This is a genomic window from Kitasatospora sp. NPDC056273 (assembly GCF_042268845.1).
In the GTDB taxonomy this organism is placed as follows: Bacteria; Actinomycetota; Actinomycetes; order Streptomycetales; family Streptomycetaceae; genus Kitasatospora.
Genome location: NZ_JBHJSJ010000042.1, coordinates 1 through 54,562 on the forward strand (window position 1 = coordinate 1; position 54,562 = coordinate 54,562).

At 74.6% G+C, this 54,562-nt stretch carries 56 protein-coding genes and 1 tRNA gene (1 of these 57 cut by a window edge); 23 read left to right on the top strand and 34 right to left on the bottom strand.

The window, feature by feature from the left end:
• Positions 1–50: 50 nt before the first annotated feature.
• Positions 51–1,469: a family 2B encapsulin nanocompartment shell protein gene (locus ACFCY1_RS29495; RefSeq protein ID WP_074001715.1), complete on the bottom strand. Its 1,419-nt coding sequence runs from the start codon at positions 1,467–1,469 to the stop codon at positions 51–53.
• Between the two features lie 329 nt (positions 1,470–1,798).
• On the opposite strand from ACFCY1_RS29495, the gene ACFCY1_RS29500 reads away from it, so the two are divergent.
• Positions 1,799–2,872, top strand: coding sequence for an ATP-grasp domain-containing protein (locus ACFCY1_RS29500; RefSeq protein ID WP_117488360.1), 1,074 nt, complete (start codon positions 1,799–1,801; stop codon positions 2,870–2,872).
• Between the two features lie 12 nt (positions 2,873–2,884).
• Here the strand turns inward: ACFCY1_RS29500 and ACFCY1_RS29505 are convergent, their stop codons facing one another.
• From ACFCY1_RS29505 to ACFCY1_RS29515, 3 genes are all read right to left on the bottom strand, one after another.
• Positions 2,885–3,433: a methylated-DNA--[protein]-cysteine S-methyltransferase gene (locus tag ACFCY1_RS29505; protein ID WP_304414273.1), complete on the bottom strand. Its 549-nt coding sequence runs from the start codon at positions 3,431–3,433 to the stop codon at positions 2,885–2,887.
• Between the two features lie 239 nt (positions 3,434–3,672).
• Positions 3,673–3,906 (bottom strand): hypothetical protein, encoded by a 234-nt coding sequence (locus ACFCY1_RS29510; RefSeq protein WP_049661653.1) that lies wholly within the window; start codon positions 3,904–3,906, stop codon positions 3,673–3,675.
• 168 nt (positions 3,907–4,074) lie between these two features.
• Positions 4,075–5,361 (bottom strand): MFS transporter, encoded by a 1,287-nt coding sequence (locus ACFCY1_RS29515; protein WP_375876590.1) that lies wholly within the window; start codon positions 5,359–5,361, stop codon positions 4,075–4,077.
• 215 nt (positions 5,362–5,576) lie between these two features.
• Here ACFCY1_RS29515 and ACFCY1_RS29520 point away from each other — a divergent pair, with 215 nt between their 5' ends.
• The 6 genes from ACFCY1_RS29520 to ACFCY1_RS29545 all read left to right on the top strand — a co-directional run bounded on the left by ACFCY1_RS29520 (position 5,577) and on the right by ACFCY1_RS29545 (position 11,009).
• Positions 5,577–6,386 carry a hypothetical protein gene (locus tag ACFCY1_RS29520; RefSeq protein ID WP_375876591.1) on the top strand — a complete coding sequence of 270 codons (810 nt, stop codon included), beginning with the start codon at positions 5,577–5,579 and terminating at the stop codon, positions 6,384–6,386.
• Between the two features lie 343 nt (positions 6,387–6,729).
• Positions 6,730–7,176, top strand: a complete 447-nt coding sequence (locus ACFCY1_RS29525) for a hypothetical protein (RefSeq protein WP_375876592.1) — start codon at positions 6,730–6,732, stop codon at positions 7,174–7,176.
• Between the two features lie 82 nt (positions 7,177–7,258).
• The gene (locus ACFCY1_RS29530) at positions 7,259–7,987 is read left to right on the top strand and encodes a class F sortase (RefSeq protein WP_375876593.1); all 729 of its coding nucleotides are present in this window, start codon (positions 7,259–7,261) and stop codon (positions 7,985–7,987) included.
• 165 nt (positions 7,988–8,152) lie between these two features.
• Entirely contained in the window at positions 8,153–9,037 is an 885-nt protein-coding gene (locus ACFCY1_RS29535) for a hypothetical protein (protein ID WP_159028573.1), read from the top strand.
• Positions 9,034–9,804 carry a two-component system response regulator CseB gene (gene cseB / locus ACFCY1_RS29540; RefSeq protein WP_375876594.1) on the top strand — a complete coding sequence of 257 codons (771 nt, stop codon included), beginning with the start codon at positions 9,034–9,036 and terminating at the stop codon, positions 9,802–9,804. Before ACFCY1_RS29535 ends, cseB begins: the two co-directional genes overlap by 4 nt.
• Positions 9,801–11,009, top strand: a complete 1,209-nt coding sequence (locus ACFCY1_RS29545; RefSeq protein ID WP_375876595.1) for a sensor histidine kinase — start codon at positions 9,801–9,803, stop codon at positions 11,007–11,009. Before cseB ends, ACFCY1_RS29545 begins: the two co-directional genes overlap by 4 nt.
• Positions 11,010–11,106: 97 nt before the next feature.
• Here the strand turns inward: ACFCY1_RS29545 and ACFCY1_RS29550 are convergent, their stop codons facing one another.
• Both ACFCY1_RS29550 and ACFCY1_RS29555 read right to left on the bottom strand, forming a co-directional pair.
• Positions 11,107–11,283, bottom strand: a complete 177-nt coding sequence (locus ACFCY1_RS29550) for a hypothetical protein (RefSeq protein ID WP_158077680.1) — start codon at positions 11,281–11,283, stop codon at positions 11,107–11,109.
• Between the two features lie 353 nt (positions 11,284–11,636).
• Positions 11,637–11,710 (bottom strand) — tRNA-Thr (locus tag ACFCY1_RS29555).
• 284 nt (positions 11,711–11,994) lie between these two features.
• Here ACFCY1_RS29555 and ACFCY1_RS29560 point away from each other — a divergent pair.
• The 3 genes from ACFCY1_RS29560 (at position 11,995) to ACFCY1_RS29570 (ending at position 14,639) form a co-directional block, all read left to right on the top strand.
• Positions 11,995–13,086, top strand: coding sequence for an ABC transporter ATP-binding protein (locus ACFCY1_RS29560; protein WP_049656383.1), 1,092 nt, complete (start codon positions 11,995–11,997; stop codon positions 13,084–13,086).
• A gap of 208 nt (positions 13,087–13,294) precedes the next feature.
• Complete coding sequence (locus ACFCY1_RS29565; RefSeq protein ID WP_049656385.1) at positions 13,295–13,750, top strand: hypothetical protein; 456 nt, start codon at positions 13,295–13,297, stop codon at positions 13,748–13,750.
• 88 nt (positions 13,751–13,838) lie between these two features.
• Positions 13,839–14,639: a nucleotidyltransferase family protein gene (locus ACFCY1_RS29570; RefSeq protein ID WP_107086556.1), complete on the top strand. Its 801-nt coding sequence runs from the start codon at positions 13,839–13,841 to the stop codon at positions 14,637–14,639.
• Positions 14,640–14,730: 91 nt separating this feature from the next.
• Here ACFCY1_RS29570 and ACFCY1_RS29575 read toward each other — a convergent pair whose 3' ends face one another.
• The 7 genes from ACFCY1_RS29575 to ACFCY1_RS29605 all read right to left on the bottom strand — a co-directional run bounded on the left by ACFCY1_RS29575 (position 14,731) and on the right by ACFCY1_RS29605 (position 21,753).
• Positions 14,731–16,395, bottom strand: coding sequence for a DoxX family membrane protein (locus ACFCY1_RS29575; protein WP_375876596.1), 1,665 nt, complete (start codon positions 16,393–16,395; stop codon positions 14,731–14,733).
• Between the two features lie 167 nt (positions 16,396–16,562).
• Positions 16,563–17,555, bottom strand: coding sequence for a 23S rRNA (guanosine(2251)-2'-O)-methyltransferase RlmB (gene rlmB, locus ACFCY1_RS29580; RefSeq protein WP_049657177.1), 993 nt, complete (start codon positions 17,553–17,555; stop codon positions 16,563–16,565).
• A gap of 137 nt (positions 17,556–17,692) precedes the next feature.
• Positions 17,693–19,087, bottom strand: coding sequence for a cysteine--tRNA ligase (gene cysS, locus ACFCY1_RS29585; protein WP_049657179.1), 1,395 nt, complete (start codon positions 19,085–19,087; stop codon positions 17,693–17,695).
• Between the two features lie 95 nt (positions 19,088–19,182).
• Positions 19,183–19,575 (bottom strand): PPOX class F420-dependent oxidoreductase, encoded by a 393-nt coding sequence (locus ACFCY1_RS29590; protein WP_049657181.1) that lies wholly within the window; start codon positions 19,573–19,575, stop codon positions 19,183–19,185.
• A gap of 141 nt (positions 19,576–19,716) precedes the next feature.
• Entirely contained in the window at positions 19,717–20,217 is a 501-nt protein-coding gene (gene ispF, locus ACFCY1_RS29595; protein ID WP_049657183.1) for a 2-C-methyl-D-erythritol 2,4-cyclodiphosphate synthase, read from the bottom strand.
• Complete coding sequence (gene ispD / locus ACFCY1_RS29600; RefSeq protein WP_074001725.1) at positions 20,207–20,962, bottom strand: 2-C-methyl-D-erythritol 4-phosphate cytidylyltransferase; 756 nt, start codon at positions 20,960–20,962, stop codon at positions 20,207–20,209. Before ispD ends, ispF begins: the two co-directional genes overlap by 11 nt.
• Before the next feature lie 308 nt (positions 20,963–21,270).
• Positions 21,271–21,753 (bottom strand): CarD family transcriptional regulator, encoded by a 483-nt coding sequence (locus tag ACFCY1_RS29605; protein WP_014136563.1) that lies wholly within the window; start codon positions 21,751–21,753, stop codon positions 21,271–21,273.
• Between the two features lie 450 nt (positions 21,754–22,203).
• On the opposite strand from ACFCY1_RS29605, the gene ACFCY1_RS29610 reads away from it, so the two are divergent.
• Positions 22,204–22,887, top strand: a complete 684-nt coding sequence (locus ACFCY1_RS29610; RefSeq protein ID WP_074001726.1) for a hypothetical protein — start codon at positions 22,204–22,206, stop codon at positions 22,885–22,887.
• A 102-nt stretch (positions 22,888–22,989) separates the two neighbouring features.
• Here ACFCY1_RS29610 and ACFCY1_RS29615 read toward each other — a convergent pair whose 3' ends face one another.
• Positions 22,990–23,685, bottom strand: a complete 696-nt coding sequence (locus ACFCY1_RS29615; RefSeq protein ID WP_031069385.1) for a response regulator transcription factor — start codon at positions 23,683–23,685, stop codon at positions 22,990–22,992.
• A gap of 2 nt (positions 23,686–23,687) precedes the next feature.
• A complete protein-coding gene (locus ACFCY1_RS29620) occupies positions 23,688–25,124 on the bottom strand; it encodes a sensor histidine kinase (RefSeq protein WP_375876597.1) in 1,437 nt (478 codons plus the stop codon).
• Positions 25,125–25,430: 306 nt separating this feature from the next.
• Here ACFCY1_RS29620 and phoU point away from each other — a divergent pair, with 306 nt between their 5' ends.
• Positions 25,431–26,120, top strand: a complete 690-nt coding sequence (phoU, locus tag ACFCY1_RS29625; RefSeq protein WP_049657907.1) for a phosphate signaling complex protein PhoU — start codon at positions 25,431–25,433, stop codon at positions 26,118–26,120.
• Between the two features lie 194 nt (positions 26,121–26,314).
• On the top strand, positions 26,315–26,494 hold the full coding sequence (locus tag ACFCY1_RS29630; RefSeq protein ID WP_049657904.1) for a hypothetical protein: 180 nt from the start codon (positions 26,315–26,317) through the stop codon (positions 26,492–26,494).
• A 108-nt stretch (positions 26,495–26,602) separates the two neighbouring features.
• Here ACFCY1_RS29630 and ACFCY1_RS29635 read toward each other — a convergent pair whose 3' ends face one another.
• Together ACFCY1_RS29635 and ACFCY1_RS29640 are read right to left on the bottom strand one after the other, a co-directional pair.
• Positions 26,603–27,199 (bottom strand): lytic polysaccharide monooxygenase, encoded by a 597-nt coding sequence (locus tag ACFCY1_RS29635; protein ID WP_074001728.1) that lies wholly within the window; start codon positions 27,197–27,199, stop codon positions 26,603–26,605.
• A gap of 276 nt (positions 27,200–27,475) precedes the next feature.
• Positions 27,476–28,234, bottom strand: a complete 759-nt coding sequence (locus tag ACFCY1_RS29640) for a phosphoglyceromutase (protein WP_049657900.1) — start codon at positions 28,232–28,234, stop codon at positions 27,476–27,478.
• A gap of 149 nt (positions 28,235–28,383) precedes the next feature.
• Here ACFCY1_RS29640 and ACFCY1_RS29645 point away from each other — a divergent pair, with 149 nt between their 5' ends.
• Entirely contained in the window at positions 28,384–29,739 is a 1,356-nt protein-coding gene (locus tag ACFCY1_RS29645; protein WP_375876598.1) for an MDR family MFS transporter, read from the top strand.
• A gap of 12 nt (positions 29,740–29,751) precedes the next feature.
• On the opposite strand, the gene ACFCY1_RS29650 is transcribed toward ACFCY1_RS29645, so the two are convergent.
• Together ACFCY1_RS29650 and mshA are read right to left on the bottom strand one after the other, a co-directional pair.
• Positions 29,752–30,306, bottom strand: coding sequence for a YbjN domain-containing protein (locus tag ACFCY1_RS29650; RefSeq protein WP_375876599.1), 555 nt, complete (start codon positions 30,304–30,306; stop codon positions 29,752–29,754).
• Between the two features lie 79 nt (positions 30,307–30,385).
• A complete protein-coding gene (gene mshA / locus ACFCY1_RS29655) occupies positions 30,386–31,756 on the bottom strand; it encodes a D-inositol-3-phosphate glycosyltransferase (protein ID WP_369808316.1) in 1,371 nt (456 codons plus the stop codon).
• 216 nt (positions 31,757–31,972) lie between these two features.
• Here mshA and ACFCY1_RS29660 point away from each other — a divergent pair, with 216 nt between their 5' ends.
• A complete protein-coding gene (locus ACFCY1_RS29660; protein ID WP_375876600.1) occupies positions 31,973–32,806 on the top strand; it encodes a class I SAM-dependent methyltransferase in 834 nt (277 codons plus the stop codon).
• Between the two features lie 148 nt (positions 32,807–32,954).
• Here ACFCY1_RS29660 and ACFCY1_RS29665 read toward each other — a convergent pair whose 3' ends face one another.
• Positions 32,955–33,518 carry an O-acetyl-ADP-ribose deacetylase gene (locus tag ACFCY1_RS29665; RefSeq protein ID WP_375876601.1) on the bottom strand — a complete coding sequence of 188 codons (564 nt, stop codon included), beginning with the start codon at positions 33,516–33,518 and terminating at the stop codon, positions 32,955–32,957.
• A gap of 248 nt (positions 33,519–33,766) precedes the next feature.
• Here ACFCY1_RS29665 and ACFCY1_RS29670 point away from each other — a divergent pair, with 248 nt between their 5' ends.
• Positions 33,767–35,260: a PP2C family protein-serine/threonine phosphatase gene (locus ACFCY1_RS29670; protein ID WP_375876602.1), complete on the top strand. Its 1,494-nt coding sequence runs from the start codon at positions 33,767–33,769 to the stop codon at positions 35,258–35,260.
• A 121-nt stretch (positions 35,261–35,381) separates the two neighbouring features.
• Here ACFCY1_RS29670 and ACFCY1_RS29675 read toward each other — a convergent pair whose 3' ends face one another.
• From ACFCY1_RS29675 to ACFCY1_RS29710, 8 genes are all read right to left on the bottom strand, one after another.
• On the bottom strand, positions 35,382–35,735 hold the full coding sequence (locus ACFCY1_RS29675) for a DUF2516 family protein (protein ID WP_049654152.1): 354 nt from the start codon (positions 35,733–35,735) through the stop codon (positions 35,382–35,384).
• 138 nt (positions 35,736–35,873) lie between these two features.
• Positions 35,874–36,416 carry a hypothetical protein gene (locus ACFCY1_RS29680; RefSeq protein WP_375876603.1) on the bottom strand — a complete coding sequence of 181 codons (543 nt, stop codon included), beginning with the start codon at positions 36,414–36,416 and terminating at the stop codon, positions 35,874–35,876.
• Between the two features lie 2 nt (positions 36,417–36,418).
• The gene (locus ACFCY1_RS29685; protein WP_049654148.1) at positions 36,419–36,826 is read right to left on the bottom strand and encodes a helix-turn-helix domain-containing protein; all 408 of its coding nucleotides are present in this window, start codon (positions 36,824–36,826) and stop codon (positions 36,419–36,421) included.
• A 104-nt stretch (positions 36,827–36,930) separates the two neighbouring features.
• Positions 36,931–37,734: an alpha/beta fold hydrolase gene (locus ACFCY1_RS29690; protein WP_375876604.1), complete on the bottom strand. Its 804-nt coding sequence runs from the start codon at positions 37,732–37,734 to the stop codon at positions 36,931–36,933.
• 77 nt (positions 37,735–37,811) lie between these two features.
• Positions 37,812–38,909: a MerR family transcriptional regulator gene (locus tag ACFCY1_RS29695; protein ID WP_375876605.1), complete on the bottom strand. Its 1,098-nt coding sequence runs from the start codon at positions 38,907–38,909 to the stop codon at positions 37,812–37,814.
• Positions 38,910–38,943: 34 nt separating this feature from the next.
• Positions 38,944–39,930, bottom strand: coding sequence for an RNA polymerase sigma-70 factor (locus ACFCY1_RS29700; protein ID WP_375876606.1), 987 nt, complete (start codon positions 39,928–39,930; stop codon positions 38,944–38,946).
• A 33-nt stretch (positions 39,931–39,963) separates the two neighbouring features.
• Entirely contained in the window at positions 39,964–40,164 is a 201-nt protein-coding gene (locus tag ACFCY1_RS29705) for a hypothetical protein (RefSeq protein WP_375876607.1), read from the bottom strand.
• A 25-nt stretch (positions 40,165–40,189) separates the two neighbouring features.
• Positions 40,190–43,393 carry an SNF2-related protein gene (locus ACFCY1_RS29710; RefSeq protein ID WP_375876608.1) on the bottom strand — a complete coding sequence of 1,068 codons (3,204 nt, stop codon included), beginning with the start codon at positions 43,391–43,393 and terminating at the stop codon, positions 40,190–40,192.
• A gap of 184 nt (positions 43,394–43,577) precedes the next feature.
• Between ACFCY1_RS29710 and ACFCY1_RS29715 the strand changes: the two genes are divergently transcribed.
• Positions 43,578–44,192 carry a YceI family protein gene (locus ACFCY1_RS29715; RefSeq protein ID WP_074001737.1) on the top strand — a complete coding sequence of 205 codons (615 nt, stop codon included), beginning with the start codon at positions 43,578–43,580 and terminating at the stop codon, positions 44,190–44,192.
• 113 nt (positions 44,193–44,305) lie between these two features.
• Here the strand turns inward: ACFCY1_RS29715 and ACFCY1_RS29720 are convergent, their stop codons facing one another.
• On the bottom strand, positions 44,306–45,292 hold the full coding sequence (locus ACFCY1_RS29720; RefSeq protein ID WP_375876609.1) for a LysR family transcriptional regulator: 987 nt from the start codon (positions 45,290–45,292) through the stop codon (positions 44,306–44,308).
• A 114-nt stretch (positions 45,293–45,406) separates the two neighbouring features.
• Here ACFCY1_RS29720 and ACFCY1_RS29725 point away from each other — a divergent pair, with 114 nt between their 5' ends.
• Both ACFCY1_RS29725 and ACFCY1_RS29730 read left to right on the top strand, forming a co-directional pair.
• Positions 45,407–46,750, top strand: a complete 1,344-nt coding sequence (locus tag ACFCY1_RS29725) for an MFS transporter (RefSeq protein WP_375876610.1) — start codon at positions 45,407–45,409, stop codon at positions 46,748–46,750.
• Between the two features lie 9 nt (positions 46,751–46,759).
• A complete protein-coding gene (locus tag ACFCY1_RS29730) occupies positions 46,760–47,239 on the top strand; it encodes a macro domain-containing protein (RefSeq protein WP_049658671.1) in 480 nt (159 codons plus the stop codon).
• Positions 47,240–47,309: 70 nt separating this feature from the next.
• Here ACFCY1_RS29730 and ACFCY1_RS29735 read toward each other — a convergent pair whose 3' ends face one another.
• Entirely contained in the window at positions 47,310–47,882 is a 573-nt protein-coding gene (locus tag ACFCY1_RS29735; protein WP_107086613.1) for a GNAT family N-acetyltransferase, read from the bottom strand.
• A gap of 180 nt (positions 47,883–48,062) precedes the next feature.
• On the opposite strand from ACFCY1_RS29735, the gene ACFCY1_RS29740 reads away from it, so the two are divergent.
• A complete protein-coding gene (locus ACFCY1_RS29740; protein WP_375876611.1) occupies positions 48,063–48,881 on the top strand; it encodes a TetR family transcriptional regulator in 819 nt (272 codons plus the stop codon).
• Between the two features lie 250 nt (positions 48,882–49,131).
• Positions 49,132–49,593: a hypothetical protein gene (locus tag ACFCY1_RS29745; RefSeq protein WP_375876612.1), complete on the top strand. Its 462-nt coding sequence runs from the start codon at positions 49,132–49,134 to the stop codon at positions 49,591–49,593.
• 79 nt (positions 49,594–49,672) lie between these two features.
• On the opposite strand, the gene ACFCY1_RS29750 is transcribed toward ACFCY1_RS29745, so the two are convergent.
• Together ACFCY1_RS29750 and ACFCY1_RS29755 are read right to left on the bottom strand one after the other, a co-directional pair.
• Positions 49,673–50,953 (bottom strand): GNAT family N-acetyltransferase, encoded by a 1,281-nt coding sequence (locus tag ACFCY1_RS29750; protein ID WP_375876613.1) that lies wholly within the window; start codon positions 50,951–50,953, stop codon positions 49,673–49,675.
• A 40-nt stretch (positions 50,954–50,993) separates the two neighbouring features.
• A complete protein-coding gene (locus tag ACFCY1_RS29755) occupies positions 50,994–51,515 on the bottom strand; it encodes a GNAT family N-acetyltransferase (protein ID WP_049658676.1) in 522 nt (173 codons plus the stop codon).
• Between the two features lie 124 nt (positions 51,516–51,639).
• Here ACFCY1_RS29755 and ACFCY1_RS29760 point away from each other — a divergent pair, with 124 nt between their 5' ends.
• Positions 51,640–51,963 (top strand): hypothetical protein, encoded by a 324-nt coding sequence (locus ACFCY1_RS29760; RefSeq protein ID WP_375876614.1) that lies wholly within the window; start codon positions 51,640–51,642, stop codon positions 51,961–51,963.
• A 122-nt stretch (positions 51,964–52,085) separates the two neighbouring features.
• Positions 52,086–52,514, top strand: a complete 429-nt coding sequence (locus tag ACFCY1_RS29765; protein ID WP_375876615.1) for a type II toxin-antitoxin system VapC family toxin — start codon at positions 52,086–52,088, stop codon at positions 52,512–52,514.
• Here the strand turns inward: ACFCY1_RS29765 and ACFCY1_RS29770 are convergent.
• Both ACFCY1_RS29770 and ACFCY1_RS29775 read right to left on the bottom strand, forming a co-directional pair.
• The gene (locus ACFCY1_RS29770; protein ID WP_375876616.1) at positions 52,499–53,797 is read right to left on the bottom strand and encodes a C40 family peptidase; all 1,299 of its coding nucleotides are present in this window, start codon (positions 53,795–53,797) and stop codon (positions 52,499–52,501) included. The two genes, ACFCY1_RS29765 and ACFCY1_RS29770, sit on opposite strands and share 16 nt — an antisense overlap.
• A 294-nt stretch (positions 53,798–54,091) precedes the next feature.
• Positions 54,092–54,562, bottom strand: the 3' end of a protein-coding gene (locus ACFCY1_RS29775) for a hypothetical protein (RefSeq protein WP_181970613.1). Its footprint extends 603 nt past the window's final position; the window shows 471 of its 1,074 coding nt (coding positions 604–1,074); its start codon lies beyond the right edge, outside the window; it ends in the stop codon at positions 54,092–54,094.

The following is a 54,562-nucleotide window of genomic DNA, read 5'->3' on the forward strand; positions in this document are numbered from 1 at the left end:
ATGTGTATACCCGCCCGCGGCGGCGCGGCGCCGCGCCGCCGTGCGAACCGTCAGTACTGCGCGATGTCCACGTTCTCCAGGACGCCGACCGCGTCCGGCACCAGGATCGCGGCGGAGTAGTAGGCGCTCACCAGGTAGGAAATGATGGCCTTGTCGTCGATTCCCATGAACCGCACCGAAAGGCTCGGCTGGTATTCGTCCGGAATTCCGGTCTGGTGGAGGCCGATGACGCCCTGGTTGTCCTCGCCGATGCGCATCGCGAGGATCGAGCTGGTGCTCCCGACGATCGGGATCTTGTTGCACGGGAAGACCGGGACGCCGCGCCAGGACTGGATCTGCTTGCCGTCGACCTCGACCGTGTCCGGGTAGAGGCCGCGCTTGTTGAGCTCCCGGCCGAAGGCGGCGATGGCCCGGGGGTGGGCCAGGAACAGCTTGGTGCCGCGGCGGCGGCTGAGCAGCTCGTCCATGTCGTCCGGGGTGGGCGGGCCGGAGTGGGTCTGGAAGCGCTGGTCGTACGCGGCGTTGCCGAGCAGCCCGAAGTCGGGGTTGTTGACGAGCTCGTGCTCCTGGCGCTCGCGCAGGGCCTCGATGGTCAGCCGCAGCTGGTGCTCGGTCTGGTTCATCGGCTGGTTGTAGAGGTCGGCGACCCGGCTGTGCACCTTGAGGATGGTCTGCGCGACGCTGAGCTCGTACTCGCGCGGCTTGAGCTCGTAGTCCACGAAGGCGCCGGGCAGCTCGTACTCGCCCTGGTGGCCGGCGGAGAGGTCGATCGCGGCCTCGCCGTGCTTGTTCTGCGCCTGCTGGAAGCCGTTCAGGTATTCGATGATCTGGAGCTGGAGCGCCTCGGAGCGGTCGTGCAGCTCCTGGAAGGCGGGCCAGGACAGCGTCATCACGGTGCCGGCCGTCGCGGCGCGGACGGTGTACGGCCAGGCGCCGCCGTCCTGCCGGACCGCCTCGTCGCCGAGGTGGTCGCCGTCGGCGAGGGTGCCGACGACCGTCTCCTCGCCGTACTTGCCGGTGCCCAGCCGGTCGAGCTTGCCGTGCGCGATCAGGAACACCTCGGTGATCGGGGCGCCGGCCTGGACCAGCACGTCGCCCGGGGCGAACTCCCGCTGCACGAAGCGCGAGGCCAGCTCCTCCAGCACGGCCTCGTCCTGGAACCCGCGCAGCACCGGCACCTCGGCCAGCGTGGGCGCGACGATCCGCACCTCGGCACCGGTCTTGACGAAACCCACCCGGCCGCGGCCGACCGAGTGGCGCAGGCGGCGGTTCACCCGGTAGGTGCCGCCGGACACCTGCACCCAGGGCAGCTTCCTGAGCAGCCAGCGCGGGCTGATGCCCTGCATCTGGGGCGCGGACTTGGTGGTCGTCGCGAGGTTCCGCGCGCCGGCCGTGCTCAGACTCTGCTGCTGCCGGATCTCCGACTGCGCACTGGGCGCGGGAATTCCGGCATTGGTTTCGGTCGACATGGGGGAGCCCTTCGCATATCCCGATGAAGTGTCGCCTTGCACATGCGTGTTGCAGCTTCATGGTGGGCCCTGCCGAGGGTGCCCCGCAATCACTCGTTCGAGTGGTTCGGAATGCCTAAACAAATAGTACGAATAGATCACCCGATCGATATCTGTTCGACCGTCCATTCGAACAACTCGGAGCGCGGCGCCCCATCCTCCCCCATCCGCGCCCCGAACCGCGCCACCCCGCGCCACGATCCACAGGCGGCGCCCCCGCCGTCCGGACCGTTCGAACAGGCCGCTAGGGTGCCCTGACCCTTCGTCAATTCTCTTCCCGAGAGGGTCACATGAGTGCACCCGTACGTGTCTGGCTGAACCGCACCTACGCCGAGAACGTCTTCTTCATCGAACAACTGCGCGCCGCCCCGCGCCCGGTGGTGGTCCACGCGACCCACGGCGACCCGGACTCCCCCGTGCTCGCCGCCGCCGACCACGGCAGCGCCGAGCCGGCCGACCTGCCGGCGGACGGCTACGTCGGCTACGCGCTGGACTACTGCGCCCGGCACGCCGTCGACGTCTTCGTCCCGCAGCTGCACCAGCTCGCCATCGCCCTCGCCCGGCCGGAGTTCGAGGCGATCGGCACCGCGCTGCTCTGCCCGCCGGCCACCGCGATAGCGGCCTTCACCAGCAAGGCCGACGGCTACGCGGTGATCGCCGGGGCCGGCCTGCCCACCCCGCCCTGGTGGCGGGTGCGCACCCCCGGCGAGCTGTGGGACGCCGTCGAGCGGATCGAGGACGCCGGGCACACCGCCTGCCTCAAACCCACCGCCGGTGCGGGCGGCGCCGGCTTCCGGGTGCTCACCCGGGAACCGTACGGAGCGCGGCGGCTGACCGGCTGGGACCACCGGGTGCAGGTCGATCAGGTGGCCGCGGCACTGGCCGAGGGCGGCCCGGACGGCGAGCCGGTGGACCTGCTGGTGATGCCCTACCTGGACGGACCGGAGGTCTCGGTGGACTGCCTCGCCGACCGGGACGGCGGCCCGCTCACCGCGGTCGGGCGCACCAAGGAGGGCCGCCGCCGCGGCTTCACCACCGAGGAGTGCTACCTGGACCCGGTCCGGCGGCTGGTCCGCGCGACCGGCATGGCGTACCTGTCCAACGTGCAGTTCCGCCGCTTCGACGGCCGGCCGGTGGTCATCGACGTCAACACCCGCCCCGCCGCCGGGCTCCACCAGCTGCGGCTGTGCGGCCTCAACCTGCCGTGGGACGCGGTGCGGCTGGCGCTCGGGGAGCGGCCGGAGTACCCGGGGGCGGAACCGGACGTGCGCGGCATCGAGTACACGCTGGTGTCCGGCATCCGGCCGGTGCTGCAGCGCCGGGCGCCGGGACGGGTGTCACTGGTCCGGGCGCTGCACCGGTGAGCGGCCGAGCCCCTAGAGCGGGCCGTTCCAGTCGAGGGTCGGCTCCAGCACGCCCTCCAGCGTGAGCAGCCAGCGCTTCACCTCGATCCCGACCCGGCCGCCGCCGAAGCCGCCGATCCCGTCCGCCGCCACCACCCGGTGGCAGGGCACCAGCAGGGGGACGGGGTTGGCGGCCATCATCTGCCCGACCGTGCGGGCGGCCAGGCCGGGCTCCGTCACGTCCTCGAACACCCCGCTGCGGGCGGCCAGTTCGCCGTAGGTGATGGTCCGGCCGTACGGCACCTCGCGCCAGAGCGCCTGCAGCACCGCGCGGTGCGGGCCGGAGCTCAGGCTCCAGTCGATCGGCAGGCCCAGGTCGCGGGTGCGGCCCGCCAGGTAGGCGCCGATCCGCTCGGTGACGGCGGCGATCTTCGACTCGTCGGTGCACGGCGGCGCCTCGCCCTCGCGCGGCCCCCGGTAGCCGGCCGACACCACACCGAGCGGGGTCACCGCGATGTGCATCGGCCCGCTGGGCAGCGGCGTGGGCACGGTCAGCCAGGACATCGACCAGGACTGCGGCACGTTCGGGCCCCCACCCTCCGCCGGACCGGCCGCCGGCCACCCCGGCGTCCGGGGGGCGTCCCCGCCCCGCGCGCCATCGTACGGCGGGCGGCCGACAGGCCACGGCGCGCGATCCACGGGCTCGGGCGGGCCGGCAGCGGGCTCGGGCGGGCGGACAACGGGCTCCGGCGAACGGGCCGAGGGCTCCGGCGGGCGGCCCGGGTGCGGACGGTCCGCGGCCCGGGCCCGGGCGGCTCCGGTCAGAACTGCCCCTTCAGTCCGCGCGCGTTCGACGCGCACCAGTGCACCAGCTCGGCGCGGTCCGGGGCACGGCCCTCGCACAGCACGGCGAGCTGTTCGTCGTTGATCCGGTTCGGCCCCGGGATCTCCAGCAGGTACGCCAGGTCCGCCAGTACGGTGGCGAGCCGCTCCGCGTCCGCGTGGTCCAGGGTGACCGCGGACCCGTGATGGCTGATGGTGAGCGAGCCGGGCATGATCGACCTCCTCCGTCACCCCCGTCCTCCACCGTACGACCGGGTCGGCCGCCCCGCCCGCCGCGGAGGCGTACGTGCGCGGGTGGGGCAGCCGGTTGCGCTCCGGGGCCGGCCGGGCGCGGTGCGCGGTGGGCCGGGGGTGCGCCCCGGAGCCGTCCGAGGGGTTGGTCAGCTGTCCGGGCCCTCCTCCCAGCGACGGTCACGTACCGCCGGTACGGCCAACACTACGGCCCCGGCCGTCAGTTGCCAGACCGCTCCGATCAGCAGCACGGTGTCCGCGCCGAACCGGCCCGCCAGCGGACCGGCCGCCGCCAGCCCGAGCGGGCCGAGGGCGAAGGAGCCCAGCACGCCGAAGGCCGTCACCCGGCCGAGCAGTTCCACCGGCACCCACTTCTGGGTGGTGGTGCTGTAGAGCGTCCCGCAGACCGCCGAGCCGACCCCGGCCACCAGCGCGCCGGCGGCCACCCAGGGCAGCCCCGCCCCGGCCGCGAGCGCTGCGGAGGGCAGCGCCCAGGCCAGCGCCGCCAGGGACGCCACCGCGAGCGGGCGGGCGGGCGACCGGCCGAGCACCAGCAGGCCGCCCAGCACCGCGCCGGCGCCGTAGACGCCCATCACCAGGCCCCAGGCGCGGGCACCGCCGAGGTCCCGCTGCGCGAGCAGCGGGCCGAGCACCAGGAAGGGGGCCCAGACCAGCAGGTTGAACAGGCCCATCTGCACGGTGGTGACCCACAGCCACGGGCGGGAGGCGAACTCCGACCAGCCGGCCCGCAGGTCCCGGACCATCGACCCCTCGCCGGTCGCCGCCCGCACCGGCAGCCGCAGCCTGGCCAGCGCGAAGGCGCCGACACCGTACGTCACCGCGTCGGCCAGCAGCACCGTCGCCGGGCCCCAGGCGGCGGTGACCAGGCCGGCGGTGGCGGGGCCGACCACGGTGGACACCGAACGGGCCAGCCCCAGCAGGGCGTTGGCGTCCGCCACCAGTCCCGTACGGCGCACCAGGTCGGGCACGATCGCGCCGAAGGCCGGCATGAACAGCCCCTCGCCGACCCCCCAGACCGCCACCAGCGCGACCATCGCCCAGACCGGGACGTGCCCGGCCGCCAGCAGCCCGGCGAACAGCGCCTGGACCACGCCGCGCAACAGGTCCGAGCCCAGCATCACCCGGCGGCTGCCGAGCCGGTCCGCGATCGCCCCGCCGGCCAGCAGCACCAGCACCACGGGGAGGATCCGGGCCGCCATCACCCACCCCAGGGCGGTGCCCCCTCCGCCGTTGCCGCTTCCACCACCACCGCCGTCGAGCACCGCGAAGGCGACCGCGACCGGCGCCATCGAGGAGCCGATCAGGGAGGTCGTGTACCCCAGGAAGAACCACGTGAACTCGCGCTCGCCGAACACGGCGAGCCGGTCTCCCGGGCGCCTTCGGCGGGCCGGGATCCGTTCGGTCTGCACTGCCATGTGCAGAAAGTCTGCGCGTCGACGGAGGGTGGATTCAAGGGATTGCGGGAAAAAAGTTGAGCCTTTGGGAATCAATTCTATGAGGATTCGATCTACCGCAGTAAATTCACACCTCTATGGCTCTCCACCTGCCGTTTACTGCGCCCAGCGACTATGGTTCAGATGTCCCGGAACAGTGATTTACTGCGGCACTTGGATTTCGGAAGAAGGCGATCGTGACAGGAACCGCGACAGCACTCCCACCGGTCGAATACGCCGTCGCCGTCGAGCGCTACCTGGCCGCCTCCGGGCTCGCCGACGGCTCCCGGCGGATCTACCGGATCGCACTGGACACCTGGGCCTGGGCACTCGCCGACCGGCCCGCCCCCACCGGCCCCGAACGGCGACGGGCCCGGCCGCCCGTCCTGCCGCTCGCCCTGCTCGACCACCCCGACGCCGCCGAGCGGCTCCGCGCCGCGGCCGCCCGGCGCGGCGCCGACACCGACCCGCGCACCCTCAACCGGGAGCTCTCCACCCTGCGCGCGGCCGTGGCCTGGTGGCGGGCCCGCGGCTGGCTCGACGGCGACCCGACCACCGGCCTGCTCCCCCGCCCACTGCCCGAACCCGCCACAGCCACCGGCCCGTTGAGCCCCGAGGAACTGCGCGCCCTGTTCACCCTCCGCGCGCCGCTGCGCGAGCAGGCGCTCTGGCACCTGCTGCACGAGTCCGGCGCCGCGATCGCGACCGTCCTCGCCCTGGACACCGACCACCTCGACCCGCCCCGCCGCCGCACCCGCCCGCCCGGCACCCCGGTGCACTGGCAGTCCGGCACCGCCCGGCTGCTCCCCCTCCTGGTCGCCGGCCGCGCCACCGGCCCGCTCTTCCTCACCGACCGCCGCGCCCCCGCCGGCACCCCCGACCGCGACCGCTGCCCGTACACCGGCCACGCCCGCCTCTCCTACCGCCGCGCCGCCGAACTCTTCACCGCCCACACCCGGCCGCTCGGCCCGGGCTGGACGCTCCGCCGCCTGCGGTCGGGGCGGTAGGGCGGGACGGTAGGGCAGGGCGTTAGAGCAGGACAGGGGTGGAGGCAGCGTCGGGCTTTCCGGAGGCCCCGTCCGCACCGTTACGCAGCCGATGGGCGGCCGTGACACGACCGGCCGAGGACCGCGACACGGCCCTCCTAGCGTCATCCCCGACGCCACCGGCCGAACCCGTCGAACCGGGTGAAGCGGCCGGAGGGCGTCCGCGACGAGGACGTACGCGTCCGGCGCCGACGACGGACGTCCCGCGACACCGGCCCGCCGGGGCCCGCGAAACCGCACCGCGGACCGCACCGCGGACCGGCGGCCACCACCCACCGACCGACGCACGATGGAGACACCCCGTATGAGCAGGAGCCGTACCCACCACTCCCCCGCCCGCCGCGTCCTGGCCGCCTGCGCCCTGACCGGCGCCGCGCTGCTGGCCACCGTCACCGGCGGGCAGGCCTGGGCCGACAGCGCACCGAAGCCGGCCGCGCCCTCCGCCGCCCCGGCCGGCGACGCCGCGGTGCGGACCGCCCCGCCCGCGCCCGCCGCGCCCTCCGCCGCCCCGAAGGCCGAGGCCTCGCCGGCCGTGGCCGCCCCGAAGGGCGCCGCCCCGGCCCCGGCCGCCCCCGGCGGCGCCCAGCCGCAGGTCCGCGAGGTGCCCAAGGGCGCCGCGCAGGCCGGTGACGGCTCCACCGCCTCCGACGGTTCCGGCCTGATGCTCGCCGGTGGCGGCACCGTCGCGGCCGTCGGCGCCGCGGGCCTGGGCTTCGCCCTCCTGCGCCGCCGCTCCGGTGCGCGCGGCTGACACCGGTCCCGAGTCCGCCGGGCACCCCGGCGCCGCTTCCCCGTACCCGGCCAGTCGGGGAAGCGGCGCCGGGGCCGCCCCGGTGGCGGGGACCGACAGCCACCGACGCGCCCCGGGCCACCGGCGGGGGCGCCGACGCGCCGCCCGGCCCGGCCCCGGCCCGCTGCGCCGTACCGCCTTCGGCACCGCGGGCCTGCTCTGCCTGGTGCTCGGCACCTCGCTCGCGCTGTCCGGCCGGGAGACCCCGGTGGTGCGGGTCGAGACCTCCGGGCACGGCACCGGCTCCGACACCCCGGCGGCGGCCCCGGGCACCCCGGGCGCCCCGGCCACGACCGGCACCGCGCCCACCGCCCCGAAGCCGTACGCCTCCTCGCCGCCGACCCGCCTGCTGGTGCCCTCCGTCGGAGTGGACGCACCGGTGACCGACCTCGGCCTCAACCCCGACGGCACCGTCGAGGTGCCGCCGGCCGACCGGGGCGAGGAGGTCGGCTGGTACCGCAACGGCCCCACCCCCGGCGAAGCCGGCCCCGCCGTGCTCATCGGGCACTACGACACCGTGCACGGCCCGGCGGTCTTCAAGCAGCTGCCGAAACTGCGCCCCGGCGACCTCATCCGGATCCGGCGCGCGGACGGCGGCACCGTGGACTTCAAGGTCCGCGAGCTGCTCCAGGCCGCCAAGGACCGCTTCCCGACCGAGCAGGTGTACGGCGACACGCCCGCGCCCGCGCTCCGGCTGATCACCTGCGGTGGCCGGATCGGCTCGGACGGCCACTGGACGGACAACATCATCGTGCTGGCGGACCTGGCCTGACGGTGCACGAACCGCCGTCGGGGAACCGCCGGCCACCGCCCGCACGACCTACCACCGGGGCGGCGACGGGAGGCGACGATCCGGACCGTCGCCGTGGACGCAGGCAGAGCAGGTAGAGCAGGCAGCGCGGACAGCGCGGGCCCGGCAGGAGGACGAGCACCGACCGTGGCAGCAACAGCACCCCCACCACCCCGCCGCCGTCCCGGCGCCGTCCCGGTGGCCGCCCTGGCCGGCCTGGTCGTCGTCCTCGCCCTCGCCGCCCTGGCCTTCGGCCGGGCCACCCCCGGCGAGCTGCGCGACCAGGGCCCGGCCCGGGCCGTCAGGCCGCCGGCGGTGTCCCAGCCGCTCTGGCCGGACCTGCCCACCTCCCCGCCGCCGGCCGCGTCCGCGACCGACACCACCCAGGAACCGCCGCAGCCCGTACCGGACGTGACCGTCCCCGGGCGCGACATCACCGCGGTCGACGTCCGCACCGTCCTCGCCAAGGACCCGGACGTCGACCAGGAGGAGCGCCAGGCACTCGGCTCCTGCGCCGGCTGCGAGGTCCGCGCCCCGGAGTTCCGCGACCTCACCGGCGACGGGCAGCCCGAGCTGATCACCGTCGTCACCACCCCCGGGCGGGCCGTGCTGCACGTCTACGCCCTCGCCGAGGACCGGCTGCTGCCCGTCCTCCGGGTGCGGGTCCAGCCGGCGTTCAACGCCTCGACCATCGGCACCGACCTGTGGCTGATCGAGCCGACCAGCGTCGACGCCCGGACCACCAGCCACTACGCGTGGGACGGCAAGAGGCTCACCCTGAACGAACGCAGGGACGAGGGCGTCATACCGCTCCCGTCCACCGGCCCGGACGCCGGCCGGCCGGCCACCGCCGTCCCCGACCCCGGACCGGCGCCCCGCCCCGCCCCGTACGCGCCGAAGCAGGCCGCCCCCGAGGCCGCCGTCCCGTCCCCGCGCGGCGCCCGGCCGTCCTCCGTGCCCTCCGCCCCCTCCGTGCCCGGCGCGCCCGTCGCGCCCTCCGTCCCCGCCGTGCTCCCGGAAGCGAAGCGATGACCCCCGCAGCCCCCGCCGCCACCCCCGCCCACCCGCACATCCTCCTGGTCGAGGACGACGAGGTGATCCGCGAGGCCACCCGGATGGCCCTGGAGCGCTACGGCTTCCCGGTCACCACCGCCGCCGACGGCCTGGAGGGCCTGGAGGCCTTCCACGCCGTCCGGCCCGACCTGCTCCTGCTGGACGTCATGCTGCCGCTGCTCGACGGGGTCGGCCTCTGCCGCCGGATCCGGGAGGAGAGCCAGCTGCCGATCCTGATGATGTCCGCCCGGACCGACCCGGTGGACGTGGTCTCCGGGCTGGAGGCCGGGGCGGACGACTACGTGGTCAAGCCCTTCGAGAGCGCCGTCCTGGTCGCCCGGATCCGTACGGTGCTGCGCCGCGTCCCGGTCGCCCCGGCGGCCGACGCCCCGCCGGCCCCGCCGCAGTCCCCGCCCGCTCCTTCGTCCCCTCCGCCGTCCCCGCCCACCCTTCCCTCCGTCCGCAGCTTCGACGGCCTCCGGGTGGACACCGACAGCATGGAGGTCCGGGTGGACGACCGCCTCGTCCCGCTCACTCCCACCGAACTGCGGCTGCTGCTGGAGTTCAGCGCCGCGCCCGGGATCGTGCTGGAGCGCTCCACCCTGCTCGAACGCGTCTGGGACTACGAGTGGGGCGCCGACACCCGGGTCGTGGACGTCCACGTGCAGCGGCTGCGCGCCAAGATCGGCTCCGGCCGGATCGAGACCGTCCGCGGCTTCGGCTACAAGCTGCGGCGCCCGGCATGACCCTGCGCCGCCAGATCGCCGCCGCCGTCGCCGCCATCGCCGTCCTGGTCGCGGTGGCCGTCGGCCTGCTGGTCCACCAGGCGATGATCCGCCAGCACGTCGACCAGGCCCGCTCCTCCTCGCTCGCCACCCTCGACTCCGCCTTGAACGACTACGAGCGCGGCGGCGGGAAGGCGGTCGGCCGGGGCGCCGTCCTGAACGACCCGGCGCTGCCCGAGCGGCTGCGCGCCCTCGCCGCCGGCGACCGGCACGGCTCGCTGCTCGTCGCCGACGGCACCGGCGAGTCGATGTGGGCGGCCGGCCCGGTGCCGGACGGGGTGGTGTCCGTCCGGGTGGACTTCACCCAGGACCGCCAGGCCATCGCCGACCTGGACCGGATCATCCTGCTCACCGTCGTCGCCGCGGTCTTCACCACCGTGCTGGCCGGCGTGCTCGTCGCCGACCGGATCAGCCGCCGGCTGCGCACCGCGGCCACCGCCGCCCGCGGCATCGCGGCCGGCGGGACGGACACCCGGATCGGCGAACTCGTCGACGGCAAGGACGAGGTCGCCGACCTCGCCGCCGCCGTCGACCTGATGTCCCGCACCCTGCACCGCCGGCTGGAGGACGAGCAGCGCTTCACCGCGGACGTCGCCCACGAACTGCGCACCCCGCTCACCGGCCTCGTCACCGCCGCCGAACTCCTGCCGCCCGGCCGCCCCACCCAGCTCGTGCAGAACCGGGTCCAGGCACTGCGCGGCCTGGTCGAGGACCTGCTGGAGGTCTCCCGCCTGGACGCCGACGCCGAGTCCCCCGACCTCTCCGCCGTCCCCCTCGAACGCGCGGCCCGCCGCACCGTCACCCTCACCGGCCTGGACGTCACCGTCGAGATCACCGCCGACCGGCAGGTCCGCACCGACCTGCGCCGACTGGACCGCATCCTCGGCAACCTCATCCTCAACGCCCACCGCCACGGCACCGGCCCGGTCCACCTGCACGTCGACGGCCCGCGGATCACCGTCCGCGACCACGGCCCCGGCTACCCCGAGGACCTCCTCCGCCACGGCCCGCAGCGCTTCCGCACCAACGCCCCCGAACGCGGCCGCGGCCACGGCCTCGGCCTCACCATCGCCACCGGCCACGCCCGCGTCATCGGCGCCACCCTGACCTTCGCCAACCACCCCGCCGGCGGCGCCCTCGCCACCCTCACCCTCCCCCCGAACTGACCCCGGACACGACGGAAGGGCCGGCCCGACAACCCGTCGGACCGGCCCTTCCCGTTCTGCCCGGAGCCCCCTGTCGGGTTCGAACCGACGACCCCCGCTACTGGGCCGGACGGGACCTGTCGGCCGGGGCTTCAAGATGGCGCGCGAGGATGGCGGCGAACGCGAGGTACGCCTCGATCTTCGCGGCTCCGACGAGAGCATCGGGCGACACATGCTTTGGCAGCCGGTCCAGGTACGCGCGGGCAGCGTTGGCGTGGTCAACGTAGTCACTCATGCAGGCCCCCCTGAGGATGATCACGAAGTTTGTGCGAAGCCTACGGCTGTACACCGGGCGGCGGCGCTGTTTCGGCGGATGTCCCGTCCGGACCAAGGTCGACAGTGCCGAGCGCCGCCGGCACACTTCGGGCTGAGCGGGTGGTTCCCTCCTCGATCGGGCAGCTTCGCCGCACCCGGGTTCTCCAGGAGCCGCCAAGGCCAAGGCCGGTGTCTCCCCGGACATCCACTTCCACGACGTCCGGCACACCGGACGCTTCTGGCACGCCCGTGGCACAGCCCGAGCAGGACCACAACAACGACGAAGGGCCAGCTCTCCCGGATCACCCCGGCGAACTGGCCCTCCGTACGACGAGCCCCCTGTCGGGTTCGAACCGACGACCCCCGCTTTACAAGAGCGGTGCTCTGGCCAGCTGAGCTAAGGAGGCACGGTGGCCGTCCGCGATGGATCACGGCGGCACCGGGGGGCAGTCTACCGGGCCCGGGTGACGGGATGGGGGTATATCCGGGGGTTGGTGGGATGGGTGGGCGTGATGGAACCGATGCCGAAATCGGGTCGGGTGGGGGCTGACAAGCGGCGGACGCGCAGGTAGCGTCGCCGGGAGCCGGTTCGTGGCAGTGGTTCAGACCACTGGTGGGCCGGCGGAGCAGAACAGACCCCCTTTACTCGGATCGTCCGGCACGTTCCTGCCGGTGAAGGAGACAAACAACCATGGCTTCTGTCACGTACGACAAGGCGACCCGCGTGTACCCCGGGGCGGACAAGCCCTCGGTGGACGCGCTGGACCTGGAGATCGCGGACGGCGAGTTCCTCGTGCTGGTCGGCCCCTCGGGCTGCGGCAAGTCGACCAGCCTGCGCATGCTGGCCGGTCTGGAGGACGTCAACGCCGGTGCGATCCGGATCGGCGACCGCGACGTCACCCACCTGCCGCCGAAGGACCGGGACATCGCCATGGTGTTCCAGAACTACGCGCTGTACCCGCACATGACCGTCGCCGACAACATGGGCTTCGCGCTCAAGATCGCCGGCGTGAACAAGGCGGAGATCCGCACCAAGGTCGAGGAGGCCGCGAAGATCCTCGACCTCACCACGCTGCTGGACCGCAAGCCGAAGGCGCTCTCCGGCGGTCAGCGCCAGCGCGTCGCGATGGGCCGCGCGATCGTCCGCCAGCCGCAGGTCTTCCTGATGGACGAGCCGCTGTCGAACCTGGACGCCAAGCTCCGCGTCTCGACCCGTACCCAGATCGCCGGCCTCCAGCGCCGCCTGGGCATCACCACGGTGTACGTCACCCACGACCAGACCGAGGCGCTCACCATGGGCGACCGGGTCGCGGTGCTCAAGGACGGTCTGCTCCAGCAGGTCGACACCCCGCGCAACATGTACGACAAGCCCGCGAACCTCTTCGTGGCCGGCTTCATCGGCTCGCCGGCCATGAACCTGGTCGAGGTGCCGCTGGTGGACGGCGGCGTGAAGTTCGGCGGCTCGGTCGTCAACATCTCCCGCGAGGACCTGGCCGGCGCCGGCACCGACAAGACGGTGACCGTCGGTGTCCGCCCGGAGCACTTCGAGATCGTCCCGGCGGGCGGCATCGAGGGCGTCGCGGTGACCGTGAACGTGGTCGAGGAGCTCGGCTCGGACGGCTTCGTCTACGGCACCACCCAGATCGGCGGCGAGGACCACGACCTGGTCGTCCGCGTGCCCGGCCGCCAGATCCCGGCCCGCGGCGAGACCGTCCACGTCGTGCCGATCGCCAACGAGACCCACGTCTTCTCCACCAGCTCCGGCCTGCGCCTGAGCAACTGACGCGACCCCGCGCGACGGCCGCGACCAGCGCGGCACCCGGAGCCCGTCGGACCCTCGTGGTCCGGCGGGCTCCGTCCGTACCCCCGCCCCTTCGACCCCGTCCGGACGCCCCCGCGTCAACACGGCAAGGGGACAAACCCGGACACCGTGTCACTCGATGGGGTAACGGAGGGCGATCCGGCCCGTACCCACCGCTACTCTCCTGAGGGTGAAGCAGCTGTTGCGCCGTATCGGCCAGACCGTCGCCCTGACCCTGCCGGTCGTCCTGGTGACCACCGGCACCCTCGCCGTGACCAGGGTCCCGTGGGCCCCGCCGACCGGGCTCGACCAGCAGGTCGTGGCGGCGTCCAGCGGCGACGGCGCCGGGATCGGACGCTCCAACAACGCGGCCGGCGCCGTGGCCAAGGCCTCGGACGGGCTCGCCCCGCAGGAGTCGCTGCGGGTGGTGCTGCTGGACGAGCTGCGGGCGAAGAACCCCTCCGCCGCGCTGGACCTGCTGGAGCGCTCGATGCGCGAGCAGCCCTCGCTGACGCCGTACTGCACCTCGCTGGCCACCGAGTTGGGCAAGGCCGCGGTGCGCAAGTACCAGGGCGACGTCCAGCGGGCCCGCACCTTCGCCCGCCCGGTCTGCGACGGCGCGTTCGCGGCCGGCGTCGTCGGCTGAGGCGGCCGGGAACGCAAGGGAAGGCAAGGGGGCCGAGGCAGGCCCCCGAGGCGGCGGACGCCCCCGTCCGCCGCCTTATTGTTCAGGCATGACCGCTGACTCCGGCCCCACCGCCGACCTCCCGTCCGCCCGGCCCCCGCAGCCCCACCCGCCGCGGCCGACCACGACGCCCGTCACCCAGGCCGTCATCCTGGCCGGCGGCCAGGGCTCCCGGCTGCGCCCCTACACGGACGACCGCCCGAAGCCGCTGGTCGAGATCCCCGGGACGGGCACGCCGATCCTCGGCCACCAGCTGGCCTGGCTGGCCGAGGAGGGCGTCACCGACGTCGTGGTCTCCTGCGGGCACCTCGCCGACGTGCTGGAGGAGTGGCTGGACAAGGCGGACCTGCCGCTGCGGGTGCGCACGGTGGTCGAGGCGGAGCCGCTCGGGCGCGGCGGCGGGCTCAAGTACGCGGCCAAGGCGCTGCCCCGCCCGGACGAGCCCTGGTACGCCACCAACGGCGACATCTGGACCCGGTTCAGCCTGCGCGAGATGGCCGCCTTCCACCACGAGCGGGACGCCGTCGCGACGCTCGCGCTGGCCCGGCCGCGGATCCCCTGGGGCGCGGTGGAGACCGACCAGTTCGGCAACGTGCTGGACTTCATCGAGGCGCCGCCCTCGCCCTTCCTGATCAACGCCGGCCTGTACGTGTTCAGCCCCGAGTTCGCCGAGTTGCTGCCAGACGTGGGCGACCACGAGCGCACCACCTTCCCCCAGCTCGCCCGCGGCAAGCGGCTGGCGGGCTACCAGCTGCCGCAGGGCGTGTACTGGCGGGCCATCGACACCGCCAAGGACCTCACCGAGGCGGCCAAGGAGCTCGCCTCCGGCGCCGGCCGGTCCCCCAGGTAACCAGCGGGCCGCGAGCCGTACGGCCGCCCGCGGACACGCGTCGGCCGGGTGCTCCCCGCGGAGCACCCGGCCGACCGCCGTCACGAGGGCCTCAGGTCGCGGTCGGCACCCCCGGGTGGGAGGTCCGGCCGCCGGAGAGGTCGGCCAGCGGCGCGCTGCCCAGCACCCCGCCGAGCAGCCCGCCGGAGCTCGGGCTGGACTTGGCCGCCGGCCCCGAGCCGCCGGTGCCCGGGGTGCCGCGCGAGGCGGGGGCGGTGCCGCCGGAGCCGCCGGACGGGGCGGGCGCGGCCGGGGAGGAGCCCGACCCGGCCTCCGGCTTGCCCGAGTGCGCCTTGCCGCTCGGCGTCGGGGTGGCCGGCTTGGTGGACGGCGTGGCGGCCGGGGTGGTCGCGCTCGGCGTCGGGGTGGCCGGGTGCGGGGCGGCGGGTTGGGGCGTGGTGGACGTGCCCTTGCCGCCGGGGGCGCCGGACGGGCTGCCGGACGGCCAGACCGGGGTGCCGTAGTCGGTGGCCGGACGGTCCGGCGCCTGGTGCGCCCGGGCGCCGGTACGGACGGCGGCGCCGAGCATCGAGCCGAGCAGCAGGGTCAGGCCGACGACGACCGTGGTGACCACGGTGCCGCGGCGCAGCACCCGGCGGCGCAGCGCCCCGGGCGCGTCCGCGCCGTACCGGCGCCAGGCCTCCAGGCTGAGCCGCCCGTCCAGCGAGGCGAACGGCGCCCCGGCGATCAGCAGCGGGCTCCACGCCGCGAGGAAGATCAGGTCCGGGGTGTCGTAGACCGGGACGGCCCGCCAGCTGACGGTGAACAGCAGCGCGGCGGAGAGCGCCATCGCGGCGCCGGCGGCGAGCCGCTGCCAGAGGCCGAGGACGGTCAGCACGCCGACCACGATCTGGGTGAACGACACCACCAGGCCGGCGCCCACCGGGTGCGCCATGGCGAAGGCCAGCAGCGGTTCGGCGACCTTCCAGGGGTGCAGCGAGGAGAGCCAGCGCATCATCGAGCCGCGCTCGCCGCCGTCGAAGTACACCGGGTCGCAGAGCTTGCTGAACCCGGCGTAGACGGAGAGCGAGCCGAGGACGGCGCGCAGCGGCAGCAGCACCAGGCCGAGGTCGACCCGGCGGCCCGGGTACCAGGGCTGCCTGCCTGCGGCGTCGACGGCGGAGACCTCGGGCAGTTCGCCGCTCGGGGTCCAGCCGTGCGGCTCGCCGACCGGGCCGACGCCCGCGTCGGTGGCGGTGCCGGCGCCCTCGCGGGGCTGGCGCGGGAGGGTGCGGGCGCCCGCGAGGGAGGGGAGCGCCTGGGTGTCCGCCTCGATCAGGCGGACGCCGCCGACCGGGGTGCCGCCGGGGCGCACCGCCTCCAGCAGCCGGGTGGCCGCGAGGTCCCCGGGGGGCGCCTGGCCGGTCCAGGTGACGGCGGTGACCCGGCCCTTGCGGCGCGGTGCGCCGCCGGCCCCGGCCCCGGCCAGCGCCGGGACGGCGGAGGAGGGCACGACGACCTGCGGGGTGACCAGCGGACGGCGGATCAGGCCCTGGTTGGCGTACGGGTCGCCGAATGCGGCACCGGTGGACAGCAGTCCGGCCGGGGCATCGATCAGCGGCGCCACCGGGCCGCCGAGCCGGAGCCGGAAGCTCGCCTGGGTGCTGCTGAGCCGCGAAGGGTCCGACTCCACCTTGACGGTGTTGAGGCCGGGGCCCGCGTCTATCCCGGTGCTGCCGTCGCCGAACAGGGGGCGCCGAGGTGTTCTGGTGTCCACGCCCGTCTAACCGGGTGACGCCCGCTTAGGACACTCTCCCGGGTGGATGTCCGGCGCACACTTGAAGTGATCATGAAAAAAGCGATCGGGCCCGGTCGGGCCCGATCGCCTTCACTCGGATTGCGGGGAATTCGGAAGATCTCCTGCGCGCCGCGACCCGGCCGTGCTCAGCGCTTGGCGCGCAGTCGCGCGGCCTCGTACAGCACGATGCCCGCCGCGACACCGGCGTTCAGCGACTCGGTCAGGCCGGACATCGGGATCCGGACCCGCATGTCGCAGGTCTCCGAGACCAGCCGGGACAGGCCCTTGCCCTCGCTGCCCGCGACGATCACGACCGGACCGGTCAGCAGCTCCAGGTCGCCGATCTCGGCCTCGCCGTCGGCGGCCAGGCCGACCACCATCAGACCGGCCTTCTGGTAGGCCTCCAGGGTGCGGGTCATGTTGGTGGCCCGGGCGACGGGCAGCCGGGCCGCGGCGCCGGAGGAGGTCTTCCAGGCACCGGCGGTCATGCCGGCCGCGCGGCGCTCGGGGATGACCACGCCGTGCGCGCCGAAGGCGGCGGCCGAGCGGACCACGGCGCCCAGGTTGCGCGAGTCGGTCACGCCGTCCAGCGCGATGATCAGCGCGTCCTGGCCCGCGTCGGCGGCGTCGACCAGCAGGTCGTCGGGGTGCGCGTACTCGTACGGCGGCACCTGGAGCACCAGGCCCTGGTGGTTCATCCCGCCGGTCATCTGGTCCAGCTGGGGCCGCGGGGCCTCCATCAGCGGGATGCCGCGGTCGTTGGCGGCCTGGAAGGCGTCGCGGACCCGGTCGTCGGTGTCGATGAACTGCTGGACGTACAGCGCGTTGGCCGGGACGTCGCCCTGCAGGGCCTCGACCACCGAGTTGCGGCCGAAGACCAGCTCGGCGCTGCCCGCGCCGCCGCGGCCACCGCGGCCGCCGCCGCCGGCCCGGCGCATGCCGGCCCGGGCCTTGGCGTCCCGCTCGCGCTTGATCGCGGCGTTGGCGGCGCGCTGCTTCGGGTGGCCCTTGCGCTCCGCACCGGGCGGCGTCGGGCCCTTGCCCTGGAGCGCCTTCCGGCTGTGGCCGCCGGTACCGACAGACGCGCCCTTCTTCGATCCGGGGTTGCGACGGTTCCTGCGTGCACTGTTGCCGGCCATGGCTGTACTTCCTGTCTGTCCGGCATGCCCCGGCCGTCCCGGTCTGCCCGGTGGCGGCCGACGGCATGCGCTACGTCATGCGGGAGGGCCGCACCGGTCCGGTACGGCCCACCCATCACCCCGATCGTCGGATGGGGTTACTGGCTGTTGATCGTCCAGCGCGGGCCGGACGGGGTGTCCTCGATGGCCAGCCCGGCGAGGCCGAGCTGGTCGCGGATGGCGTCCGCGGTGGCGAAGTCCTTGCGCTCGCGCGCGGCCTGCCGCTGGTCCAGGACCAGACGGACCAACGAGTCGACCACTCCGTGGAGGTCCTCGCCGCGCTCCGTCCCGGCCCAGTGCGGGTCGAGCGGGTCGAGGCCCAGTACACCGAGCATCGCACGGACCTCGGCCAGTCGCGCCACCACGCTCTCCTTGTCGTCCGCGTTCAGGGCGCTGTTGCCCTGGCGGACGGCGGTGTGCACGACGGCCAGCGCCTGCGGCACGCCGAAGTCGTCGTCCATCGCCTCGGCGAAGGCCGGTGGCACCTCGGGCGCCGCGTCGACCGTGCCGCAGCGCTCGACGGCGCGCTGGATGAAGCCCTCGATCCGGCCGAAGCCGGCCTCGGCCTCGCGCAGCGACTCCTCGCTGTACTCGATCATCGAGCGGTAGTGCGGAGCCGCCAGGTAGTAGCGGAGCACGATCGGCCGCCACGCCCGGACCATCTCGGAGACCAGCACCGAGTTGCCCAGCGACTTGCTCATCTTCTCGCCGGCCATGGTGACCCAGGCGTTGTGCACCCAGAAGCCGGCGAAGTCGTCGCCGTAGGCCTTGGACTGGGCGATCTCGTTCTCGTGGTGCGGGAAGATCAGGTCCAGCCCGCCGCCGTGGATGTCGAAGGCCGCGCCCAGGTACTTGTGGGCCATCGCCGAGCACTCCAGGTGCCAGCCCGGACGGCCGCGGCCCCACGGGGTCTCCCAGCTCGGCTCGCCCGGCTTGGCGGCCTTCCACATCGCGAAGTCGCGCTGGTCCCGCTTGCCGGTCTCGCCCTCGCCCTCGGGCTGGCGCAGGTCGTCCAGCTTCTGGTTGGAGAGCGCCAGGTAGTCGGGGTACGACCGCACGTCGAAGTAGACGTTGCCGTCGGCCGCGTAGGCGTGGCCCTTCTCGATGAGCCCCTGCATCATCGCGATCATCTCGGGGATGTGCCCGGTGGCCCGCGGCTCGACCGTCGGCCGCAGGCAGCCGAGCGCGTCGTAGCCGTCGTTGAAGGCGCGCTCGTTCTCGTAGGCGATCTGCCACCACGGCGTGCCGAGCTCGCGCTCCTTGGCGATGATCTTGTCGTCGATGTCGGTGACGTTCCGGGCGAAGGTCACCTGGTAGCCGCGGTAGGCGAACCACCGCTGCATGAGGTCGAAGTTGAGGTACGACCGGATGTGCCCGATGTGTGGCGCCGACTGAACGGTAGCGCCGCACAGGTAGATCGAGACACAACCCGGTACAAGCGGGACGAAGTCGCGTACCTGGCGGGTGCTGGTGTCGTACAGACGAATGCTCACAGCGTCAAGCGTAGTGGGCACCGGGGGGTGCCCCGCCACATTCCCCGGGACAACGGGGGCGTGATCCCGGGGAAACGGCGGGACGCGGACGGGACTCAGATGTTGCCGAGCACCTTGTCCGGGGAGATCCGGACGACCACCCGGACCGCCTCCGGGCCGTCGAAGGTGTAGTCCTTGCCCAGGTACTTGCGGGACAGCTCGTCGATCAGCTCCCGGCCGCCCTCGGTGGTCAGCGTCGCCTCGCCGCGCGCCTCGAAGTACTCGTACGGGTTGTCCTTGTCGTTGATGACGAGGGACACCCTCGGGTCCCTGACCAGGTTGAGGTGCTTCCGGCGGCCCTCGACGGTGGAGAACAGGATGTCGTCGCCGTCCCGCTTGACCCAGACCACGGAGGCCTGCGGGCCCCCGTCGGGCTGGATGGTGGAGACCACGGCGAAGCTCGTGCTGTCGAGCAGTTCCTTGACCTTGTCCGCAAGTTCGACACCCATCGGAAACCCCTTCACGTCGGCGTTCGGCCCGAGCGGAAGCCCCGTCCGGGCCCGAGCCGAACACTAGCGACTCGGGCCCCGGGAACACCCGGTGAACACCCGTCAGGTCCGGGTTGTTCCCGACCGCTCACCGCGACCGGCTCAACGCCGTTCGTACACCAGGGCGGTGGCGATCGCGGCCAGGCCCTCGGCCCGGCCGGTCAGCCCCAGCCCGTCGGTGGTGGTGCCGGAGACGGACACCGGGGCGCCGACCGCCTCGGAGAGCGCGGCCTGCGCCTCGGCCCGCCGCTTGCCGATCTTCGGCCGCACGCCGATCACCTGGACCGCCACGTTGCCGATCTCGAAGCCCGCCTCGCGGACCAGCCGGGCCGCCTCGCCGAGCAGCTTCGCCCCGGACGCGCCGGCCCACTCCGGGCGGTCGGTGCCGAAGTGGGCGCCCAGGTCGCCGATCCCGGCGGCCGAGAACAGCGCGTCGCAGGCGGCGTGCGCGGCGACGTCGGCGTCCGAGTGCCCGGAGAGGCCGACCTCGGCGTCCGGCCAGTCCAGCCCGGCCACCCGGAGCGGGCGGCCGGCCTCGAAGGCGTGCACGTCGGTGCCGATCCCCACGCGGGGGATCACGGGGGTCTGCGGGTCAGTAGGCATCGGCGGCCCTCCTGCGGGCGAGTACGGCCTCGGCGAGCACGAGGTCCAGTGGACGGGTGACCTTGAACGCCTCCTCGTGGCCGGGCACCACGACGACCCGGCCGCCGTAGCGCTCCACCAGGCCGGCGTCGTCGGTGACCGGGGGCGCGTCGGCGGTGCCCGCACTCTCCTCGGCCAGCGCCTTGGCGTGCACCTCGACCAGGGTGGCGCGGTCGAAGCCCTGCGGGGTCTGCACCGCGCGCAGGGTGGCGCGCTCGGGCGTGTCGAGCACCGGCTCGGGGCCGCCCGGGTTCGGCTCGACCCGCTTCACCGTGTCGGCCAGCGGCACCGCGGGCACCACCGCCCGCGCCCCGGCCCGGACGGCGGCCGCGACGGCGTCCACCACCTCGACCGGGACCAGCGGGCGGGCCGCGTCGTGCACCAGCACGATCCCGACCTCGTCCGGGATCGCGGCCAGGCCCAGCCGGACCGACTCCTGGCGGGTCGCCCCGCCGGCCACCACCCGGATGTCCTTGTCGTCCAGCCCGTGGCTGTCCAGCAGGGCGACCACCTCGGCCACCCCGTCGGCGGGCGCGGCGACCACGACCAGGCCGACCGCCCGGCTGCGGGCCAGGGCCCGGACGGCGTGCACCAGGAGCGGCACGCCCCCCAGTTCCCGCAGGGCCTTCGGGGCCCCGGGCCCCAGCCGCTCACCCCGTCCGGCGGCGGGCACCACTGCTGCTGCGACTGCTCCTGACGCGTTCAGGTTTCACTCCTTCGGCGAAGTGGGTATGGCCATGGCGTGCCCGGCGGGCGCACCGGGCCCCTTCCGAAGAACCACGGTCCACCGTCCGCCGCACAGCTCCGCAAGTTCCGCGCAACGGTTCCGCGCAAGAACGGGTGCGGAAACGGTCTTGCAGGCCTGGGCCGGCTCGGGCGGGTGGCGTGGTCCGGACATGCCTCAGCGCCCGGAGTGCCACTGCACCACTCCCGGACGGTTCGTCCGAGGAGTGGCGCGCCGGCACCGGGCGCTGTGAGCGTTGGGCGGCAGCCCGACCGCACTGCGGTGGCGCGCTACGAGGCGAGGACCTCGTCGAGCAGCGTCTCCGCCTTGTCCTCGTTGGTGTTCTCCGCCAGCGCGAGCTCGCTGACGAGGATCTGGCGCGCCTTCGCGAGCATCCGCTTCTCGCCGGCCGAGAGGCCGCGCTCGCGCTCGCGGCGCCACAGGTCGCGGACGACCTCGGCGACCTTGATGACATCACCCGAGGCGAGCTTCTCCAGGTTCGCCTTGTAGCGACGGGACCAGTTGGTCGGCTCTTCCGTGTACGGTGCCCGCAGCACCTCGAAGACCCGGTCCAGACCCTCCTGGCCGACTACATCGCGCACACCGACGAACTCCGCGTTCTCGGCGGGCACGCGGAGCGTCAGGTCTCCCTGCTGCACCTTGAGCACCAGGTAGGTCTTGTCCACACCTTTGATCTGGCGAGTTTCGATGGCCTCGATCAGCGCGGCCCCGTGATGGGGGTAGACCACCGTGTCGCCAACCTTGAACGTCATGTGACAGGACCCCTTCCGTGGCTTTCCAGAATAACACGCTTCTCGGCCCACCCGAAGGGCGTTTTCGCAGGTCAGGGCCGGTCTCGGGGCTTGACAAGGACCCCCATGACGTGCTGCGACCGGTGTTCGAGAGGGGCTTCCCGCAGGTCGGAGGCGGTTCCGGGGTTCGACGAAACCCTTGCGCAACACCCCCGCAACCATGATTGGATCTTGAGCTTTCACCCCTTTTCGAGTCGCGGCCGAATCGTTATTCGATCTTGGTCGAACCTTGTCCTCCGTGTGACCCGGACATGTCGACGTACCGCCGGACGCACCCCCGGCGTACGGCCGGACGGCCCCCGGCGGCCCCCGGGAGTGCGACACGGGGACCACCCCGTGAGGAGCGCATAAGCGAGGTCGATAATCTGAGACCTGACCATCCGACACGTGACCTAGGGAGAAGCCGCCGCCGTGAGCCGCAGCCTTCGACGCGGCAGCATCGCCGCCCTCGCCGCCATCGCCATCGCCTCGCTGTCCTCCTGCGCCGCCGGCAACACGCCGGACACCCTGCAGATCAAGCCGGACAACGCGGCGGCGACCCTCGGAACGAACCTCCGGCTGAACAACATCGTGGTCGTCACCGGGGAGGGCGCCTCGGGCGACCACACCGGTCCCGCCAACGTGGTCGTGAACATCGCGAACACCGCGGACGCCCCGGCCGAGCTCCAGTCCGTCACCGTCGGCGGTGCCGCCACCACCTTCGCGGACGCCGCCGGCGCTCCGCTGTCCGGGATCGTCGTCCCGGCCCGCGGCGCGGTGGTGATCGGCGGCCAGGGCAACCCGTCCGCCACCGCCGCCTCCGCGACCGTCCACGTCGGCGGCTTCGCCCCGACCGTGTTCACCTTCAAGGACGGCCAGAAGGTCGAGGCCCAGGCCGCCGTGAGCCCGGACTCGGGCGCAGACGGCCGCGGCCTGTACAAGGGCTTCGGTCCGACCCCGTCGCCGACCGCGACCCCGGCCAAGACCACCACCCCCGGTGCCGCCACCCCCGGTGCCACCGCTCCGGCCCCCGGCGCCACCACCCCGGGCGCGCCGGCCACCGGTGCCGCCGTCCCGGCCGGCACCACCGCCCCGGCCGTCCCGGCCGCGCACTGACGCCGCACCCCGCCCCCGGCGGGCCCTCCAGGGCCCGCCGGAGCGACGCGAAGGCCCCCTCCGGCTGCTGCCGGCGGGGGCCTTCCGCGTGGTGGGGACGGTTTACGGCTCGAACTTGTAGCCCAGGCCGCGAACGGTGACCAGGTAGCGCGGCGCGCCCGGGTCCGGCTCGATCTTGGCCCGCAGGCGCTTCACGTGGACGTCCAGGGTCTTGGTGTCGCCGACGTAGTCCGCGCCCCAGACCCGGTCGATCAGCTGCATCCGGGTGAGCACCCGGCCCGCGTTGCGCAGCAGCATCTCCAGCAGGTCGAACTCCTTGAGCGGCAGGTCGACCTTGGCGCCGTCCACGGTCACCACGTGGCGGTCCACGTCCATCCGGACCGGGCCCGCCTCCAGGGCGCCCGGGCCGCCGCCGTTGTCGCCCGCGCCGCCGTCCTCGCCGCGGCGGCGCAGCACCGCGCGGATCCGCGCGACCAGCTCGCGGGTGGAGTACGGCTTGGTGACGTAGTCGTCAGCGCCTATCTCCAGACCGACGACCTTGTCGATCTCGCTGTCCTTCGCGGTCACCATGATCACCGGGACGTTGGAACGCACCCGGAGCTGGCGGCAGACCTCGGTGCCGGGCAGGCCCGGCAGCATCAGGTCGAGCAGGACGAGGTCGGCGCCGTTCCGTTCGAACTGCTCCAGGGCGTCGGGGCCGGTGGCGGCCACGGCCACCTCGAAGCCCTCCTTGCGGAGCATGTACGAGAGGGCGTCGCTGAACGACTCCTCGTCCTCGACCACCAGTACTCGGGTCACGATCAGGCCTCCGGGGCAAGCTGCGGGGTTGTGTCTGACAGGTGTGGTGCCCGCTCCCCGGTGGGGAGCGAACGGTCCGTGCGGGGCGCGCGGGGAGCGCGGTCCGTCCGGTCCGTGGTGAGGGTTCGGGGTGCGGCGGCGGGGCCGGCGGGGCCGCCGTCCGGCGTGTGGTCCGGCTCGTCGCCGAACTCGTCGTCGAACGCGTCGTCGGGCTCGTCCTCCGTGGGCGCCTGCCCGGCGGGCAGGCGGACGGTGAAGGTCGACCCCTGGCCCTCGACGCTCCACACCGAGACGGTGCCGCCGTGCGAGGCCGCGACGTGCTTGACGATGGACAGGCCCAGGCCGGTGCCGCCGGTCGCCCGGGAGCGGGCGGGGTCGACGCGGTAGAACCGCTCGAAGACCCGCTCGCGGTCCTTCTCGGAGATGCCGATGCCCTGGTCGGTGACCGAGATCTCGATGAGCTCGCCGTCCGCCTCCCCGAGCGCCGCGGCGCTGGAGATCCGCCGGGTGGCGATGGCCACCCGGGTGCGGGGCGGGCTGTAGTTGACGGCGTTCTCGACCAGGTTGCCGAGCGCGGCGGCGAGCTGGCCGCGGTTGCCGTGCAGGTAGAGGCCGGCGATGCCGCCCGCCGCGATCAGGATCTGCTTGGCGGCGGCCTGCTGGCGGCAGCGGTCGATCGCCTCGGCGATCAGCTCGTCCACCGCGACCGGCTCCGGGTCGATCATCAGCCGGTCGTCCTGGACCCGGGAGAGGTCGATGATCTCCTGGACCAGGCTGGCCAGCCGGGCCGCCTCGACCTGCATCCGGCCGGCGAAGCGCTGCACCGCCTCCGGGTCGTCGGACGCGTCCACGACCGCCTCGGAGAGCAGCGACAGGGCGCCGACCGGGGTCTTGAGCTCGTGGCTGACGTTGGCCACGAAGTCCCGGCGGACGGCCTCCACCCGGCGGCGCTCGGTCTGGTCCTCGACCAGCACCAGCACCAGCCGGGAGCCGAGCGGGGCGACCCGGACGGAGACCGCGAGCGGCTCGGCCGCGCGGGCCGCGCCCGGCCGGGGCACCTCCAGCTCGACCTGGCGGATCTCGCCGTCCCGGCGGGTGGAGCGGGCCAGCGCGAGCATCTGGTCCACCGCGACGGCACCGCCGCGCACCAGGCCCATCGCGTACGCCGCCGAACTGGCCTTGACCACCTCGTCGCCCTCGCCCAGCACGATCGCGCAGGAGCGGAGCACGGAGAGCACGGTGTCGACCCCGGGCGGCAGCGGCGGCTCGGGGTTGCCGGTACCCAGTGACTGGTACCGGCCGGGGTTCCTGCCGCCGGTTGCGCTGTACCTGCCCTTGGCCTGCTCGCGCTCGCTCCAGCGGAAGGCGATGGAGGCGGTGAGGCCGACACCGAGCCCGGCTATGGCACAGGCAGCGGCGGCGGCCACGTTCACGTCCATGTGGCCAGCGTAAGCGCACGGCCAGGCCAGTCCCCAAGCACCCGATCAAGGCATCGACCACGCGTTGCCGAGAATTCACCTTCAGGTAGCCGCCGATTCACCGGAGCGGCCGTGCACCGTCGCCCAGGCGGCCGAAAGTTGGCCAGGCAGCCCGTGTGGGAGAGATCGGTGTGCCGAACAGCGGCCACCGGCTCGGGTGTGCGCGTACGATGCGCGCCACCAGCAGCGGTCACCCGGACACCGGAACGACGGTCGGACGGGCTGACCGGTCGGCACCGCCACCGACACAGCTACTGAGGAGAGAACATGCGCGACGCGTACCACGAGGAACTCGATGCGATCGGCGACAGCCTGGTCGAGATGGCCCGGCTGGTCGGCTCTGCCATGGGCCGCGCCACCACCGCCCTCCTCGACGCGGACCTCGCCCTGGCGGAGGGCGTGATCGCCGCCGACGAGAAGGTCAACGAGCTCCACCACGACCTGGAGAACCGGGCCATCGACCTCCTCGCCCGCCAGCAGCCGGTCGCCACCGACCTGCGCATCGTCGTCACCTCGCTGCGGATGAGCGCCGACCTGGAGCGCTGCGGCGACCTCGCCCGGCACGTCGCCAAGGTCGCGCGGATGCGCTACCCCGACACCGCCGTGCCGAGCGACCTGCACTCCACCGTCCTGGAGATGGGCCAGCTCGCCCAGCGCCTGGTGGCCAAGGCCGGTCTGGTCATCGCCACCAAGGACGTCGACAAGGCGCTGGAGATGGAGCAGGACGACGACGCGATCGACACCCTGCACCGCGAGCTGCTGTCGCACCTGATCGACGAGCGCTGGCACCACGGGATCGAGACCGCCGTCGACATCACCCTGGTCGGCCGCTACTACGAGCGCTTCGCGGACCACGCGGTGTCGGTCGCCAAGCGCGTGGTGTACCTGGTGACGGGCGAGCACGTGGCCGAGTTCGTGGCCGCCACCGAGGCCGCCGAGGCCGCGCCGGTCGACTGACCTCCGGTCCGGGCGGTGCTTCGTGGCCGCTCCCGGCTCACCCCCCGGGGTGAGTAAACCTGCGACGAGGGTGGTGCGGGCGCACGGCACTCCGTGCGCCCCACCACCGCGCGCCCGTTGACGCTCCGTCCATTCGGCGGCTTCACTCGACGTTGGGGGCACAGGACTGTGCCCGTCACAAGGAGGGAAGCTCGATGAAGGCCCACCCGACCCGACCGGCATCCGCCCACTCCACCGTCGAGCCACCCGCCCCGAAGCTGCTCCCCGTCCTCGCCGCCGGCTGCGGCTGCGGCCCGGGCTGCGGCTGCGGCTGCCAGTCCGGCGCGCCCTGCCAGTGCGGCGGTGCCGACGGCGGCTGCTGCGGCGGCCACTGAGCGCGCCGCCGTCCGAGGAGTCCCCGAGGTGCACGGTCTTCCGGCGGCCGTGCACCTCGTTCGCGTCCGTGCCCGTGTCCGCGTCGGGCCGGGCGTCGGGACCGGACGTCAGAACGCGACGTCGGTGCAGGAGTAGAAGGCGTTCCCGGTGTCGGAGATCGTCCAGACCGCGACGACCACTTGGTGGCCGGTGCGCCCGCCCGGGATGGTCGCGGTGTGGCTGAGCGTGCTCGGCACCTGCTGCCCGCCGTACGGGACGGTCAGGAAGGGCGTCAGGTCCAGGTTGGCCCGGGTGACCGGCTGGCTCGCGTCGTAGCCCGGCTTGGTCATGTAGTACCGGAAGTCGGTGGTCGCGTGCCGGGCGGTGAACTTCCAGGTGAAGGTGAGCTGCCCGCCCGCCGTCACCGGCGTGGTCGGCCAGGCACCCGCGTGCGGGTCGTCCAGCTCGGCGAAGCGCGCGTTGCCGCCGGCGCAGATGGTGCCGTCCGAGGGGCCGAGGGCCGGGAAGCCCTTGGGGCCCTCGACGCTCTGCGGCTCCCACTGGATGTCACCGCAGTCCCACGGGACGCCGTCCACGTGGGTGTCGCAGAGCGCGGCCCGGCTGGGCGGGGTCGTGATCCAGCCGTGGGACGCGGCCGGGAAGGCGAGGGTCAGCGGGATCGCCAGCGCGGCGACGGCCGCCCCGACGATGTGGCGTGTGCGCATGGTGCTCCTCCGTGGGGGTGGATGGAGTGTGCGCCGGGGGCACAGACGCGCGCGCGTGGGGGTGCGGCGGCCCGGACGGGGAGATCCTGGCATGCCTGCGCCAGTCCGGTGCCCTCACGGTAGGAGCCGCCGACTGCGGCCGTCAATGGTCTGAACCATTTTCCCACCTACCCAACTCCCCCACCAGGCAAGCGGGTTGACCCCGAACCGACCGAAAACGAACGAAGGCCCCGCCGCCCGGTCGGACCGGGTGACGGGGCCGTAGCGGCAAGCGGCCTACTTCTTGCCCTGGTTCTTGACCGCCTCGATGGCGGCCGCGGCGGCGTCCGGGTCGAGGTAGCGGCCGCCCGGGGTGACGGGCTTGAAGTCGGCGTCCAGCTCGTAGACCAGCGGGATGCCGGTCGGGATGTTCAGGCCGGCGATGGCCTCGTCGGAGATGCCGTCGAGGTGCTTGACCAGCGCGCGCAGGCTGTTGCCGTGGGCGGTGACCAGGACGGTCCGGCCGGCGGCGAGGTCCGGGACGATGGCGTCGTACCAGTACGGCAGCATCCGGTCGACGACGTCCTTCAGGCACTCGGTGCGCGGACGCAGCTCGCTCGGGATGTCGGCGTAGCGCGCGTCACCGGCCTGCGAGTACTCGGCGTCGTCGGCCAGCACCGGCGGCGGGGTGTCGTACGAGCGGCGCCACAGCTGGAACTGCTCCTCGCCGAACTCGGCCAGGGTCTGGGCCTTGTCCTTGCCCTGGAGCGCGCCGTAGTGGCGCTCGTTCAGCCGCCAGCTGCGGCTGACCGGGATCCAGTGCCGGTCGGCCTTGTCCAGGGCGATCTGGGAGGTGCGGATGGCGCGGCGCAGCAGCGAGGTGTGCAGCACGTCGGGGAGCAGACCCTCGGCGGCCAGGAGCTCGCCACCGCGGGCGGCCTCCTTCTCGCCCTTCTCGTTGAGGTCGACATCGACCCAACCGGTGAACAGGTTCTTCTGGTTCCACTGGCTCTCGCCGTGGCGGAGCAGGATGAGTCGGTACGTCGTGTCAGCCATGGCCCCCAGCTTAGTGGGGGGTCGGAAAACCCCTGGTGGGGACCTTCGGCCGATGTGTAATGTGTGCTCAGCGCATCTGACACTTACATGCGTCGGCTGACCGGGCCTGCCGCACCGTTCGGCGGACGCCTGCCCACGGGAGCCCCCACATGCTCGTCGCCCTGGTCGCCAACCCCCGGATCCGAAGACTCGTACAGGAGACCGTGGGCGGGCTGCCGCGACAGTTCTGGTGGCTCTGGGTGAGCACGCTGGTGAACAAGCTCGGCGCGTTCGTCGTCACCTTCCTGGCGCTGTATCTGACCGTCGACCGGGGGTACTCGGCCTCCTACGCGGGCCTGGTGGCCTCGCTGTTCGGCCTCGGTTCGGCCGTCGCGGCGATCCTCGCGGGCGTGCTGGCCGACCGGATCGGGCGCCGGCCCACGCTGCTCGCCGCCCAGCTCGGCACCGCGCTGTTCACCGCCGTGCTCGGCTTCGCGGACGGCCAGGTGGCGATCGCCGTGGTGGCCTTCCTGGTGGGCCTGTGCAACAACGCCACCCGGCCGCCCACCTCGGCGATCATCGCCGACCTGGTGCCGGCCGAGGACCGGGTCCGCGCGTACTCGCTGAACTACTGGGCGATCAACATCGGCTTCGGCCTCTCGGCGGCCGTGGCGGGCCTGATCGCCACCCACGGCTACCTCACGCTCTTCCTGCTGGACGCGTTCTCCACCCTGGTCTGCGCGGTGGTGATCTTCATCCGGATCCCGGAGACCAGGCCGCAGGCCGCGCCCGGCCGGGCGGACGGCTCCGCCGAGCCGCCGGTCAGCCTGCTCTCGGTGTTCCGGGACGCCCCGTTCATGGCGCTGGTCGGGCTCACCCTGCTGCTCGCGCTGGTCTTCCAGCAGGGCAGCACCACGCTGGCCGTGGACATGGGCGCCTCCGGCATCACCTCCACCGAGTACGGCCTGGTCATCGGCCTGAACGGGCTGCTGATCGTGGTCCTGCAGATCCCGCTGACCCGCTGGATGGAGGGCCGCTCACGGACCGGGCTGCTGATCACCAGCTGCCTGCTCACCGGCTGGGGCTTCGGGCTGGCCGCGCTGGCCGGGTCCTCGGCCTGGCTGTTCGCGCTCTCGGTGGCCGTCTGGACGGTCGGCGAGATCCTCAACACGCCGGTGATGATGGGCCTGGTCGCCGAGCTGGCGCCGACCCACGGGCGCGGCCGCTACCAGGGCGTGCACAGCCTCTCCTGGTCGCTCGCCTCGTTCCTCGGCCCGGCGGGCGGCGGGCTGCTGCTCCAGCACGCGGGGCCGGCGGTGCTCTGGACGGCCTGCGGGGCGGTCGGGACGGTCACCGCGCTCGGGTACGTGGTGCTGGCCCGCCGGACCGGCGCGGCCGGGCGCCGTCGGCCCGTGGCCACGGAGGTTCCGGCGCCCGCGGTGGGGGCTCCGGCGCGCACGGCCACGGCGCCCGCGGCCGCGGAGCCCGCGGTGGAGCCGGCCGGGAAGGCCCCGGCGGGCGCCTGACCGGCCCGCGGGTCAGCCGGCGGCCGGCGCGTCCGGAGTGCCCGGGGCCTCGGCCGAGGCGTCCCGCGGGGCGGCCAGGTGGGCGAAGGCGGCCAGGTTGCGGGTGGACTCCCCGCGCTTGGTCCGCCACTCCCACTCGCGCCGGATCGCGGTGGCGAAGCCCAGCTCCAGCAGGGTGTTGAACGGCTCGTCCGCGTTCTCCAGCACCGTGCCGAGCAGCCGGTCCACGACCTGCGGGGTGAGCGCCTCCAACGGCAGCCGGCCGGCCAGGTAGACGTCGCCGAGCGCGTCGATCGCGTACCCGACGCCGTACAGCCGGGTGTTGCGCTCCAGCAGCCAGCGGTAGACGGCCTCGTGGTTCTCGTCCGGACGGCGGATCACGAAGGCGTTCACCGACAGGGTGTGGTCGCCGACCCGCAGGGCGCAGGTGGTGCTCAGCTTGCGGGTGCCGGGGAGGGCCGCCACCAGCGTGTACGGGTCGGTGGCGGCCGGCTCCCAGGCCACCCCGGCGTCGTCCAGGGCGGCGCGCAGGAGGGTCAGGGCCTCGTCCTTGGTGCGGATTGCCATGGGGGTGACGTTACTCGTCGGTACCGGGCGGGCGCAGCCCCAGGCCGGTCGGCCCCGGGGCTTCCGCCCGGGCCTCCGCTCAGGCCGGTCGGCGACGGACCCCAGCCAGCCGGCCCGCCGGGCGGGCCATGCTCCCGGCGTACACCTCGGCGGTGGTCGCCGCGGCCGTGTCCCAGCCGAAGCGGGACGCGTGCCGGGCCGCCGCCTCGCCGCGCCGGGCCGCGAGGCCCCGGTCGGTGACGTACGGCTCCAGCGCGTACGACCAGTCCAGCGGGTCGTGGCCCTGCACCAGGGTGCCGGTCTCGCCGTCCCGCACCGCGACCGGCAGGCCGCCGACCGAGGCCGCCACCACCGGGGTGCCGCAGGCCTGCGCCTCCAGCGCGACCAGCCCGAAGGACTCGCTGTACGAGGGCATCACCAGCGCCGACGCCGCGCGGTACCAGTCGGCGAGGTCCGGCTGGCCGACCGGTGGGTGGAACCGCACCACGTCGCCGATGCCCAGCTGGGCGGCGAGCTTGTGCAGGCTCTCCGGCCGGGCCAGCCCGGTGCCGGACGGCCCGCCGACCACCGGCACCACCAGGCGCTCACGCAGCTCCGGGCGGCGGCCCAGCAGCGCGGCGACCGCCCGCAGCAGCACGTCCGGGGCCTTCAGCGGCTGGATCCGGCCCGCGAACAGCAGCACCGCGGCGTCCTGCGGCAGGCCCAGCCGGGCCCGCGCGGCGGCGGGCGTCCGCGGCCCGCCGGGGCGGAAGACGTCCAGGTTGACCCCGGGGTGCACGACGGCCAGCTGGTCCGGCCGGGCGGCGTAGTGCAGCGCCAGCTCGGCGGCCTCCTCGGTGGTGTTGGCGATCAGCCGGTCGGCCGCCTCCACCACCTGGGTCTCGCCGATCACCCGGGCCGCGGGCTCGGGCGTGTCGCCCTCGGCCAGCGCGGCGTTCTTGACCTTCGCCATGGTGTGCATGGTGTGCACCAGCGGCACCCCCCAGCGCTGCGCGGCCAGCCAGCCGACCTGCCCGGAGAGCCAGTAGTGCGAGTGCACCAGGTCGTAGTGGCCGGGGCGGTGGCCCGCCTCCGTCCGCAGCACCCCGTGGGTGAAGGCGCACAGCTGGGCCGGCAGGTCCTCCTTGACCAGGCCCTCGTACGGACCGGCGGTGACGTGGCGGACCAGCACGCCCGGGGCCAGCTCGACCGTCGGCGCGTCGTCCGAGCAGATCGACCGGGTGAACACCTCGACCTCGATGTTGAGGTCGGCCAGGCGCTTGGCCAGCTCCACGATGTAGACGTTCATCCCGCCGGCGTCCCCGGTGCCGGGCTGGTGCAGCGGCGAGGTGTGGACGCTCAGCATGGCTATCCGGCGCGGGCGGCGGCGGCCGGGGACGAGCGACTGGAGCCGGCCGCGCGCGGGGGCGGCGGGCTGGGCCCGGCGTACCGAACGGACGGGGTGCTGGATCACCTGGCTGAAGCCTCCTCTGTGCGGCCCGTCGAGGCGGTCCGCGCCGGGCCGCCCGTTGTCCGGTGTGCGCAGCCCCGTCCGGGCACACATCACCATCAGGGTGCCAACCACACGGACCGCGCCCGGCATTCCCGCCCCGGCCCACCGGCCGGAACGGCCGCCATCGCCCCAGGTCAGCACGGTGCCGTCGGCGACCCGACTACCCTTCTGGGCATGGCTGCCTCCTTCGACCCCGCTCCCGCCGCGCCCGCCCGCGGACGGACCGGGCGCCCGGTCGGGACGGTCACCCGGGGCACCACCAACACCAACCGGCTGCGCCGGATGGACCGCTGGATCGCCCACACCCTCGGCCGCGAGCTGCGCGCCGCCGGGCGGCCGCCGGTCGCGGTGGACCTCGGCTACGGCGCCGCGCCGTGGACCGCCGTCGAACTGGCCGGACGGCTGCGCACGGTGCGGCCGGACGTCCGGGTGGTCGGGATCGAGATCGAGCCGGAGCGGGTCGCCGCCGCGCTGCCGTACGCCGAGCCGCCGCTGCTCACCTTCCGGCGCGGGGGCTTCGAGGTGCCGCTGGACGGCGGCGGGCCGGCCCAGCTGATCCGGGCCGCGAACGTGCTGCGGCAGTACGACGAGGCGGCGGTCGCCGGGGTGTGGGAGCGGCTGTGCGCGCGGCTCGCCCCGGACGGGCTGCTGGTCGAGGGCACCTGCGACGAGATCGGGCGGCGGCACGTCTGGGTCGCGCTCGGCCCGGAGGGGCCCCGGACGGTGACCTTCGCGGCCCGGCTCGGCGGCCTGGGCCAGCCCTCCGACCTGGCCGAGCGGCTGCCGAAGGCGCTGATCCACCACAACGTGCCGGGGCGGCCCGTGCACGCCTTCCTGGCCGACTTCGACCGGGCCTGGGCGGCGGCCGCGCCGTACGGGGCGTTCGGGGCGCGGCAGCGCTGGGTGGCGGCCTGCACGGCGCTGGCGGGCAGCTGGCCGCTGGTGGACGCGCGCGGGCGGTGGCGGCAGGGCGAGGTCACGGTTCCCTGGTCGGCGCTCGCGCCGTAGCCGATGTGGCCGTCGTGGCCGCCGTGCGGGCGGTGCGCGCCGGGAGCCGGTGAGCGATTCGATACGTTCACTCGAACGAGTTATCGAATATCTCTGGCGTGTTGACGCCCCGACGCGCCACGATGGTCCCGCCCTCAGACCTCCGCCCTCAGACCTCCCGGCCGAACAGCTCCCGCCGGGCCCGCTCGAACACCCCGTACATCTCCGACCCGAACAGCACGAACCGCACCTCCGCCAGCTCCGCGCCCGCCTCCGCGTCACCGCCGTCCAGCACCTCCGCGACGGTGCCGAGCGCGATCCGGGCCGCGTCCGCCGGCGGCCAGCCGTAGATCCCGGCCGACACCGCCGGGAAGGCCACCGTGCGCGCGCCGAGCCCCGCCGCGGCGCGCAGCGACTCGCGATAGCAGGAGGCCAGCAGCTCCGCCCGCTCCTCGTACTCCTCCGCCCGGTACACCGGCCCGACGGTGTGCACCACCCACCGGGCGGGCAGCCGTCCGGCCGTCGTCACCACCGCCCGACCGGTGGGCAGCCCCTTGCCCCAGTGCGAGGCGCGCAGCCGGCGGCACTCCTCCAGGACCTGCGGTCCGCCCTTGCGGTGGATCGCGCCGTCCACCCCACCACCGCCCAGCAGGGACGAGTTGGCGGCGTTCACCACGACGTCCACCGGCTGTTCCGTGATGTCACCCTCCACCAGAGTGATCCGCGCAACCATCGCCCTCTCCCCTTTCCCGGAGCCGCCCGGCAGCCCTTCCGGCAGCCACCCGACGGAGCCCGGGTGCTCGTCCGAGTCCAGTCACCACACCACCACCGGCGTGGCAATAGCCACAACGGCGCCGGTCGGCCAGAGAAATCCCCGGAGATCACGTTATGGTCGCGAGAAGTTCCCCGACGCGCGGTGCCAGGCGGGCACTGCGGACGGACGTCGACCGTTACGCAGTCGGGGAAAGGGAGGAACCACCGATGCCCGCAACGGGAGACGGGCGGGCACCTGGTGCCGCGGGCCTGCCGGGCGCCCATGACGGCGCCCCCGTCGGTCATGCCCGAAGCCGCGTCACGACCGGACCGGCCTCGGCGGCTCCCCCGATACCCCACCCCCGCTCGCGGGCCGCGCACGCCTCCCACCCGTCCCACATCTCCGACCCGGGCGGCCCGGCGGCGGACGGACCGGCCGACGGCGCCCCGCTGCGACTGCTGGTCATCGAGGACGACGCCTCGGACGCCCAGCTGATCAAGGCGGCGGTGGCCGACAGCGGCACCTCGATCGAGATCCACTGGGCCCGCGGCCTGGACCAGGCCACCGAACTGCTCGCCCCGCCCGTGAACTGGGCCCGGCGCGGGCGCTCCCGCACCCCCGAGTTCGGCTGCGTACTGCTCGACCTCGCCGCGCCCGCCGACCTGCCGCACCCGACCGACTCCTCGGACGGGCTGGAGGGCCTGCACGAGCTGCTCCGGCGGGCCCCGCACACCCCGGTCGTGGTGCTCACCGACGCCGCCGGGGCCGAACTCGGGGCGGCCGCCGTCGCCGCCGGCGCCCAGGACTTCCTGCTCAAGCACGAGACGGACGGCCCGCTGCTCGCCCGCGCCCTGCGCTACGCCGTCGAGCGCAAGCGCGCCGACGAGTCCCAGCGCCGCCTGGTCGAGGCCGAGTTGCGCGGCCAGGAGAACGCCCGCCTCCAGCGCCACCTGCTGCCCACCCCGCTGCTCGACGGCGCCGGGCTCTCCTTCACCCGGCGCTACCGCCCCGGCCGCCGCCGCGCACTGCTCGGCGGCGACTTCTACGACGCCGTGCGCACCGACGACGGCGCCGTCCACGTCGTGATCGGCGACGTCTGCGGCCACGGCCCGGACGAGGCCGCGCTCGGCGTCGCGCTCCGGATAGCGTGGCGCACCCTGGTCTTCGCGGGCCTCACCGGCGAGACCCTGCTCACCACCCTCCAGCACGTGCTGGAGCACGAACGGCGCAGCGACGAGATCTTCGCGACGCTCTGCATGCTGGTCATCGAGCCCGGCGGCCCCGGCAGCGGCCTCGACTCGCTCGGCACCGGCGAGCGGGCCCGGCTCTACCTCGCCGGGCACCCGGCGCCGCTGCTGCTCGGCCGGGACCACGAGCCGATCACCCTGCCCGCCGACCTCGCCGGGCCCGCGCTCGGCCTGCTTCCGTGCCACGACGGGCAGTCCGCCTGGCCCGCCCACGAGGTCGAACTGCGGGCCGGCTGGCGGCTGTTGCTCTACACCGACGGACTGATCGAGGGCCGGGTCGGGGCCGGATCGCGCCGGCTGGGCCAGGACGGGCTCGCGGACCTGATCGGCGACCACCAGTCCGCCGGACTGACCCGGGGGCGGCTGATCGACAGCGCCATCGCCGAGGTCGAGGAGCTGAACGGCGGCGCGCTGACCGACGACGTCGCGGTGCTGCTGCTGGAGCGCAACCCGGTGCAGCTGATCCTCGGCTGATCCCCGGCCGAGGGACGCGCGGACGGGCGCGGAAGCGGTCGACGAAGAACGAGGGCGGACAACGCGACGGCCCGGGCGGGTGAACTCCCCGTCCGGGCCGTCGTGTTGTCGGCTGCCGCTCCTACCAGGGGCCGTACGGCCCGGTGTTGCTCCGACCGCCCCGACCGCCGCTGCCGCCGGTCAGCGCCCGGATCGCCGGGCGGACGTCCACCACGTAGACGATCGAGGCGACCAGGCCGGCCAGGGTGCCGATGCCGGTGAAGAAGTTCACCCCGAACAGGAAGTCCCAGCCGAAGGAGATCGCCAGGATCGCCACCCAGAAGCCCTTGGTCTTCTTGTCGGCCGCCCGGTAGGCGTCCTCCCGGCGGGTGACCGCGTCGGCCAGGGCGAACAGCTTGTAGGCGAGGATGGCGATGGTCGCCCACCAGATCGGGTTCAGGTAGGAAAAGGCCAGAATCTGCAACACTCCGACCATTTCGATCTCCTCTGCTCTCGACTCCGGCGCTGCGACCGCTGCCCATCCTGGCACGACGACCGTCCGCGACGGGCTCAACGTCCCGTGGTCACCGGATGTGCCCCACGGGGTACGGGGGCGTGTCGGGCACGCCCCGGGTCACTCCGCGGCGTCGGCGGCGCCCTTGCGGGCCCGCGCGGACTTCTTCGGGGCGGGCTCGGCGTCGACCTCCGCGAGCTCCGAGACCTCCACGACCTCCGCCACCGGCTCGGCCTCGACCAGCTCCGCGGCCGGCTCGGGCCGCTCGGCCTCGTCCGGTGTACCCGGGCGGGCCTTGTCCACCACGACCTTGCCGCGCTCGGCCAGCTCGTCGTACGTCTCCTTGGCCTTCACCGCCAGCTCGACCGCGCGGGCCACCTGCTGCAGGGCGAAGCCCTGGGCCCGCTCCTGCAGGGCCTTGAGGTCGGTCGGCAGGGTGGTGACGGTCTCGGTGACCTTGGCCTGCGCCCCGGTCAGCAGCGACTGCGCCTCCTGGAGCCTGGCGGTCGCCTTCTCCTGCGCACCCTTGCGGTCCGCCGCCAGCGCCTCGACCCGGCCCGGCACCTCGCGCAGCTTCTCGTACGCGAGGTCTCCGGCGCCGGCCAGGGCGTACAGCGGGGTCGGGTCGCCGAGGGTCTTCTTGATCTCGTCGGTGATGGGCATGGTTACCGGTCCTCCCGGTGGGTGTTCTGGGTGGCTGGGCCGTCGGCCGTCGGCTTGGGAGCCGACGACGCGTTCTCCTTGAGGAAGGCGTCGTAGACCGCGAGCAGGGCCTGCTTCTGCTGCTCGTTGATCAGCGGATCGGCCAGGATCGAGGCCCGCAGCTCCAGGCCCTCGCCCCGCCGCTCCTCCAGGATCCCGGCCTGGACGTACAGCGTCTCCGCCGAGATCCGCAGCGCCTTGGCGATCTGCTGGAGGATCTCCGCGCTCGGCTTGCGCAGCCCGCGCTCGATCTGGCTGAGGTACGGGTTGGACACGCCGGCGGCCTCCGCCAGCTGCCGCAGCGAGTACTGGGCGTTGCGGCGCTGCTCGCGGATGTACTCGCCCAGCGAGCCGACGTTCAGTGAGGCCATGCGGACAGCCTGCAACACCCTGCTTGCAAATGCAAGCAGGGTGCTAGCGGCAGCAAACGGGCCCTGCCGGGAGACCGACCGGGTGGGCGGGCCGGGGCCGGGGGTCAGGCCAGGTGGGCGAGGAGGAGCTCGATGAGCCGTTCGGGGGTGCGCAGCGGGAGGTAGTGGTCGGCGTCCGGGACGAGGTGGCCGCGGGCGCCGGGGATGTCGGCGGCGAGCCGCCGGGCGATCGCCGCGATCTCCGGGTGGTCGCGGTCGCCGTGGACGACCAGGGTGGGCGCGGTGACGGTGCCGAGGAGCGGTTCGGCCGCCCGGGCCGGCGCGCCCGCGAGGTGGTGCTCGCTGACGATCCGGCGGGCCGCGTTCTCCTCGACCATCGTCGCGACCAGCTCGCCGCCCGGCGCGTCGCGGCCCATGGCGGCCCAGACGGAGAGCTCCAGTTCGGCCAGCGCCGCCGTGTCGCCCCGGCGCCGGGCCTCGGCGTAGGCGGTGGTCTCCGGGGACGGCGGCCAGTCGTGGCCGCTGACCGAGGCGCCGACCAGGCCGAGCGCGGCGACCCGGCCGGGGTGGGCGAGGGCGAAGTCCAGCGCGGTCTCCCCGCCCATGCTCAGGCCGACCAGCGCGGCGCGGCGCAGACCGAAGTGGTCCAGGACGGCGAGCAGGTCCGCGACGTCGTCGAAGGCCCGCTCCGGCGCGGCGGACCGGCCGAGGCCGCGGGCGTCGTAGCGGATCACGTCGTGGTGCCGGGACAGCGCCGGGGCGACGGCGTCCCACAACCGGGAGTCCATGCCGGAGCCGTGCAGCAGGACCACCGGGCTGCCGGTGCCGCGGCGCTCCGCCCACAGCCGGCCGCCGCCGGGGGCCGGGACGTGGACCTCGGAGGCGCGGGGATCGGGGTGCGGGCTCATGCGGTGATCCTTCCAGAGCCCGCGTCAGGCCCGGCCGGTCAAGCCGGTCAGGCCGCGGCCGTCAGGCGGTCAGGCGGTCAGGCGGACTCGGGCAGCCGGACGGGCATCAGGACCGAGAAGGTGCCCGCCCGCCCGGGGGTGCGGACGGCCAACGGGGCGATCGGGCCGCCGAGTTCGAGGAGCAGCTGTCCGGGCCGCCCGGCGTCGAGGGCGTCGAGCAGGAAGTCCCGGTTGACGGCCAGTCGGTAGCCCTCGGGGGCCGGGTCGTCGGCGACCGTCAGGCTTCCGTCCCCGGCCAGGGTCAGGACGGTGACCTCGCAGTCGGCGCCGTCCGGGCCGGAGGGCAGGGTGCGGGTGGCGCCGGTCTCGACGGCGGCGCGCAGGTCGGCGGCGGACAGGGTGATCCGGTGCTCCGGTTCGAGCCGGGTGACGGCCCGGTGGTCGGGGTAGTCGACGTCCAACGCGACGCCCTCGATGCGGTGCTCCCCGACCTCGGCCCGGACCGGTCCGTCCCCGAGGGTGAGCGCCACCTCGGCCGGGCCCGCGCCGAGCAGTGCGCGCAGCGCGTCCACCAGCGCGGTCGGGACGACCGTGCCGGCCACCGGCTGCTCGGGCGTGTCGCCGGTGGCGGGCACCTCGGCGAGGGCCATCCGGTAGCGGTCGGTGGCGACCAGGCGCAGCACCGGTCCGTCCGGTTCGAAGAGCACGCCGGCGAGCGAGGGCAGCTCCGGGCGCCCGCAGACCGCGAAGCGGACCGCGTCCAGGGCGGCCGCGAGCTCCTCGGCCGGGACGGTGAGCCGGAGTCCGGCGGGGGTGGTGGTCATCGGCTGCTCCCTCTGGTCGATCATCGCGTGGATCAGGGAGAGCTCGCGGCGGGCGTCGGCGAGGCCGTCCTCCAGCCGGCGCAGGTGTGCGTCGAGCACCTGCCGGGCCCCGCCGCTGCCGGGCGCGGCGCCGAGCACGGCGCGGATGCCGGCCAGCGGCAGGCCGACCCGGCGCAGCCGGGCCAGCAGCCGGGCGTCGGCGAGCTGGCCGGGCCGGTACCAGCGGTAGCCGGTCTGCGGGTCCACCCAGGCGGGGGTGAGCACCTCGGCGCCGTCGTAGTAGCGCAGGGTGCCGACGCCCAGGCCGCTGGCGCGGGCCAGTTCGCCGATGCTGTGCAGCTCGCTCTCCATGCCGGTGACTCTGCGGGCTCGACCTGGTCGAGGGTCAAGCCGGGCCGGAGCGGTCGGCGCTGCCGTCGGCGCCGGGAGCGGGGGCCGGGCCGGCCAGGTGGGCCAGCTTGTGCCGGTTGCGGACCGCCCGGATCTCGGAGATCCGCACGGCGCCGTCGGGCTGCTCGGCGAACTCGAAGACGGTGACGGAGTCGACCGCGCCGTCCACGGTGACCAGCACGCCGGGCACGCCGTTGACCAGCACCGGACGGACACCGGCCCCCTCGCCCAGCCGGCGGAGCACCCCGAGGACGAAGCGGGCGACGTTGTCGGCGCCGGTGACCGGCCGCAGCGCGGCGCTGATCACCCCGCCGCCGTCCGTCCAACTGGTGACGTCGGGGGCGAGCAGTTCCAGCATCCGGTTGAGGTCGCCGCCGACGCAGGCCGACAGGAACTCGTCGGTGGCGCGGCGGCGCAGCTCGGGCGGGGCGTCGTAGCGCGGCCGGCGGGCGCGCACGTGCGCCCGGGCCCGGCTGCCGACCTGGCGGCAGGCGGCCTCGGTGCGGTCCAGGGCCTCGGCGATCTCCTGGTAGGAGAAACCGAAGGCCTCCTTGAGCACGAACACCGCCCGCTCCAGCGGGGACAGGCTCTCCAGCACCACCAGCAGGGCGACCGAGACGGTCTCGGCCCGCTCGACGCCGTCGGTCGCGTCCGGCTCGGCGACCAGCGGCTCGGGCAGCCAGGGGCCGACGTAGGACTCGCGGCGGACGGCGGCCGAGTCCAGCTTGTTGAGGGCGAGGTTGGTGACCGTACGGGCCAGGAAGCCGCCGGGACTGGCGACCGGGCCGGTGACGCCGCTCCAGCGCAGCCAGGTGTCCTGGACCAGGTCCTCGGCGTCGGCGACGCTGCCGAGCATCCGGTAGGCGATGCCGAAGACCGTCCGCCGGTGCCGCTCGAAGTCGGCCAGCCGGGGGTCGGTCGGCCCGGTCGCGCTGGTCTGCCCGGCTTCACCGGCCGGCCCGGTCTCGTGGGTGTCGGTCACCCGCGCGACGCTACCGCACGGTAGTCGTCGCGCTCAGCTCCGGAAGGCCTCGTAGGCGGGGGCCAGCACGGCGGAGAGGTCGCGGCCGTACGCGGTGATGCCGGAGCGGCCGAGGCGGCGCAGCGAGGGCTCCTCCGGGCCGTCCTCCTCCTCCGCCGGGGCGGGGCTCAGGGTGAAGTCGCCGCGCCAGTAGGCGGCGACGTTGACCACGGGCGGTCTCGGTTCGTCGGTCACACGTCCTCCTCGGTGCCGGAACCGGTCATAGGTCCTCCTCGGCCACGGCGTCCTCCCGGGTGAGGGCGACCAGTTCGCGCAGTGCGTCGACCGGCAGGTCGGTGAGCCAGCGCTCCCCCTCCCCCATCACCGCCTCGGCCAACGAGCGTTTGGCGGTGAGGAGTTCGTCGATCCGCTCCTCGACGGTGCCGACGCAGACCAGTCGGCGGACCTGGACGTCCCGGCGCTGGCCGATCCGGAAGGCGCGGTCGGTGGCCTGCTCCTCGACCGCCGGGTTCCACCAGCGGTCCAGGTGGATCACCTGGTTGGCGGCGGTCAGGTTGAGGCCGGTGCCGCCGGCCCGCAGCGAGAGCAGGAACACCCGCGGCCCGTCCGGGGACTGGAAGCGGTCGACCAGCTCCTCGCGGCGCGCCCGGGCCAGGCCGCCGTGCAGGTAGAGCACCTCCTCGCCGAGCCTGCGCTCCAGGTACGGGCGGAGCATCGCGCCGAACTCGGCGTACTGGGTGAAGACCAGCGTCCGGTCGCCCTCGGCCAGCGCCTCCTCCAGCAGTTCGGCCAGCCGGGCGACCTTGCCCGAACGCCCGGCCACCGCCGAGCCGTCGTGCAGCAGTTGGGCCGGGTGGTTGCAGACCTGCTTGAGCTTGCCGATCGAGGCCAGCACCGTGCCGCGCCGCTCCACGCCCCGGATGCCCTCGACCCGCCGCAGCAGGTCGGCGACCACGGCCTGGTAGAGGCCGGCCTGCTCGGCGGTGAGGTTGCACCAGACGGTCATCTCCTGCTTGGCGGGCAGCTCGGCCGCCACCGCCGGGTCGGACTTGACTCGGCGCAGCACGAACGGGGCGGTGCGGCGCAGGAGTTCGGCGGTGCGCTCGGGGTTGCGGTGCAGCTCGACCGGGATCGCGTAGCGCTCCTTGAAGCGCTCGGCCGGGCCGAGCAGGCCGGGGTTGGCGAAGTCCAGGACGGCGTGCAGTTCGGCGAGCCGGTTCTCCACCGGGGTGCCGGTGAGGGCGATCCGGTGCCGGGTGACGGGCAGTGACCGGATCGCCCGGGACTGCGCGGTGCCGGTGTTCTTGATGTGCTGGGCCTCGTCGGCGACCACCCGGCGCCAGCGGATCGCGCGCAGGGCGGCGAGGTCGCGCTGGACCAGCCCGTAGGTGGTGATGACCAGGTCCACGCCCCGTACGGCTTCGGCGAGCTGCTCCGCGCCGAGGCGGCCGGCCCCGTGGTGGACGTACCGTCGCAGGCCGGGGGCGAAGCGCTCGGCCTCGCGCTGCCAGTTGCCGACCAGGGACATCGGGCAGACCAGCAGGGTCGGGCCGGCGGCGCCACCGGGCCGTTCGGAGGCCCTCCCGGAGGCCCTCCCGGAGGCCTTCTCGGAGGCCTGCTCGGGGACCTTCTCGGAGGCCTTCTCCGCGGCCAGCAGGGCGAGGGTCTGGACGGTCTTGCCGAGGCCCATGTCGTCCGCCAGCACGGCGCCGAGGCCGAGCCCGGACATGGTCCGCAGCCAGGCCAGCCCGCGCTCCTGGTACGGGCGCAGCTCGGCCCGGAAGTCCGGCGGCAGCTCCGGCGCCACCGCGGCGCCGCCCCGCCCGGCGAGCAGGTCGCCGAGCGGGCCGTCCGCGCGCACCGAGGTGACCGGCAGCCCGGCGACCGTCGCATCCGGGTCGAGGGCGAGCCGGAGCAGTTCGGTGGCGGCGAGCACGCCGTCGCGCCGGTCGGCGAGGAAGGCGAGGGCGGCGGCGATCTGGGCCGGGTCGGCCTCCAGCCAGGTGCCGCGCACCCGGACCAACCCCTGCTTGGCGGCGGCGAGTTCGGCCAGTTCGTGCTCGGTGAGCGGTTCCCCCTCCGGGCCGAGCGCGGCCTGCCACCGGAAGGCGACCACGGCGTCCCGGTCCACCTGGCTGGTGACCGCGAGGGTGCCGGGCGCGGGCGGGGTGGTGGCGCGCAGGGCGAGCCCGAGCCGGGGGCGGCGGCGCCACCAGGCGGGCAGCAGCACCCCGAAGCCGCCCTCGGCGAGGGCGGGCGCGGCGGTGCGCAGGAAGTCCAGCGCACCGGCCCGGTCGAGCGGCAGGGCGGACGGGCGGGAGCGGTGGCGCAGCCCGTCCAGGGCGGGCCAGCGGTGGGCGGCGCGGGCGAGTTCGGCGACCAGGACGTCGACCGGGTCGGCGGCCTTGCGGGCGAGCGCGGCGTGGGCGGCGCCGCCCTCGTGCAGGTCGGCGGCGCGGACCAGCAGGGAGGGCTCGTCCACGGCCTGGAGCAGGAACTCCAGCCGCCAGGCGTCGTCGGAGGGGCGGCCCTCGGGGTCGTCCGCGTCGGGGCCGAGCGGCTCGACCAGGCGGAAGCAGAGCCGCAGCGCCGGGTCGACGGGCTCGGCGGCGGCGTACCAGGCGCCGAGCCGGCGGCGCAGTTCGGCGACCTCCCCGGCCGGGGCGCCGTCGATCGCGCCGTCGGGGGTGGCGAGGGCGTGCAGCCAGCGCTCGGCGACGGCCTCCCCCGGCGCGGGGAAGGGGGTGTCCGCCAGTGCGGCGCGCGCCTCGGCGTCCACCAGCGCGCCCAGGGCGGCGCCCAGCAGCGCCTCGCCGCTGCCGGGGCCGTGCGGCCACTCCCCCAGCAGGACGGGCGGGCAGCCGGCGGCCAGGGCGGCGGCCTCGCGGCGCCCGGCCGGGGTGGGGTCGGGCCGCCACCGGGCCCGCGGCCGGCCGTCGGCGGCGGTCACGGGCAGCGGCAGCACCCGGCCCCGGCCGACCGTCCGCCAGGCGAGGTCGTGCACCCCGGTGAGCCAGCGCAGCGAGGGGCCGTGGACCACCTCGACCCGTCCGGCGCCGGGCAGGTCGGTGCCGGTGACGGCCCAGACCGGGTCGAAGACCTCGCCGAGCAGCTGGGCGGCGGCCCCGGCGTCGAAGAGCAGTGCCGGCACGCGCCAGGGGGTGAGCACGGCGCCGCCGCGCGGCGGGGTGACCGGCAGGTCGGGCGAGGGCGCGGGGGCGGTGCCGACGGTGGGCAGCAGCAGGGTGGCCCAGCGCTCGGGGGCCTGGCCGGCGAGCCAGCCGAGGCCCGGGCCGATGCCGCCGAGCACGGCGGCCAGCTCGCCGGCCGGGCAGGCGTAGGGGTGGGCGCGCGGGGCGGGCCGGTCGGGGTGCGGCTCGGGGGCGCCGGGGTGGGCGCGGGCGTCCTCGGCCCAGAGCGCCAGCCGCCCGTCCGCCCGCCAGAGCGCGTGCAGGACGAACATCGGGGGCCTTCCGGGCGGGGTGGGAACCGTTCTTCGCAGCCTAGCCGGGAGGGCCGACAGGACCGGTCCGCTGAGCCGTTCGGGGGAAGCCCGGACGCCATGGTTGAAAGTTGAACGAAGTTGTCCTACGCTGGAGCCAACAAGTTGAAGCCTAAACAACTGGCTTCGAACCAAGGAGGAAGCCATGGGCCTGTTCAACCGCACCAAGACCGTCACCGCCCCCGCCGCGGCCACCGTCCGGACCCCGGCCGGCCCGGACCTCGCCCACCTGACCGGCGACTGGACGATCGACACCACGCACAGCGAGATCGGCTTCTCGGTCCGCCACGCGATGGTCACCAACGTCAAGGGCCGCTTCACCGAGTACGACGGCGCGCTGCACCTGGACGGGACCCACCCGGGCAACTCCACGGCCGAGCTGGTGATCAAGGTCGCGAGCGTCGACACCAACCAGGCCCAGCGCGACGAGCACCTGCGCACCGGCGACTTCTTCGCCGCCGACGCCCACCCGGAGATCCGCTTCCGCAGCACCTCCGCCCAGCTGGTCGGCGGCGACTCGTACCGGATGACCGGCGACCTCACCATCAAGGGCACCACCCGCCCGGTCGTGCTCGACCTGGAGTACACCGGCAGCGCCACCGACGCGTACGGCGCCGACCGGGTCGGCTTCGAGGGCAAGGCCGTCCTCGACCGCACCGAGTTCGGCCTGACCTACAACGCCGCGCTGGAGACCGGTGGCGTGCTGATCGGCGAGAAGGTCAAGCTCAGCTTCGAGATCTCCGCCGTCAAGGCGGCCTGAGCCGGCCGTCCCCGTCACGGGTCGCCCCCGTCGCGGCCGGCCTCGCCCCGTCGCGGGCCGCCCCCTGAGCACCGTCCCTGCCCCTCCCCCCCGGGGGCAGGGGCGGTTTTCGCCTATCCCGGGGGCAGCAGCGCCGCGTCCGCCGCGGGGAGCCAGCTGCCCGGCGGGCGGCGCAGCCAGCCCTCGGCCGCGCCGAGCTCGTCCGCCGCCGCGGCCAGCGCCCGCAGCCCCGGGTGACGCTCGCCGGGCCGGTGCACCAGGCTGACCAGGGTCAGCGGCACCGGCTCCACCAGCGGCACGTTCACCGTCCCCGGCATCCGCGGACCGCCGACCGTGGTCAGCATCGGATCGCCGTGCCGGACCAGGTAGCGGGCGGTCTCGTCCACGCCGACCGGCGGCGCGTACGGCGCGGCCGCCGTCAGGCCGTGCTCGCGCAGCAGCCGGGTGCCGAGGTCGGCCCACTCGGTGGTGGCCGGGTTGCCCACGCAGACGTCGACGGGGTGCCCGACCAGGTCCGACAGGCGCAGCGCGGCGCGGCCGGCCAGCGGATGGGTGTCCGCCATCATCACCGAGACCCGCTCCAACCGCACCGGCAGCTGGACGAGTTGACCGCGCACCGGGGCGGGCAGTCCGGCGAAGCGCCCGAAGGAGGCGTCCAGCCGGTGGGCCAGGAGCTCGGCGGCGGCCGCGGCCAGCCCACCGTGGAAGCGGGCCAGCAGTTCGCCCTCCGGCCAGGCGGCGCGGGCCCGTTCGAGCACCCGGTCGGCGGCGAGGTCCGGGCCGTTGACGTCGCTGTTGAGGTCGAGCAGCAGCGGCCGGGCGGCGGCCCCGGCCCCGGTCGCCGCCTCGGCGAGGATCTCGTCGTGCAGGGCGAGGAACCGGCGCGCCCGGGGCAGCAACCGCCGCCCGGCCGGGGTGAGTTCGACGCTGCGGGTGGTGCGGGTGAACAGCGCGTCGCCGAGCAGCCCCTCCAGGGTCCGGACGTCCCGGCTGAGCGCCTGCTGGGCGGTGTGCAGCCGCTCGGCGGCCCGGCCGAAGTGCAGGGTCTCGGCGGTCGCGACGAAGCCGCGGAGCAGACGGGGGTGCAGGTCACGGGGCATGGGCGGCAGATTAACAACAGGGTGTTGTGAGTGCGGCGAAACAGGTGTTGGACGGCCGCCCGCCGCCGGCACCAGGCTGGGGGCACCCCCTTCCCACCTGCTCACAGGAGCCCGATGCCCTCGCGCGCCCTCCTCACCTCCTACCGACGGCTGTTCGCGGCCCCCGGCGCCGTCGCCTTCACCCTGACCGGACTACTCGGCCGGCTGGCGCTGTCGATGAACGGCGTCGCACTGGTGGTGCTGCTCTCCGAACGGCGCGGCTCGTACGGGCTGGCCGGGGCGGTCTCGGCGACCGGGCTGGTCACCGGCGCGATCGGGATGCCGCTGATCGGACGGCTGGTGGACCGGTACGGGCAGGCGCGGGTGACGGTACCGGCCGCGCTGTACAACGCCGTTCCGCTGACCGGCCTGCTGCTCGGCGTCCGGCTCGGCGCACCCGACTGGACGCTCCTCCTCTGCTCCGCGGCCTGGGCGGCGGCGCCCAACCTCGGCGGCATGGCCCGCTCCCGCTGGGCGCACCTGCACCGGGACGACCCGGCCGCCCGGCACCTGGCCAACTCCTTCGAGCAGGCGCTGGACGAACTCTGCTTCATGGCCGGACCGGTGCTCGCGATGGTGCTCTGCACCACGTTCGCCCCGGAGGCCGGACTGGTCACCGCCGGTGCCCTCGGCACCACCGGCGCCCTGCTGTTCGCCGCCCAGCGGCGCACCGAACCGCCGCTGCCGCCGCCCGTCCCGGCCGGCTCTGTCGGCTCGGCCGACTCGGCCGGTTCCCCGCTGCGGGTGCCCGGGCTGCGGGTGCTGGTGCTGACCTTCTTGGCGACCGGCATGGTCTTCGGCGCGACCGAGATCACCACCGTGGCGTACGCCGACGCGCTCGGCCACAAGGCGTCGGCCGGCCTGCTGCTGGCCCTGGTCGCGGCCGGCTCCTGCCTGGCGGGGCTGCTGTTCGGACTGCTGGCCCCGCGTCGGGCGCCGGGCCCGCGCTTCCTGCTCGGCGCCACGGCGATGGCCGCGGTGCTGCTGCTGCCGCTCGCCGCCGGACTGGGCGGGGCCGGTCTCGGACTGCTCGGCGTGGCGCTGTTCGCGGCCGGCACCGCCACCGCGCCGACCATGGTGACGGGAATGACGCTGGTCCAGGAGCTTCTGCCGCGGCGGCAGTTCAACGAGGGGATGGCGATGGCGGTGTCCGGCATCGTGGTCGGCATCTCGGCGGGGGCGGCGCTCGCCGGGGCGGTCGCCGAGCGGGCCGCTCCGGGCACCGGCTACGCCCTGCCCGCCGCGGCCGCCGGGCTCGCGCTGCTGATCGCGCTGGCGGGGCGGCGGCACCTGGCGACGCCGGGCGGCGCCTCGGGCCCCGGCTCGGACGGTGCGTCGGACGGTGCATCAGGTGCGGCGAGTACGGCGGGTTCGGCGACGGCGGATAATTCCGAGCGGATTGTCAGTGCCTCCCTCTAACGTCGAGGCATGGAGGAAATCACCTACGTCCGAGGCGATGCCACCACGCCGCACGGCAAGGGCGTGAAGGTGATCGCGCACGTCTGCAACGACCTCGGCGGCTGGGGCAAGGGCTTCGTGCTCGCGCTCTCCAGACGCTGGCCCGAGCCGGAGGCGGCGTACCGGCGCTGGCACCGGGAGCGGGCGACGAACGACTTCGGGCTCGGCGCCGTCCAGCTGGTGCGGGTCGATCCGCACGTCTGGGTGGCCAATCTGGTCGGCCAGCGCGGCATCCGGACGGGGCGCTCCACCGGGGTGCCCGTGCGGTACGAGGCGATCGACACCGGGCTGGACGCGCTGGGCGGGCACGCGCTCCGGCTCGGCGCCTCCGTCCACATGCCGCGGATCGGCTGCGGTCTGGCGGGCGGGCGCTGGGAGCGGGTCGAGCCGCTGGTCACCGCCCGGCTGACGGACCGGGGCGTCCCGGTGACGGTCTACGACTTCGACTGACCGGGCCGCTCCGGCGCCGCTTCCACGTCCACCGACCCGTTCCTACTGATCCGTTCCCATCGGTCCGTTCCTACCGGTCCGCCGGCTCCGGCCGGTCGGCCCCGGTCGCCACGCGCTCGGCCGGCCAGGCGTACACGTACTCGGGCAGCAGGAATCCGCCGGGGAACTCCCCCTCCTGCGCCCGGACCCGCTCGGCACCCTCGCGCTCGTAGAAGGCGATCGCGCGGGTGTTGTCCCGCAGCACCTCCAGGGAGAGTGCGGCCCCGGGGTGCCGCTCGGCGACATGGGCGCGGCCCGCGGTCAGCAGCTCGCGGCCGATGCCGCCCCCGTTCAGGCCGGGGCGCACGTGCAGGTTGTCGATCAGCACCCCGCCGTCCGGCTGCGGGACGAGGTAGATGAACCCGACCACCGCACCGGCCCGTTCGGCGATCAGGAGCTCGGGCGTGTTCTCCGGCTCCCCGTAGTCGGCGTCCAGGCGCAGTTCCCACAGCTCGCGCCGCTGGGCCGCCATCCCGTCGCCCAGCCCCTCCGCCGGGACGATCCCCCGGTAGGTGGTGCGCCAGCTGTGGGCGTGCAGCTCGGCGACGGCCTCGGCGTCCCGCACTCCGCCGCGCCGAATGACGATCTGTCCTGAACTGATCATGTGACCAGCCTCCCACAGAGATGGAGTTGAACATGTTCAACCGAAGCGTCTACAGTTCCACTCAGCTTTTGAACGCGTTCGAAATTCGGGGGGTCATCGTGGTACCGGGTGCGGAGGGGGCATCCGGTGCCACGAACACCGACACCGGATGGAACGTCGTCTCCGGCTAGGCTCGTCCTCGTGGACGACCTGGCAGCGACGAACCGAACGGACGGCGGGAACGGCACGGCCGGGGCTCCGGCCGTGCCCGGACCGGAGGGCGGCCCCGCACCGGAGGGCGGGCCCCTGCCCGGCGGCCGGGCCCAGCCGAAGACCGACAAGAGTGAGGCGACCCGTGCCCTGATCCTGGAGACGGCCATGCGGCTGTTCCAGGAACGGGGCTACGAGAAGACCACCATGCGCGCCATCGCCACCGAGGCCGGCGTCTCGGTGGGCAACGCCTACTACTACTTCTCGGCGAAGGAATTCCTGATCCAGGGGTTCTACGACCGGATGACCTACGAGCACGCGGCCGACGCCAGGCGCCGGATGGCCCACACCCCGGACTTCTCCGAGCGGCTGCGGATCGCGCTGGACTCCTGGCTCGACACGGCCGCGCCGTACCACGAGTTCTCCGCGCAGTTCTTCCGCACCGCCGCCGACCCGACCAGCTCGCTGAGCCCGTTCTCCAACGAGTCCCACCCGGCCCGGGCGACGGCGGTCGAGCTGTTCCGCGACGTCCTCCAGGGCTCGGAGCTGGCGCCCAAGCTGGACGCCGAACTGGTCGAGCTGCTGCCGGACGTGCTCTGGCTCTACCTGATGATCGTGGTGCTGTACTGGGTCTTCGACCGCACCCCGGACACCGAGCGGACCAGGGAGTTCGTCCGGCGCTCGACGCCGCTCGCGGCGCGGATGATCAACCTGTCCCGCTACCGGGTCTTCCGGCCAATCGTCCGCGACGCCAAGGGTCTGATCCAGGACTTCATCCTGCCCACCATCGGCAAGGCGGCGGTCAAGTAGCACCCGCCCCGGCCACGGACGGAACGCTCCGGCCGGGCACTCCCCCACCGGGAGTGCCCGGCCGGATGCGTTCGGGGGCCCGCCCTCCATATCCTGACTCATCGTCAATCACCCCTCCCTCGCCGGATCGAGACGGCCTGGGATTCGATGTGGCCGAAGATCATTCACCCGTTCGAGGGATGGAAACGCCCACCGCAGCGATCTAGCGTGAACATGCAAATCCGACAGGAAGACAAGGAGATCAGTTCACATGCGTTCCCTGACCTCGACTCTCAAGTCCCGCATGGCTCCCGTGGTGTTGCTCGCCGCCTGCACGACGGCCCTGGCCGCGCCCCACGCGGTGGCGGCCCCGAACTCGGTGGCACCCGGCTCCACCGCCGTCGATCTCCTCGTGCAGAACGCCCAGGGTGTGGGCACGGTCAAGGGCACGCTGTCCTGGGACGGCGAGGGCGGATACACCTTCGAAGGAACCGCCAGGGCGACCTGCGACGTGGCCAACCGGGTCACCGCGTGGCTCGAGTACGGAGGCGCCGGCGAGAGCTGGAAGAAGTCCGCCGAGGCGGACTGCACGAAGACGCCGATCACGACCGACGTGAAGGTCTCCGGGACCTTGAACAAGGGCGAGAAGCTGGAGCTGCGCGTCAGCTCCTGGCGTGCCTGGGCGATCGACGCCTACCGGGCGAGCGCCAAGCAGGTCTACACCATCTCCTGAGCCCCGCGCGGCTGTTGCGTCCGCCGCCATGCCGGAGGGCCGGCCCGCGAACGGGTCGGCCTCCGGTGTGCGCACGGGATCAGAACTCGGTCGGCGTCCAGGCCCGCAGCGGGGTGCGCAGCAGCAGGTCGGCGGCGGCGGCCGCGCCCGGGCGCAGTTCGGTGAGCAGGGCGGCCGCGGCCAGCCTCGACGCCGTCTCCGCGCCCAGGTAGAGCGAGCCCAACTCCGAGGCGCCGAGCGCGAGGTCGGCGTCGTCCGTGGTCCGGACGCAGCGGCCGGTGCCGTCCTCGGCCGTCTCCAGCGCCCAACGGCCGGAGGCGTAGCCGAGCCTGTCGTCGACCTCCAGCACCACCCGGCCGGGGGCGCCGTAGCTCCGGGCGCCGAACGCGGCCTCGACGTCCAGCACCCGCAGCCACACGAGGTCCCCGTTGTCCTCGTGCGGGGTGGCCGCGCGCGGGTCCTGGAGCAGCAGCGGCAGCGGGTCGTCCGGGGCGAGCTTGGGCACCTCGACCCGGGACACCCAGTCGACCGACAGCACCAGGCGCCACAGCTCGACGGCGGTGGGCAGGTCGAGGGCGATGAACTCGCTCACGGTGAGCTTGCAGTCGGGGTAGGCGCCGTCCCACTTGTTGGCGATCCGGTAGAGCACCAGGCCGGTGACCTCCCCGGCGGCGTCCCGGTGGACGGCGGCGAAGGGCTCCTTGAACTCGTCGCCCGGCGCCCGCACCTCGCCGGAGGTGCGCTCCCACCAGAGCGCGTCGCGCTCGATCGCCCCCGGCTGGGTGCGCCGCCAGCGCTCGTGCAGGTCTGCTCCCAGCTCGCGCAGCTCCGCCATGGTCACGAAGTCGGTCCGGCCGCCGGGGACGCCCGGCAGGCCCTCGCGCAGACCGCGGGTGCGGCGCAGCTCGATGTTCCAGCCGGCGCCCTGGGTGGCCGGGCCGAAGCCGAAGCGGCCGTAGATGTTGTACTCGGCGGCGGCCAGGATCGCGACCGCGCTGCCGCGCTCGGCGGCGGCCGCGAGGTCCCGCCGCATCATCGCGCTGAGCAGGCCGCGGCGGCGGTGGGTGGCGGTGACCGCGACGTTGGTGATGGCGTCGGCCGGCACGACGGCCCCGCCCGGGACGGTCAGTTCGGTGTCGAAGCTGCGGAAGGTGGCGATCTGGCGCTCGCCGTCGAAGCCGGCCAGCATCCGGCCGGGCTCCCAGTAGCGGCGGCGCAGGTCCTCCGCGACGGCCACCTCGGGGCGCAGGAAGCCGAAGTTGAGCGCCCGGTTCCACTCCGCGACCTCGTCCACCGAGACGGCCCGGACCTGGAGCCCGCTCACGGTGTCGACGGCCGCGTGATCGTTGCTGTTGCCCATGGGGCCACCGTACGGCGGCCTTTCGGGGGCGGCATCCGATTTATTCCGTGCGCGACCCGGTGTGCTCGCCCGGCACCACCACCCAGTGGTTGGTCCGCAGGACGCGGTCCGCGAAGTCCAGGTCCCGCTCGCCGAGCAGCCGGAAGCCGAGCGCCCGGCAGATCCCGTTGGACGGCCCGTTGGCCGTCCCCGGGTTGGCGTGCACCTCGCCCCAGCGGCCGTCCTCGGCGGCGGCGTCCAGCACCAGGCGGACGGCCGCCTTGGCGAGGCCGCGGCCCTGGTACTCGGGCAGCACCATCCAGCCGATCTCGGAGACCGGCACGCCGTCCTCCTCGTCCGACCAGAGCGTGACGACGCCCGCGGCCTCGTCGCCCCCGGCGGCGTCCGGCACGATCATCCTGATCCAGGCGCCGTCCGCGGCCACCTCGGCCAGGTCCTTGCGCAGCCGCGCCTCCACCTTCTCCCGGGGCAGCGGCCCGCCCAGCTCGGCCATCATCACCGGGTCGCACCGCATCCGGACGTACGCCTCGACGTCCCCCGCCCGAACATCCCGCAGCCGCATGACGCCTCCTCAGTGCCGGTCCGGCGGCCACGCTAGCGCGACCCGCCGACAGTGGCGTCCCGGCGGCCCGACCTGGCATCCTCGTGCCGGTTCAGGCACAAACGATCCGATTTCGGGGGGAACCATGGAGGACCAGTACGTCCGCCGGCTGAAGGACTACGAGAGCTGGTCGCTGGCGGCGAAGCTGATCGGCGGGCTGACCGTGGCCGGCTGGCTCTGGGCGCTGTGGCTGGTCTTCCTCCCGGCCGCGGGGATCTGCGGCACACCGGCCTTCTACGAGCCGACCGGCTTCCACATGGCGGAGGCCTGCGACTCCGAGATGATCGGGCGGATCGGCGGCGCGCTCGCCGTGTTCCTCGTGTCGCTCCCGTTCGCCGCCGCCTGGGGCTGGACCGTCGTGCGGCTGCGCGACAGCCGCCAGGCCCTGGCCGACCTGGCCGACCGGTAGCCCGCCGGAGCGGCGGCCTTCGTGACAGTCTTCACGGCGGTCCTCGTGGCGTCCACCACGGGCGGCGCCCGCCGGAGTTGACTGGTCGGCGATCCCCGCGCCCCGAGGAGGCCGCCACCGCCATGGCCACGTACGTGATCACTCCGGAGGTGGCCCTCCACCTGGTCCGGGACGGGGCCGCGGCCCCCGCCGGGCACCAGCTGCCGGCCCCGACCCTGCTGCGCTCGCAGCTGCTGTCGCTCCTCTACGGGGCCGTCCGGCGCGGCGAGTTGGCCGAGCGGGACGCCGAACGCGCGCTCGACGCGGTGCGGGCGCTGCGGATCCGGCTGCTCGGCGACCGCGTCCTGCAGGCCACCGCCTGGCGGATCGCCGAGCGGCTCGGCCTGCCGGACACCCCGGACGCCGAGTACCTCGCGCTGACCCGGCTCCAGGCGGACGCCCTGGTCACGCTCGACCCCGCCCTCGCGGCCGCCGCCGAGGGGGTGGTGCCGACCGCCCCCGTCGAGGTGCTGACCGCCGCTCGCCGGCCCGGGGGTCAGGGGCGGGCGTAGAAGTTCGGGGTGCCCATGATCCAGAGGCTGGCCTGCTTGACCGGCATGCCGGCCCGCGGGGCCTCGATCATCTGGTCGTCGCCGATGTAGAGCCCGACGTGGTAGATGTCGGCGGCGCGGCCGGTGTCGGTCCAGAAGACCAGGTCGCCCGGGCGCAGCTGGCGGTAGCCGATCGGGGTGCTCTGGGCGTACTGGTCGGCGGCGAAGTGGTTGAGCTGCCGGCCGCCCTCGCGCCAGGCCATCATCGTCAGCCCGGAGCAGTCGTAGCCGCCCGGGCCCTCGCCGCCCCAGACGTAGGGCAGGCCGATCTTGGACTTGGCGAAGGCGATGGCGGCGGCCGCGCCCTCGGCGGACCACGGACGGGCGGGGGGCGGGGCCTGGGCCCTGGCAGCGGCGGCCGCCGCCGCTGCCTCTGCCGCCGCCGCGGCCTCGGCTTCCCGGGCGGCCTGTTCGGCGGCGGCGCGGGCGGCGGCCTCGGCCTCGCGGGCGGCGATCGCCTCCAGGGCCTCGCGGCGCCGGCGTTCCAGCTCGACGGTGGTGTTCCGGGCGGCGGCCAGTTCGACGAGCAGCTGCTCGCGGCGCTGCCCGGCGGCGGCCACCTCGCTCTGCTGGGCGGCCAGCCGCTGTTCGGCCCGGGCCTTGGCCGCGCCGACCTCGGCGGCGGCCTTCCCGGCGGCCCCGGTGGCGGCCCGGGCCTCGGCGGAGGCGCGGCGGGCGGCGGCGGCCGTGGAGGTGGCGGCGTCCAGGATCTGCCGGGTGCGCTCGCTGACCTGGCCGACCGCGGCGGCACGCTCGCCCGCCTCGCGCGGGCCGTGGGCGCCGAGCAGGGCGTTGAGGGCGGACAGTTCGGCGCCCGCGCCCTGCCGGTAGGTCTCGGCCGCGAACCGGGCCGCGTCCTCGGCGGCGGCCACCCGCTCGGTCTCGGCGGCCGCGGCGCGCTGTGCGGCGGCGGCCTCCTCGGCGCGGGCCCGGGCGAGGGCCAGCTGGGCGCCGTTGTAGGCCTCGACGGCCTGTTCGGCGGTGCGTCCGGCCCGGTCCAGCTCGGCCCGGGCGGCGGTGAGGGCGGCCTCCAGGGCGGCGGCCGAGGAGGCCTTGCCCTCGGCCTCGGCCCGGGCCCGGTCGATCTCCTCGGTGGTCGGGTACGGCTCCTCGTCCGCGGGCCGACCGACCGCCGGTGCACCCGTGACGGGTTCGCCGAGCGCGGGGGCGGCCTGGGCGGCGGGGAGCAGTCCGAGCAGTGCGGTGAGGGACAACAGGAGGGTCGGCAGGAGCCTGCGAGCCACGCGACATCATCCCTTCTGACGGGTCCGGAGGGGACGGCGTCGGACGGTGCGCGGCATCGGGGCGGGCGGGCGACGGCCCGGCGGCCCGGTGGTGGCGGGGAGTCCGATGAATCATCCCATCACGTGACAGAACGGTCACATGACGCTCATGTTCTCAATTCCGGCAGGCTTCACACCTGGAAAAGTGCTCCGCCGGTCGGGTGACGATCAGATGATCTGACCAAATGTCGGCTCCGAGCAGGCGCCCGAGGCGGGCCGCGAAGGGCGGACGAGAGCGGGCGGCGGCCGGACGGACTACCGGCCGATCCGGCGGGTGTGCGTCCGCAGCCTGGGGTGCCGCGCGGGCCGGCTCTCCAGCCCGGTCGGACCGACGGCGAAGGCCCGGCTGCGCCCCGCCCGGACGGTACGGCGACGCTGCTGCGCCAGGCGGGAGCGGTCCGGACCGGGCCCGACCGCCGGGTCCGCCGCACCCGGGGCCCGCCCCGCCGTCCCGGCGGCTGCCGCCGAGCGGCGGTCGGCCAGTCGGGCCTGACGGCGGGCCAGCGCCCGGGCGGCGTGCGCGTCGAGGTGGGCGCTGGCCCGGGCGGCCATCCGCTCGGCCACCCGGTGCGCGGCCGGGTGGTTGGCGGGCACCTTGTCGGGGGCCCCGGCGATCAGGTCGAAGAGCCAGGTGCGGGCCCGGTCCGCGCGCCGGTGCAGCAGGCGCTCACGCCGCAGCGCACGCGCCCGGCGCCGGGGGCGCGTGGCGTACCGCCAGCGGGCCCA

Coding starts and splice junctions, on each gene's coding strand:
- ACFCY1_RS29670 (WP_375876602.1), top strand. CDS start 33,767: ATGCCCGCAACGGGAGACGGGCGGGCACCTGGTGCCGCGGGCCTGCCG.
- ACFCY1_RS29710 (WP_375876608.1), bottom strand. CDS start 43,393: ATGTTCGTCCTGCACGCGCTCTGGCGGGCGGACGGGCGGCTGGCGCTC.
- ACFCY1_RS29725 (WP_375876610.1), top strand. CDS start 45,407: ATGCCCTCGCGCGCCCTCCTCACCTCCTACCGACGGCTGTTCGCGGCC.
- ACFCY1_RS29745 (WP_375876612.1), top strand. CDS start 49,132: ATGCGTTCCCTGACCTCGACTCTCAAGTCCCGCATGGCTCCCGTGGTG.
- ACFCY1_RS29715 (WP_074001737.1), top strand. CDS start 43,578: ATGGGCCTGTTCAACCGCACCAAGACCGTCACCGCCCCCGCCGCGGCC.
- ACFCY1_RS29570 (WP_107086556.1), top strand. CDS start 13,839: ATGACCGCTGACTCCGGCCCCACCGCCGACCTCCCGTCCGCCCGGCCC.
- ACFCY1_RS29720 (WP_375876609.1), bottom strand. CDS start 45,292: ATGCCCCGTGACCTGCACCCCCGTCTGCTCCGCGGCTTCGTCGCGACC.
- ACFCY1_RS29525 (WP_375876592.1), top strand. CDS start 6,730: ATGAGCAGGAGCCGTACCCACCACTCCCCCGCCCGCCGCGTCCTGGCC.
- ACFCY1_RS29695 (WP_375876605.1), bottom strand. CDS start 38,909: ATGGAGAGCGAGCTGCACAGCATCGGCGAACTGGCCCGCGCCAGCGGC.
- rlmB (WP_049657177.1), bottom strand. CDS start 17,555: ATGGCCGGCAACAGTGCACGCAGGAACCGTCGCAACCCCGGATCGAAG.
- phoU (WP_049657907.1), top strand. CDS start 25,431: ATGCGCGACGCGTACCACGAGGAACTCGATGCGATCGGCGACAGCCTG.
- cseB (WP_375876594.1), top strand. CDS start 9,034: ATGACCCCCGCAGCCCCCGCCGCCACCCCCGCCCACCCGCACATCCTC.
- ACFCY1_RS29635 (WP_074001728.1), bottom strand. CDS start 27,199: ATGCGCACACGCCACATCGTCGGGGCGGCCGTCGCCGCGCTGGCGATC.
- ACFCY1_RS29550 (WP_158077680.1), bottom strand. CDS start 11,283: ATGAGTGACTACGTTGACCACGCCAACGCTGCCCGCGCGTACCTGGAC.
- ACFCY1_RS29640 (WP_049657900.1), bottom strand. CDS start 28,234: ATGGCTGACACGACGTACCGACTCATCCTGCTCCGCCACGGCGAGAGC.
- ACFCY1_RS29660 (WP_375876600.1), top strand. CDS start 31,973: ATGGCTGCCTCCTTCGACCCCGCTCCCGCCGCGCCCGCCCGCGGACGG.
- ACFCY1_RS29755 (WP_049658676.1), bottom strand. CDS start 51,515: ATGCGGCTGCGGGATGTTCGGGCGGGGGACGTCGAGGCGTACGTCCGG.
- ACFCY1_RS29665 (WP_375876601.1), bottom strand. CDS start 33,518: ATGGTTGCGCGGATCACTCTGGTGGAGGGTGACATCACGGAACAGCCG.
- ACFCY1_RS29605 (WP_014136563.1), bottom strand. CDS start 21,753: ATGACGTTCAAGGTTGGCGACACGGTGGTCTACCCCCATCACGGGGCC.
- ACFCY1_RS29675 (WP_049654152.1), bottom strand. CDS start 35,735: ATGGTCGGAGTGTTGCAGATTCTGGCCTTTTCCTACCTGAACCCGATC.
- ACFCY1_RS29690 (WP_375876604.1), bottom strand. CDS start 37,734: ATGAGCCCGCACCCCGATCCCCGCGCCTCCGAGGTCCACGTCCCGGCC.
- ACFCY1_RS29730 (WP_049658671.1), top strand. CDS start 46,760: ATGGAGGAAATCACCTACGTCCGAGGCGATGCCACCACGCCGCACGGC.
- ACFCY1_RS29500 (WP_117488360.1), top strand. CDS start 1,799: ATGAGTGCACCCGTACGTGTCTGGCTGAACCGCACCTACGCCGAGAAC.
- ACFCY1_RS29750 (WP_375876613.1), bottom strand. CDS start 50,953: ATGGGCAACAGCAACGATCACGCGGCCGTCGACACCGTGAGCGGGCTC.
- ACFCY1_RS29650 (WP_375876599.1), bottom strand. CDS start 30,306: ATGGCAATCCGCACCAAGGACGAGGCCCTGACCCTCCTGCGCGCCGCC.
- ACFCY1_RS29760 (WP_375876614.1), top strand. CDS start 51,640: ATGGAGGACCAGTACGTCCGCCGGCTGAAGGACTACGAGAGCTGGTCG.
- ACFCY1_RS29545 (WP_375876595.1), top strand. CDS start 9,801: ATGACCCTGCGCCGCCAGATCGCCGCCGCCGTCGCCGCCATCGCCGTC.
- ACFCY1_RS29735 (WP_107086613.1), bottom strand. CDS start 47,882: ATGATCAGTTCAGGACAGATCGTCATTCGGCGCGGCGGAGTGCGGGAC.
- ACFCY1_RS29515 (WP_375876590.1), bottom strand. CDS start 5,361: ATGGCAGTGCAGACCGAACGGATCCCGGCCCGCCGAAGGCGCCCGGGA.
- ACFCY1_RS29510 (WP_049661653.1), bottom strand. CDS start 3,906: ATGCCCGGCTCGCTCACCATCAGCCATCACGGGTCCGCGGTCACCCTG.
- ACFCY1_RS29495 (WP_074001715.1), bottom strand. CDS start 1,469: ATGTCGACCGAAACCAATGCCGGAATTCCCGCGCCCAGTGCGCAGTCG.
- ACFCY1_RS29685 (WP_049654148.1), bottom strand. CDS start 36,826: ATGGCCTCACTGAACGTCGGCTCGCTGGGCGAGTACATCCGCGAGCAG.
- ACFCY1_RS29765 (WP_375876615.1), top strand. CDS start 52,086: ATGGCCACGTACGTGATCACTCCGGAGGTGGCCCTCCACCTGGTCCGG.
- ACFCY1_RS29680 (WP_375876603.1), bottom strand. CDS start 36,416: ATGCCCATCACCGACGAGATCAAGAAGACCCTCGGCGACCCGACCCCG.
- ACFCY1_RS29560 (WP_049656383.1), top strand. CDS start 11,995: ATGGCTTCTGTCACGTACGACAAGGCGACCCGCGTGTACCCCGGGGCG.
- ACFCY1_RS29590 (WP_049657181.1), bottom strand. CDS start 19,575: ATGGGTGTCGAACTTGCGGACAAGGTCAAGGAACTGCTCGACAGCACG.
- ispF (WP_049657183.1), bottom strand. CDS start 20,217: ATGCCTACTGACCCGCAGACCCCCGTGATCCCCCGCGTGGGGATCGGC.
- ACFCY1_RS29645 (WP_375876598.1), top strand. CDS start 28,384: ATGCTCGTCGCCCTGGTCGCCAACCCCCGGATCCGAAGACTCGTACAG.
- ACFCY1_RS29630 (WP_049657904.1), top strand. CDS start 26,315: ATGAAGGCCCACCCGACCCGACCGGCATCCGCCCACTCCACCGTCGAG.
- ACFCY1_RS29620 (WP_375876597.1), bottom strand. CDS start 25,124: ATGGACGTGAACGTGGCCGCCGCCGCTGCCTGTGCCATAGCCGGGCTC.